This window comes from Agrobacterium sp. SORGH_AS_0440, assembly GCF_031453135.1.
GTDB classification, from domain to species: domain Bacteria; phylum Pseudomonadota; class Alphaproteobacteria; order Rhizobiales; family Rhizobiaceae; genus Agrobacterium; species Agrobacterium pusense.
This window is the reverse complement of sequence record NZ_JAVIYR010000001.1, coordinates 570,381-628,051: the sequence shown is the minus strand read 5'-3', so window position 1 is coordinate 628,051 and position 57,671 is coordinate 570,381. Positions and strand designations below refer to the sequence as shown.

Genomic DNA, 57,671 nt, shown 5'->3' with positions numbered 1-57,671 from the left:
CGTGACGGGGCATACACGGGGCGACCAGCGGGAAACGGTTGCGATGCGCGCCGCCCGCGGTAAACGGGCTGATAATCTCGGCTTGTCGGGTATGGCAGACGCCGTGCTGTATGGTGGGCGTCACTGGGTCATGCGGCCATTTCTGCATTGCGAGCGCCAAGCCATTCGCGATTATCTTCTCGAAAGGGCGCAAGGCTGGATCGATGATCCCAGCAATGAAAACCGCAAATATGAGCGGGTGAGGGTGCGGCAGGCGCTGGACGATACGCCTCGTCTTTTTCCGTACGGAACGTCAGACACAAGGTCGGAATTATCCGCACGCGCAGCCCGGTTTGTACATCATAACTCTTGTTTTTTTTTCCTTGGTTTAATCAGGATAAACGCTGAGAGCCTCGGTGAAGACCCCGCTGTTATCCGGTACGCGTTGTCGGCGCTATCAGGTGTTATCGGCGGTCGACGATATCCCATGGCCTCTGACACGATGGACAGGGTGATGGCGCTTGTCGCGAATCGAGAACCGGGAAGGATAACGGCGAACCGCGTCGTGTTCGATTACCGCAAGGATGCCCTCTACCTGATGCGGGAAAACAGAAACATTCCATCACTGCGAATGCCGCCGGGCGCGAGGATGGTTTGGGACGAGCGCTTTGACGTGTTCAACCGTTCCGATGCAGAGATAGTCGTCCGCGCTTTTGGCGCCGGAGACACAATGGGTATTCCGATCAAACCTTCCGGTGTCATTCCTCCGGGGATATTGAAACGCTCCAGCCAGACAATGCCGGTCTTCGTGCGCGAAAATCACGATCTGGAATTTCCGGGGTCCGGCGTGGCGGCGATCCGCCCGCTGCTTGCGCCTTATGATCTTTTTCTTCCGCGTTTCGACCTTGAGTTGGCCAATGTGATTGCCATGCGCCTCCTGCACGCCGCATATCCACAGCCCCCGGTTTAAATCGGGCCTCATTTTCGTGAATTGCCTTGGAACAGTTTTTACACCAAAACGCATCAGATAATGCGCTTTGCCTTGGCAAGGGCAGATGTCGTCCTTATGTTAAGGGCACGTAATAGCGGGCAGTAGTTGTGCCCGTGTGAGTTCGGGGAGTTCGATGAACCCAAATTTCAGAAATTTCGCCTTGTGGGCCGTGATCGCCCTCTTGCTGATCGCGCTGTTCAGCATGTTCCAGACGTCGCCGACGCAAACGGGTTCACGGGAAATTCCGTATTCCCAGTTTCTCCGCGACGTGGATTCCGGGCGAGTTCGCGACGTGACCGTCACCGGTAACCGGGTTCTCGGAACCTATACCGAAAACGGCACGGCCTTTCAGACCTATTCCCCCGTCATCGACGACAGCCTGATGGAGCGCTTGCAGAGCAAGAACGTGACCATCGTGGCGCGCCCGGAAAGCGATGGCTCCTCGGGCTTCCTGAGCTATCTCGGCACGCTTCTGCCGATGTTTCTCATTCTTGGCGTCTGGCTGTTCTTCATGCGGCAGATGCAGGGTGGTTCGCGCGGTGCGATGGGCTTCGGCAAGTCCAAGGCCAAGCTCCTGACGGAAGCCCATGGCCGCGTGACGTTTGACGACGTTGCCGGCGTGGATGAAGCCAAGCAGGATCTTGAGGAAATCGTGGAATTCCTGCGCGACCCGCAGAAATTCCAGCGCCTCGGCGGCAAGATTCCGCGCGGCGTTCTGCTTGTTGGTCCTCCGGGCACCGGTAAGACGCTTCTTGCGCGTTCCGTCGCAGGTGAAGCCAATGTGCCGTTCTTCACGATTTCCGGTTCGGATTTCGTGGAAATGTTCGTTGGCGTCGGTGCCAGCCGTGTGCGTGACATGTTCGAGCAGGCAAAGAAGAATGCGCCTTGCATCATCTTCATCGATGAAATCGACGCCGTCGGCCGCCATCGTGGCGCCGGCCTCGGCGGCGGCAACGACGAGCGCGAACAGACGCTGAACCAGCTGCTGGTTGAGATGGACGGTTTTGAGGCGAATGAGGGCATCATTCTCATCGCCGCTACCAACCGACCTGACGTTCTCGACCCCGCACTTCTGCGTCCCGGCCGTTTCGACCGTCAGGTTGTCGTGCCGAACCCTGATATCGTTGGCCGCGAACGCATCCTCAAGGTGCATATCCGCAACGTGCCGCTCGCGCCGAATGTCGATCTCAAGGTTCTGGCTCGCGGTACCCCCGGTTTCTCGGGTGCCGATCTGATGAACCTCGTCAACGAAGCCGCCCTCATGGCCGCCCGCCGCAACAAACGCGTGGTGACCATGCAGGAGTTCGAAGACGCCAAGGACAAGATCATGATGGGCGCGGAACGCCGCTCCTCCGCCATGACCGAGGCCGAAAAGAAGCTGACCGCGTATCACGAAGCCGGTCATGCCATCACCGCTCTGAAGGTTGCCGTGGCCGATCCGTTGCACAAGGCAACGATCATCCCGCGCGGCCGCGCACTTGGCATGGTGATGCAGCTGCCGGAAGGCGACCGCTATTCCATGAGCTACAAGTGGATGGTGTCGCGCCTCGTGATCATGATGGGTGGCCGCGTTGCCGAAGAACTGACCTTCGGTAAGGAAAACATTACCTCGGGCGCGTCTTCGGATATCGAGCAGGCAACCAAGCTTGCCCGCGCCATGGTGACGCAATGGGGCTTTTCCGATGCGCTCGGCCAGGTCTCCTATGGTGAAAACCAGCAGGAAGTGTTCCTCGGCCATTCCGTTTCGCAGTCGAAGAACGTCTCCGAAGCCACAGCCCAGACGATCGACACGGAAGTTCGCCGCCTGATCGACGAGGCTTATGCCGAGGCTCGCCGCATTCTGACGGAAAATCACGATGGTTTCGTTGCGATTGCCGAAGGTCTGCTCGAATACGAAACCCTGACGGGTGACGAGATCAAGGCCCTGCTGAAGGGTGAGAAGCCCGCCCGCGATCTGGGCGACGATTCTCCGGGCAGCCGTGGTTCCGCAGTGCCGAAGGCCGGCACCAAGAAGGACGGTCCCAGTGAAGTGAAGGGTGACGGTGAAGCAAAGGGCGACGGCGAGGCCGAAGGCGGCATGGAGCCGCAGCCGCATTGATCGACCGCGTCTGTTAGAAATTGTAAAAGGCCATCCGGGTTTCCGGGTGGCCTTTTCATTTTGGTAACAAGATATAAGCCATTTTTAAGGTAATTTACGTGCTGTTTATCGTGGTTTGTGGCATCTAGCCAAAAACGCTTCCGGCTGTTTTCAGCTTATGCCGGAATGCTGGAAAAGATTTGGAGTTCAAATGGCACGCCGTTATTTCGGAACCGATGGTATCCGCGGACAATCGAACGTCTTCCCCATGACGCCTGATCTGGCGATGCGGGTGGGCATTGCCGTCGGGACGATTTTCCGTCGTGGCCATCATCGCCATCGTGTTGTCATCGGCAAGGATACGCGCCTTTCCGGCTATATGCTGGAAAACGCCCTGGTTGCCGGCTTCACCGCCGCCGGTCTCGATGTCTTCCTGCTCGGCCCGATCCCGACGCCGGCCGTCGCCATGCTGACCCGCTCGCTGCGCGCCGATATCGGCGTGATGATTTCGGCCTCGCACAATCCCTTCTCCGACAACGGCATCAAGCTTTTCGGGCCTGACGGTTACAAGCTTTCCGATGAGCTGGAGCTGGAGATCGAAGACCTCCTCGACAAGGATATCTACGCCCAACTGGCGAAACCTGCCGAAATCGGCCGGGCGAAGCGCGTCGATGGCGACATCTATCGTTATATCGAGTTCGTGAAGCGCACCCTGCCGCGCGACGTGACATTGAGCGGCCTGCGAATCGCCATCGACTGCGCCAATGGCGCGGCTTATAAGGTGGCGCCCGCGGCTCTCTGGGAACTCGGCGCGGAGGTCGTCACCATCGGCAACGAGCCGAACGGCATCAACATTAACCTCGAATGCGGTTCCACGCACCCGGAAGCCCTTCAGAAAAAGGTTCACGAGGTGCGGGCCGATATCGGCATTGCGCTGGATGGTGATGCGGACCGCGTCATCATCGTTGATGAACGCGGTGAGATCGTCGATGGCGACCAGCTGATGGCCGTCATCGCCGACAGCTGGGCCGAAGACAACACCCTCCGCGGCGGTGGCATCGTCGCAACTGTCATGTCCAATCTCGGTCTTGAGCGTTTTCTTGGCGACAAGGGCCTCACCCTTGCCCGCACCAAGGTGGGCGACCGCTATGTGGTCGAACACATGCGCAACCACAATTTCAATGTTGGCGGTGAGCAGTCCGGCCATATCGTGCTGTCGGATTACGGCACGACGGGGGATGGGCTTGTTGCGGCATTGCAGGTTCTCGCAAAGGTCAAGCGCTCCGGCCGCACGGTGAGCGAGGTTTGCCGCAAGTTCGAGCCCGTGCCGCAGCTTTTGAAGAATGTCCGTATCTCCGGTGGCAAACCGCTGGAAAACCCGGTCGTGCAGCAGGCAATTGCGGATGCGGAAAGTGCGCTTGCCGATAATGGCCGTCTCGTCATCCGCCCTTCCGGCACCGAACCGCTGATCCGCGTGATGGCGGAAGGCGACGATAGCGCGAAGGTGGAGCGTATCGTCAATGATCTTGTCGGCATCATCGCGAATGCCCGCTCTGCCGCGTGAGGCATAGCAACAATAAATCAGCAAAAAGCCGGCTTTCCGCCGGCTTTTTCTTTGAGTATTTACTAATAAATATAGTGAATGAGCGTGGTTAATCGGGACTTAACCATTTTACGTCAATCTCCATGACTGAACAGTTCACTGGCATCTGCTGCCGCAAACGCACGTGCCTCTTCTGGAGTGGAAGTCATGAAAAACGCCCTGGCCGGATTTCTGGCCGTCCTGCTGACCGGCACCAGCGCCATTGCCGCCGATCTTTATCAAGCTGAGCCTGCGCCGACCTATGCTCCCGAAGTGGAGATCACCCAGGCAAGCGGCTGGTATCTGCGTGGCGACGTCGGTTATTCTTTCAATAAGCTGCGTGGTGCCAATTATTATCAGGGCGGTCCTGGTGGCTATCTCGCTGATTTCGATACCGCGAAGATCGACGATAGCTATGTCATTGGCGCCGGTGTCGGTTATCAGTTCAACAACTATTTCCGCAGTGACGTGACCTTCGACTATATGGGCAAGTCGGATTTTCGTGGCTCCACGAGCGGTTTCTGCGGTTCCGTTCCCGGCCGCTGCGTCTCGGAGGATCTTAGCTCGGTTCGCGCCTATACTCTGATGGCAAATGCCTACGTTGATCTCGGGACTTACGGACGCGTGACGCCGTATGTCGGCGGTGGTATCGGCGGCTCCTACGTCAAGTGGGACAAGCTGCGCAACACATCCTGCAGTGTCAATGGTCTTGGCTGCGACCCGACCACCGAACACGGCGGCAGGGGCAAGTGGCGTTTCGCTTACGCCCTTATGGCTGGCGCATCCATTGATGTTACCTGTAATCTGAAGGCCGATATCGGTTACCGTTTCCGTCACATCAACAAGGGCGACATGTTCGCCTATGAGAATGGCGGCGGCCCCGGCCGTGACAAGGGCCTCTATTCGCATGAAGTGCGTGTCGGCGGCCGTTATGTCTTCAACGGTTGCGACACCGCGCAATACATGCCGCCTGCCGATATTCCTCTGCAGCCTGCCGTTTATAAATAAACGTCACGCCAACCTGATAGTTTCGGGCCGTCCGCATCCTCCGGGTGCGGGCGTTTTGTTTTATCGGCATTTGGCAAGGGACATGACGCATATGGACCAAGATTCTTCTGCGTAGCGACATATTCCGCTTGACTGGGATCGGCGACAGGAATAGCAACGGCGTCAGGACACTCCACCCTAACGTGGAGCGCCTATCTGGAAGGGTAGTCAAATGACAGATATCGTGAAGCCGGACGTCCGTCCGGGCAATACGCATTTTTCCTCTGGTCCCTGCTCGAAGCGCCCCGGTTGGTCGCTAGATGCTCTCTCCGATGCGCCGCTCGGTCGCTCGCATCGCGCCAAGGTTGGCAAAGCCAAGCTGAAGCAGGCCATCGATCTCACCCGTGAAGTTCTTGATGTTCCCGCCGATTATCGCATCGGTATCGTTCCCGCATCCGACACCGGCGCCGTTGAAATGGCGCTCTGGTCGCTGCTCGGCGAACGTGGCGTCGATATGCTGGCCTGGGAAAGCTTCGGCGCCGGCTGGGTCACCGACGTCGTCAAGCAGCTGAAGCTGAAGGACGTTCGCAAGTTCGAGGCCGATTACGGCCTGCTGCCGAACCTTGCCGAAGTCGATTTCGACCGCGACGTGGTCTTCACCTGGAACGGTACGACCTCTGGCGTTCGTGTTCCCAACGCCGATTTCATTCCCGCCGACCGCAAGGGCCTGACCATCTGCGACGCCACCTCGGCGGCTTTCGCGCAGGATATGGACTTTACGAAACTCGACGTCGTCACCTTCTCCTGGCAGAAGGTTCTGGGCGGCGAGGGCGGCCATGGCGTCATCATCCTGTCGCCGCGCGCCGTTGAGCGTCTCTTGAGCTACGCACCGGCATGGCCGCTGCCAAAAATCTTCCGCATGGTTTCCGGCGGCAAGCTGATCGAAGGCATCTTCACCGGTGAAACCATAAACACGCCGTCCATGCTCTGCGTTGAAGATTATATCGACGCGCTGCTCTGGGCAAAGAATCTCGGTGGCCTGAAGGCGCTGATCGGCCGCGCCGATGCCAATGCCAAGGTTATTTACGACTTCATCGAGAAGAACGACTGGATCGCCAACCTGGCCGTGAAGCCGGAAACTCGCTCCAATACGTCTGTTTGCCTCAAGATCGTCGATCCTGAGGTCCAGGCGCTGGATGCCGCGGCACAGGCCGATTTTGCCAAGGGCGTCGTCGCCCTGCTCGAAAGGGAAAATGTCGCCCTCGATATCGGCGCTTACCGCGACGCCCCGTCCGGTCTGCGCATCTGGGCCGGCGCCACCATCGAGACGGCTGATATGGAAGCCGTCATGCCCTGGCTCACCTGGGCTTACCAGACGCAGAAGGCAGCACTTTCCAAGGCTGCCGCCTGATTTTGATACCGGCCCTGCGCTGATGCAGGGCCGCATAGTTCCCGCTTTCAAAACTGCACCGTTTTTCAAGGAGCCCGTGAACCATGGCACCTCGCGTACTCGTATCCGACGAACTGTCGGAAACCGCCGTCCAGATTTTCCGTGATCGTGGCGTCGAAGTTGATTTCCAGCCGAAGCTCGGCAAGGACAAGGACAAGCTTGCTGAAATCATCGGCAATTACGATGGCCTGGCCATCCGCTCTGCCACCAAGGCGACCGAAAAGCTGATCGAAGCCGCGACCAACCTCAAGGTCATCGGCCGCGCCGGCATCGGCGTCGACAATGTTGACATCCCGGCTGCCTCGCGCCGCGGTATCATCGTCATGAACACGCCTTTCGGCAACTCCATCACAACGGCAGAACACGCGATTGCGCTGATGTTTGCCGTCGCCCGCCAGCTTCCGGCAGCCGACAGTTCCACGCAGGCCGGCAAGTGGGAAAAGTCGAAGTTCATGGGTGTCGAAATCACCGGCAAGACGCTCGGCGTCATCGGTGCGGGTAACATCGGTTCGATCGTCTGCTCGCGTGCACTTGGCCTCAAGATGCACGTTCTCGCCTACGACCCCTTCCTCTCGCCAGAGCGCGCGCAGGAAATGGGCGTCACCAAGGTTGAGCTGGACGAGTTGCTGGCCCAGGCCGATTTCATCACCCTGCATGTGCCGATGACCGACAAGACGCGCGGCATCCTCAACGCTGAAAACCTTGCCAAGACCAAGAAGGGCGTACGTATCGTCAACTGCGCCCGTGGTGGTCTGGTGGATGAAGCTGCCCTTGCGGAAGCCATCAAGTCCGGCCATGTCGCCGGTGCCGGTTTTGACGTGTTCGAAGTCGAGCCCGCCACCGAGAGCCCGCTTTTCGGCCTTCCTAACGTCGTCTGCACGCCGCATCTTGGCGCTTCGACCACGGAAGCACAGGAAAACGTTGCCCTGCAGGTTGCCGAGCAGATGTCGGATTACCTCGTCAAGGGTGCCGTGTCCAACGCCATCAACATGCCGTCGATCACGGCTGAGGAAGCGCCGCGTCTGAAGCCCTTCATCCGTCTCGCGGATGTTCTCGGGTCTTTCGTCGGCCAGGTACAGGAAAGCGCCACCAAGGAAATCGAAATCCTTTATGACGGTGCAACCGCCAACATGAACACGAAGGCGTTGACCAGTGCATTGCTGGCCGGCCTCATCCGCAGTCAGGTTGCCGACGTGAACATGGTTTCGGCCCCGGTCATGATCAAGGAGAAAGGCATCATCCTTTCCGAGGTCAAGCGCGACAAGACCGGCGTTTACGACGGTTACATCAAGCTGACGGTGAAGACGGAAAACCAGATCCGCTCGGTTGCCGGCACGGTGTTTTCGGATGGCAAGCCACGTTTCATCCAGATCAAGAACATCAACATGGATGCCGATGTCGGATCGCACATGATCTACATCACCAATACCGACGTTCCCGGCATGATCGGCTTCATGGGCACCACGCTCGGCGAGGCTGGCGTCAACATCGCCAACTTCCAGCTTGGACGTGAAAAGGAAGGCGGCGACGCCATCGCCCTGCTTTATGTCGACGGTCCGGTTTCCGAAGAGGTGCTGGACAAGCTGCGCGCCAACCCGGCCATCCGCCAGGTCAAGCCGCTGACGTTCAACGTCGACTGATCTATCGTTCCTCCCAAGGGGACAATAGGAACCGGTGCAGGGGAAACCCTGTGCCGGTTTTTTTCCAGCTTTCGATTTGCGGCAGATTTCACGCGCCTCACGCCTTGGTTGCATATCACAAAAAATTTAAGCCGAGCGGTCTAAAAATGATGATCATGAGTTGCTATATCGCCTGTTGAGATGCCGCTCATGGGAGGGCGGCCAATAGGAGATAACGATGTTTGCTGCCTTTCGGCGCTTCAAGGGTTTGTTCGCAGTCGCCGCGCTTGGTATCGCGGTGTCTTTTGTGGCGGTTGATATGGCAGAAGCACGTCGCGCCAGCGGCGGTTTCGGCAGCCGTGGCACGCGGACCTACTCCGCTCCGCCTTCGACCAGCACTGCGCCCGGCCAGACCGCGCCGATTAACCGCAGCATGACGCCCAACACCAACCAGGCAGCTCCTGGCGCTGCTCAGCCGGCACGTCCTGGCGCACAGGCGCCGCAGCAAAATCGTGGCCTCTTCGGCGGCATGATGGGTGGTCTGATGGGCGGCCTGCTGATGGGCGGTCTGTTCGGCATGCTTCTGGGTGGTGGTTTCGGCGGCATGGCCGGTTTCTTCGGCATGTTGCTGCAGGTTGCGCTGATCGGCCTTCTGGTCATGCTCGCCATGCGCTTCTTCGCGTCGCGCCGTCAGCGCCAGCCCGCTTATGGATCGGCCAACGGCTCGCACCGCACGGATCATTCCGGCTCCTCCTATAATGGCGGTTCGCAGGCGGGTCCGGCCGCATCCTCGTTCAAGATCCCGAAGATCGGCGCGATGGCCGGCGCTGCGGGCGGAGCGGCTGCTGCTGCCGCAACGGCAAAGCCCACGCCCCACGCCAACGCCATCTCGGAGGGCGACGAAATCGGCATCACGCAGGGCGACCTCGAGACGTTCCAGAAAATGCTGGAAGACGTGCAGGCTGCCTATGCCGCCGAGGATTATGGCACATTGCGCAAACTGACGACGCCCGAAGCCATGTCTTATCTCGCTGAAGAACTCAGCGATAACGCGACCAGCGGTGTGAAAAACGACGTGCGCGAGGTGACGCTACTGCAGGGCGATGTCGCCGAAGCATGGCACGAAGAAGGGCAGGACTACGCGACAGTCGCGATGCGCTACTCTGCCATCGACGTGATGCGCGACCGCACCTCCGGCAAGGTGATCGAAGGTGACGAGCAACATCCGTCCGAATCGGTGGAAATGTGGACCTTTGTCCGCCGCCCCGGCAACGACAACTGGCAGGTCGCCGCCATCCAGGCCGCCGCCTGACGAATCAGAGCCTCTTAAACGGATAAGGCCCGGCGGTCGCTCCACCGCCGGGCCTTATCCGTTTCGTTCGATAAGCTTCCTAAAAAGCATGGCGGGATGCCGCCAAAAAGAGATTGGGAGATCTTACGGGTGATATATCCGCCAGCCACGCGCGGCGGATTCGGCTTTCCCCTGCCATGCAAGGCCTTGAGGCTTGTTTACCTCGGTATGTCCCGGGCGCATGGCTCATCCGCTTCACGGAATTGCCTTTTTTCATTCATCCGGCATTCAGTCCCCGCGTCCTAACCACAGGGCGTACACGTCAATGTGACTTTTCGTGCCGGTTCTAAACCGCTTTGGGAGCGGAACCTCAGCCGCAAAAACGCGTTGACAATCCAATTCCCGGCATCTCGCAGGCCGGGCTGGGTGGCCGGGCAATGCACGGCCCGCGAGAACGGAGAGCTATCGAAATGAAACGCTTTGACCTGATCGACGGGATGCGTGGTTACTTCCTCGTCTTCATGCTGATCAACCATCTGGTGTTTGCCGGCGGCTTCTGGCTGGTGGAAATCAACCATCGCCAGTTCGCCTTTGTCGAGGACGCGCAGGGCTTCGTATTCCTGTCCGGCCTGCTGATCGGCATGGTATATGCGCGCAAGATGATGAAATATGGCTATGACGCCGGTAAACAGATGGTCTGGAACCGCGCGCTGGAACTCTATCGTTATGCGATGGGTCTCGTCATCGCCGTTCTGTTCTTCCGTATGATCATCCCGCATGCGCCCTATATCTGGTACAATTGGCTCGGCATGACGTCTTTCGACGATCCGCTGCGTCTGGCGGCAATTGCGACATTTCTCTTCCAGCCGACCTTCATGGACATTCTGCCGCAATATATTGTCTACATGATTTTCGCGCCTGTCCTGGTGAAGCTCTGCCTCGATGGCAAGTGGGCCTATGTCATGGCCGGCTCGCTGCTGGTCTGGATGGCGGGACAGCTTGGCCTGCAGCAGATTGTGACGACGCCTCTCAATGAACTCGTCAAGGGCGCGGACGAACAGGGTATTCGCGTCAGCTTCAACCTGCTCGGCTGGCAGCTGGTGTTCTACTCGGCGCTGGTGATGGGTGCTATGACGGCGCAGAACCGCATTCCGTGGAAGAAGATTTTCTCCCCGGAGCATACCTGGCTGCCGAAGGCGGCGCTTGTCATCTGCCTGTTCTTCATGCCGCTCCGCATCGCTACCGCGTGGGGTCTGATGCCGGAATTCATGATGGGCAAGTTTTCGACGATGGAGATCCGCGCCGATTTCGGCCCGGTCTATCTCATCAACTTCCTCGCCGTCGGCGTTGGCCTCACCTGGCTCGTGATTGCCGGACCGCATCACCACCGCCCGCTCGTGCGCTCCATCGCCGAAGGCGTTATCTGGGTGCTGTCGCTGAAGTTCCTGCAATTGCTCGGCCGCCACTCGCTGCAGGTCTATGTCTGGCACGTGGCGATCGTTTACGGCGTTTATTATCTCGATGGACGCACGGCGGAACTGTCGCAGCTGAACAAGACGCTGATCGCCTTCACGGCCATCGGATTACTGGCCATGCCCGCCCTGTGGCGAGAGCGCGACAAGTGGTTCGGCAGCAGCGGCCAGAAGACGGCTGGCGCCTGAAGCCCTCCACAAGGGGAATCAGACGGCTTTACGGGGCGGTTTTCCGCCCCGTACTTGCGTGTGAAGCCATTCCTTTCTATATGCAGCCCTTAAATCCGCGGTATGGCGAGACAGGACGGCCCGTTTGGTGGCCAAGGTTTCTTGCGGCGGATGACCGACAGGCGGCGGGGCCTTTACCCCCGTTATGACTGACGATGGGAAAAAACGTGAATACGCTCGATTTTGACAAGAGGCCGGAAGATACCCGGATCGTTGTCGCCATGTCCGGTGGCGTCGATTCTTCTGTTGTGGCCGGTATCCTCAAGCGCGAGGGCTACGATGTCCTCGGCATCACCCTCCAGCTGTATGACCATGGCGCCGCCGTGCACCGCGCCGGCTCCTGTTGCGCCGGCCAGGATATCGACGATGCGCGCCGGGTCTGCGAAACGCTGGGCATCCCCCATTACGTGCTGGATTATGAAGCGCGGTTCCGTGAAACCGTCATCAACCCCTTTGCGGAAGCTTATGCGATGGGTGAGACCCCCATTCCCTGTGTTGCCTGCAACCAGACGGTAAAATTCGCCGATCTTCTAGCGACCGCGCAGGAACTGGGTGCCGATGCGCTGGCCACGGGCCACTACATCCGTTCGCGGCCCAACCCCGTTCCCGGCCAGGCGGGCCGCCGCGCGCTCTATCGGCCGATCGACAGCGACCGCGACCAGAGCTGGTTCCTGTTCGCAACCACGCAGGAACAGATCGATTATCTGCGCTTTCCCCTCGGTGGCCTCTCCAAGGCCGAAACGCGGGCTTTGGCGGAAGAAATGGGGCTTGTCGTTGCCAAAAAGGCCGACAGCCAGGATATCTGTTTTGTGCCGCAGGGCAAATATACCGATATCATCAACAAGCTGAAGCCGAATGCGGCTCTGGCGGGGTGATATTGTGCATCTCGACGGGCGTGTGCTCGGCCGCCACGATGGCATCGTGCATTATACGATCGGTCAGCGCCGCGGTATCGGCGTTGCGACGGGCGAGCCGCTTTACGTCGTGCATCTCGATGCGCGTGGCCGCCGGGTCATCGTTGGCCCGCGTGAGGCGCTGGAAACCCGCCGCGTCTATCTGCGTGACATGAACTGGCTGGGTGATGGCGACCTGGCCGTCGACGCTGGGCAGGGCTTCGCCTGCTTCGCCAAGGTGCGTTCCACCCGCCCTCCGACGGAGGCAGTGCTGCATGCGGATGAGAATGGTATCTATGTGGACCTGATGACCGGAGAGGCGGGTGTCGCGCCCGGTCAGGCCTGCGTGCTTTATTCCGCGCCGGGCGCGGATGCCCGCGTGTACGGCGGCGGTTTCATTGAACGGTCCGAGCGCTCGGCGGAGGCCGAGGCGTCGCTCAAGGCGCTTCTGGAAAAGCCGGTTGCCGCCTGAAACCACTCGCTTTTTGCAGCGATGCGGAAAGCGAATTTTTTGCGCATCTTGCGCTTGACACTTTGGGGAGCGGCACCTTATAAGCCGCTCATCCTGATGGAACGGCCGGTCACATGACTGTCACGTTTCCCCTGTGGCGGGGTAGCTCAGGTGGTTAGAGCAGCGGAATCATAATCCGCGTGTCGGGGGTTCAAGTCCCTCTCCCGCTACCACTTTTCTTCATACGAAAAAACCGTACCTCACCGTGCAGCGCGGGAGTTCGTTGCTTGTCTCAGCGGCAAATAGCAATGGATCAGACGCCTTTGCCGGCGAATCTCGCCCAAAAAAAGGGAAACCCGCTACTGCTAAAATGCAGCCAGCGGGCCTCGACCTCTACCCCCTCCCACAAGGGCGGCTGCACAAAAGCACACTGAATGAAATATGGCAAGATCAAGGCGTCATATTGTTGCTGCTGACAGGGGTGTTCTGCCATTCAGCCGCGTATGACGGGGCTCTCACCCGTAGTTTTAAAGGGGCGGGCGCAGGAGGCGACTTTAAAGAGGGTAAAAAAATGCCCGCTGGCAGCGGGCAATCAGAGGGAACTGAGGTTAGGAGCCTCAGCGTTCAAACGGCCATCCTCGATATAGGTTCCGCCCGGGGGACAATTTTTGTACCGCTCGTACACGGACAATATGAAGCCGATGACGCCGGAACGAAAACCGCCGCTGCGAAAAAAATAAACATCCGGAAGATCATTACTTGGGAAACTGGAGCGGGCGAAGGGATTTGAACCCTCGACCCCAACCTTGGCAAGGTTGTGCTCTACCCCTGAGCTACACCCGCTCAAATCCACCGGTCCGGGGTAGTATGCTGAACCGTGGGCCGCCGAAGCGGCGACGGGCGCTATATCGCTCAATCGATTTTGGAATGCAACAGGGAAATGACAAAAACGCGAAAATTTCTTTGAGAAGTGCGACAAGCGGCGGAAAAGATTGATAATTTTTCCTGCAGCCGATTTTTCCCGCGTTGCCAATAAGCGGCTGCCCCCTTAATCATGACGCAACGACAATGGAATCGGCAGAGGCAGGTGGCAGCATATGGCGGAGAATTCTCGCAAGACGGCAGCGGAGCTGTTCGAATTTCTCGATGGGCTCGGAATTTCGCACACCACGAAACAGCACGAGCCTGTCTTTACCGTCGCGGAATCGCAGTCATTGCGCGACCTGATCCCTGGGGGCCACACAAAGAACCTCTTTGTAAAGGACAAGAAGGACCAGTACTTCGTTCTGACCGTGGAAGAAAACGCGGTGGTGGATCTGAAAAGCGTCCATAAGACCATCGGTGCGGCAAGCCGCGTGTCCTTCGGCCGGCCGGAAAAAATGCTCGAATATCTGGGTGTGGTGCCGGGTTCGGTAACGGTGTTCGGCGCAATCAACGACACGGACCGGCAGGTCACTTTTGTGTTGGATAGCGCGCTGCTGGAAAACGAACTTGTCAATGGCCACCCGCTCTCCAACGACCAGACGACGACAATCGCATCCGCGGATCTCATTCGCTTTCTCGAGGCGACCGGACATACGCCGCTTGTCTTGAAAGTCAGCGAGTGAGATACGATCTTTGCTTCAATCAAGACATATGACAGAGGTTACGGGAGACCGGCATGAGCGACACGAATAATCCTTACGGCGGTTCCTACGGCGGGCAGATGTCCGCAAGCGCGCACTATAGTGGCGAGCTGAATGGTGCGTCCTCCGGACACATCAAGGACACAACGACGGCTGGTTTCTCCAAGGACGTTCTGGAAGAGTCACGTCGTCAGCCAGTTCTCGTGGATTTCTGGGCGCCCTGGTGCGGCCCGTGCAAACAGCTGACGCCCGTGCTCGAGAAAGTCGTCAACGAAGCGAATGGCCGCGTGAAGCTCGTGAAGCTGAACATTGACGACCACCCGTCCATTCCCGGACAGCTCGGCATCCAGTCCATTCCGGCGATCGTCGCTTTTGCGGATGGCCGGCCGGTCGACGGCTTCATGGGCGCGGTGCCGGAAAGCCAGATCAAGCAATTCATCGAAAAGATTGCCGGCCCTGATGCAGGCGATCCCAGGGCGGAGATCGAGGCCGTTCTGACCGAAGCGAAACAGCTTCTGGCCGATGGCGATTTCAACGGCGCAGCACAGCTCTTTGGCGCCGTCATGCAGGCGGATCCGGAAAACCCCGCAGCGATTGCCGGCATTGCCGAATGCATGATCGCCGCCGGACAATATGAGCGGGCCAGTGAATTGCTGTCGTCACTGCCGGCGGAACTCAATGAGGATGCGGGCATTCAGCTCGTTTCGAAAAAGATCGCCCAATATGAGGAAGCCCGCAAGATCGGCGATCCCGTGGCGCTGGAAAGCGAACTGGCAGCCGACCCAGATCGACACGAGGCACGGGTTAAGCTTGCGAAGGTGCTGAATGCGCAGGGCCGGCGCGACGAGGCGGCGGATCATCTGCTCTACGTCATGCGTAAGGATCGGACCTTCGACGACGACGGCGCGCGCCGCCAGCTTCTCGAATTTTTCGAGGCCTGGGGCTTTAAGGATCCGGCGACCGTCGCGGGCCGCCGGAAGCTTTCGTCGATACTGTTTTCTTAATGCGGGCATATCCCGGCCAGGCGGTTGATCCGCCGGCCGGCAGCAGTGAACAGGGGGCTTGATTCCCATGCATGTCGGAAATGCAAGATATGTGAAGAGCGACGACCTGCCGGAAACCGTGCCGGTTTTTCCCCTTCCCGGTGCTCTTCTGTTGCCGGAAGGCCATCTTCCACTCAATATCTTCGAGCCAAGATATCTTGCCATGATCGACACGGCGTTAGCGGGTCACCGTCTCATCGGCATGGTGCAGCCAGCCCTTCATGTCATTGAATCGGGCCTAGAGGGAGGGCCGTTGAGTGCGGTTGGGTGCCTTGGCCGCATCACCTCCTTTTCCGAAACCGGCGATGGCCGTTACATCATCTCGCTGACTGGTGTGTGCCGTTTCCGTCTGCTGGAGGAGGTGGAGGCCGGCAAGCCCTATCGCAGTTTCCGTCACGCGCCCTTCATCGCCGATCTCTCCGGCGAATACGATGAGGAGGCCGTGGACCGTGAAAACCTGCTGCGGGTGTTCCGCTCGTTTCTGGATGCCAACCAGCTGGAAGCGGATTGGGAGAGTGTGGAAAGGGCCGGCAACCGTGTTCTGGTCAATTCGCTTTCCATGATGTCTCCCTTTGGACCCGCCGAAAAACAGGCGCTGCTGGAAGCGCCCGATCTGAAGACGCGGGCCGAAACATTGATCGCCATCACCGAGATCGTTCTTGCCCAGGGATCGGGTGAGGGCGGCAACGTGCTGCAGTAGGATCGCCGCCATGGACGACAGGATGAACAACGTCGATCCGAAGCTTCTCGAATTGCTTGTCTGCCCTTTGACGAAGGGCCGCCTTTCCTATGACCGCGCCCGCAATGAACTCATCTCCGAAAATGCGCGGCTTGCTTATCCAATTCGTGACGGTGTGCCGATCATGCTCATCTCGGAAGCGCGTAAAATAGAGGACTAAACGCAGCTTCTTTTCCTCTCCACAGATTGTCATGGCGCGAATTGACGAAGATGCGTTGACAACCATGCGTGGATTTGACCAGAGTCCCGCCCGACATGTCTGTTGCGGGGAGAAAACTGATGTCGTTGCGCGCGCTCGTCCGGATTTCGCTGGTTGCGGTCTCAGCCGCCATGATTTTTGCGCCAGCCATGGCGGCGGAACCCTCCCGCAAGGTCGTGACCACCCAAAATGGCGATTATTTCGGCTTCGATCTCAGGACGGAGCAAAACGTCTCTTTGGAGCAATGTGGCGAGATTTGCGCCGGAGACACATCCTGCAAGGCCTTTACCTACAATCCAAAGGTGAAATGGTGCTTCCTCAAATCTGATTTCAATCAGCTGAACGCCTTCCCCGGTGCGGTTGCCGGCAAGATTGTCGAAGTGGCGACGGAAGCCGATATCGGCGCGCCGCAGCGCCTGTCCTTCGTCACTGACAGCCTGCAGCAGGAAGCGCGCCGAATGAAATCCGGCCTTGCGGCGAATGACGGTGAGGGCGGGCAAGGCGTGGAAGCCCTCGTACAGATGGCGCGGCAGCAGGCGGCCGCGGGCAATATTCCCGATGCGGTTACGACCTATAAGCAGGCCCTTGCGATCACGCCAGACGACGGCGCGCTCTGGGCGGAGCTTTCCGAAAAGGCGGCGCAGGTCACCGATAATTATTCGATCGCAGGGCAAGCGGCGTCTGCCGCCATCAATGCCTATCAGCTGAGCCGAACAGTCAGCGCCCGCACAGACGCCCTGAACCGGCTGGCGAAGGCATTTGAAAGAACCCAGAATTATCGCGCAGCCCTCAATGCCTATAAGGAAAGCCTTGCGCTCACCGATGATGCACAGACAAAGGCGGCCTATGCCGACCTGCGCACGCGCCAGGGTTTTCGCGTCATCAACAATACGGTGGATACGGACAGCGTAAGCCCGCGCGCCTGCGTGCAGTTTTCCGAACCGCTGGTGAAGAATGGCGTCGATTATTCTTCCTTCATCACGCTGGATGGGGCAGCCCCCAAGGCCATCGAGGCGAAGGGCAGCGAAATTTGCGTCGAAGGCCTGACCCATGGCCAGCGCTACAAGATCGCGCTGCGCGCCGGCCTGCCGTCTTCCGTGGAAGAGCCGCTGGAAAAACAGGTCAATCTCGATATTTACGTGCGTGACCGCGCGGCCAGCGTGCGCTTCACCGGCGAGAATTTCGTGCTGCCGGGCAGTGCGCGCCGTGGCATTCCGATTGTCTCTGTGAATGCCGACAAGGCCGACCTGAAGCTTTATCGCGTCGGTGACCGCAATATCACCGCGCTGCTGGCAAATTCGCAGTTTCTGACGCAGATGGACGGTTACAATGCCGACCGTATCGAAAACGAAATCGGCGAGCTTGTCTGGCAGGGCTCGATTGATATCCAGCCCGATCTCAACAAGGATGTGGTCACGAGTTTTCCAGTGGATGAGGCCTTGCCGGAGCGCAAGCCGGGCATCTATGTGCTGACTGCCGTGCCGCCGGGCACGGCGCCGGAAACCTGGGATTCGCGCGCCACCCAATGGTTCCTCGTGTCGGATACCGGCATCACCACCTATGCCGGAACGGACGGTTTGAATGTATTTGTCCGTGCACTCGGCAGCGCCAAACCGCTTGCGGACGTGGATCTGCAGCTCCTGGCCAAGAACAACGAGGTGCTGGGCACCGCGAAGACCGATGCGGACGGGCGCGCGGTGTTCTCTGCCGGCCTGATGCGCGGCACGGCGGCTCAGGCGCCTGCTATCCTGACCGCGCGCAACGGCGATAAGGATTACGTGTTCCTCGATATGACCCGTGCAGGCTTCGATCTCTCGGATCGCGGCGTGACGGGACGTGCAGCACCCGGTGCTATCGACGTGTTCAGCTGGACCGAACGTGGCATCTACCGTGCCGGCGAGACCGTGCATGCCGCAGCCCTGGCCCGTGACGTTGACGGCAAGGCAATCGAGGACCTGCCGCTCACTTTCATTTTCTCACGCCCTGACGGGGTGGAAGACAGGCGCTTTGTCAGCGACGGCAAGGCGCTTGGCGGTCATGCGGTGGATCTGCCGTTGCAGGCAAATGCCATGCGCGGCACCTGGACATTGCGCATCCATACCGACCCGAAAACGGCTGCGATCAGCGAAAAGAGCTTCCTTGTCGATGATTTTGTGCCTGACCGCACCGAGTTTGACCTCTCGAGCAAGGCAAAACAGATCGATCCGGGCGCAGAAACGGCAATCGACGTTGATGGCCGTTATCTTTATGGCGCGCCCGCTGCTGGCCTGACGCTGGAAGGAGAGGTCGCGATCAAGCCGACGCGCACCAGCGCCGATTTCGAAGGGTATTTCTTCGGCCTGGCCGACGAGGAAAGCGAAGAGGAAAACCGCACGACGCTTGCCGATCTGCCGGTCCTGGATGAAGAGGGCAAAGCGAGCTTCAACGTTGATCTCACCGATCTGCCATCCACAACGCAGCTTCTCTCCGCCAACATCACCGTGCGCATGCGCGAAGCCGGCGGCCGCGCCGTGGAACGCTCGCTGGCGCTGCCCATCAGGGCGGAAGCATCCGTCATTGGCATCAAGCCGCAGTTTTCCGGCGATCTCGCCCAGAACTCCGTTGGACGTTTCCATATCATCGGTGTCAGTGCCGATGGTGCCAAACAGGCGATGAATGGCCTGACCTGGAAGCTCATCAAGGTAGAGCGTAACTATCAATGGTATCGTCAGGGTAATTCCTGGCGTTATGAGCCCGTGGAATACACCAAGCAGCAGGAAACCGGCACGCTTTCGGTCGACGCCAATGGCGGCGAAATTTCCGTGCCGGTCACCTGGGGTCGCTACCGGCTGGAAGTGGAGGGTGCGGGTAATGGCGCACCGGTTTCCAGTGTCGAATTCGATGCCGGTTTCTATGTGGAGGCAAGCTCGACGGAAACGCCGGATGCGCTGGAAATCGCGCTGGACAAACAGAGCTACAAGATCGGCGATACGGCCAAACTCAAGGTCTCCTCACGTTTCGCCGGTGAATTGATGATAACGTCCGGTTCGGAAAAGCTGATTGCGGTACAGAATGCCGAGATCGGCGAAGAGGGCGGCGAGATCGACATTCCGGTCACCGAGGAATGGGGCGCTGGCGCTTATGTGACGGCGACGCTGTTCCGCCCCGGCGACGCGCAGGAAAGCCGTATGCCCATGCGCGCCATCGGCATCAAGTGGCTTGCCGTCGATCCGGCCGAGCGCAAGCTTGCCGTCACACTCGGCGCGCCGCAGAAGACGCTGCCGCGCCAGCCGCTCGAAATTCCGATCGCGGTTGCGGGGGCTGGTGTGGGCGAAAAGGCCTACGCCATCGTTGCGGCGGTCGATGTCGGCATCTTGAACCTCACCCGCTATGAGCCGCCGAAGCCGGATGAATGGTATTTCGGCCAGCGCCGGCTGGGACTGGAAATCCGCGACCTCTATGGCCGCCTGATTGACGGCTCGCTTGGCGCCACCGGCCGGCTGCGCACCGGCGGTGATGGCGGCGGGGCGGCCCTTCAGGGCAGCCCGCCCACGGAAAAGCTTGTGGCCTTCTTTGCCGGTCCGGTTGAACTCGACGCTAACGGCAAGGCGACTGTGAGCTTCGATATTCCGCAGTTCAACGGGACGGCCCGCATCATGGCGGTTGCCTGGACGAAGACCGGCGTGGGACATGCGGTTTCCGATGCCATCATTCGCGATCCCGTCGTGGTAACCGCCAGCGCGCCGAAATTCCTCGCCCCCGGCGATATCTCGCAATTGCGGCTCGATATCGCCAATACGGATGGCGACGCCGGCGACTACCGGCTGGATGTGACCAGCAATACGGCTCTGACGGTCGATCAGGGTGAAGTGTCGCAGACACTTGCGCTGCAAAAGGGCGGCAAGTCGTCTTTGACCGTTCCGCTGACGGGCGAACAGCCCGGCAATGGCGCGATCACCATAAAGGTCTCCAATGCGGCAGGTGTCTCGCTTGAGCAGGTTCTGAACATTCCGGTGCGCCCGGCCGTTCTTCCAGTCACGACGCGGCGCGAAATCAAGATTGCGCCGAACAGCAGCCTGACGATCAATGGCGATCTTCTGGCCGACAGCATGCTCCTCGGCTCCTCCGTCGCCGTTAATGTCACGCGCTCGCCCGCTTTCGATATCCCGGCGCTGGTGATGATGCTGGACAAATATCCTTATGGCTGCGCCGAACAGACGACGAGCCGCGCGCTGCCGCTGCTTTACGTCTCGGAACTGACGAAGGACAGCGGCATGGCTGAAGATCCCGACACTCGAAAGAGGGTCCAGGAAGCGGTCTACCGCGTACTGTCCTTCCAGTCGAGTTCCGGCAGCTTCGGCCTCTGGTCGCCGGGTTACGGCGATCTGTGGCTCGATGCCTATATTACCGACTTCCTGACCCGCGCGCGCGAGCAGAAGTATGATGTCCCCGAAGCGGCCATGGTGCAGGCGTTGAACAACCTGCAGAACGGCCTGTCCTATGACAGCAATGTAAAGGATCGCGGCAACGAGATCGCCTATTCGCTTTATGTGCTGGCGCGCAACCGCAAGGCGGCGATCAACGATCTGCGTTATTACGCCGATACTGCGCTTGCCGATTTCCCGACGCCGCTTGCCAAGGCGCAGGTTGCCGCAGCCCTTTCGCTTTACGGCGACCAGGCCCGTTCGAAGACCGTGTTCGGTGCGTCGCTCGACATGGCCAGCCGCGCCACCAATGTCAGCTTCGCCCGCGCCGATTACGGCTCCGCCCTTCGCGACGGTGCGGCGGCGCTGGCGCTGGCGGCGGAAAGCCGTCCGGTTCCGGCCGTCGTGCCGCAGCTTGCCGGTGCCGTGGCAAGGGAATGGGAAAAGAAGCCCTATACCAGCACACAGGAGCAGGCATGGATGCTGCTGGCCGCCCGGGCCGTGAAAGGCGAGGACAAGGATATCCGTCTCGATGTGAACGGTGATCTGCAGACCGGCGGTTTCGGGAAGCGGATGAGCGGCGACGAGTTGCTGGCCGCACCACTGAAGATCGCCAATGCCTCGGCTGATCCGGTCACGGCCGTCGTCACTACGGTGGCCCCGCCGGCTCAGCCGCTCACTGCCGGCGGCGAAGGCTTCACCATCACCCGCACCTATTACTCCATGGACGGTGAAGAGGTGAACCCGAGCGACGTCACACAGAACGAACGTTATGTCGTGGTTCTGAACGTGGTGCCGCAAAATAACTGGCAGTCGCGCATTCTGGTGACGGATCTAATGCCTTCCGGTTTCGAGATCGACAATCCGAGCCTCGTCAATTCGGCCGAACTGTCGAATTTCGACTGGTTGCCGGAAACGGAGGCGGCGCATACAGAATTCCGCTACGACCGTTTTGTGGCGGCCTTCGATCGCTCGGCAGGGGACAGTTCGGAAATTGCGCTGGCCTATGTCGTCCGCGCGGTCACTCCCGGTACTTATGATCATCCGGCGGCGTCTGTCGAGGATATGTACCGGCCGCAATTTGCCGCCCGCACCGCAACCGGCCGCATGGAGGTGCGTTCGGCGACCCCATGAGGCGGAAAAAAGCTGTCATCGTCGGCTTCGTTATGGCCGCATTGCTTATCGGCGGTGCGGCCTTCGGTCTGGATGCGCTGGACAAGGCCTACCCGCCGCCGCTCGAGACAGCGCGGCAGCGATCCTTGGAGGTGTTGGACCGCGACGGTAAGTTGCTGCGTGCCTTCGCAACACCGGATGGCCGCTGGCGGCTCGACACCACGGCGGCCGAAGTCGATCCGCAGTTCCTGCGGATGCTGGTCGCCTATGAGGACCAACGCTTTTACGACCATCACGGTATCGATCCCTGGGCCTTGCTGCGTTCCGCGTGGCAACTGGTGAGCAACGGCCGGATCGTATCCGGCGCCTCGACGCTTTCCATGCAGGTGGCGCGGCTGGTCGAGCCACGCGCCGATCGCTCCTTCTCGGCAAAGCTTCTTCAGGCCCTGCGGGCTATTCAAATCGAACGGCGGCTCAGCAAGGCGGATATCCTCGATCTTTATCTGAATATCGCGCCCTATGGCGGCAATCTCGAAGGCATACGCGCGGCCAGCCTCGCCTGGTTCGGCAAGGAGCCGGGAAGGCTCGACACGGCCGAGGCAGCCCTTCTGGTCGCCCTGCCGCAATTGCCAGAAAGGCGTCGCCCGGACAGGTATCCCGAGGCGGCGAGACAGGCAAGGGAACGGGTCTTGCAGAGGCTTGCCGTCGAACGTGTCGTGGGTGAGGGCGAAGCGGAACGGGCGACGCTTGCGGGCGTTCCGACCAGCCGGCGCGATCTGCCGGCGCTAGCACCGCACATGGCTGCTGCCGCGCGTGCGAAATTCCCCAATGCTGCGGAAATACGCTCGACTCTGAAGCTTTCGATCCAGCGGGAACTGGAAGGCGTGGCGCGCCATGCAGCAGGAAAAATCGGCGATAAGGTATCCGTCGCCATCGTCATGGCCGACGCAGAGAGCGGGGATATTCTGGCGGAGGTCGGCTCGGCGGATTATCTCGATACCGCGAGGAGGGGTTTCGTGGAGATGAGCCGCGCGGTGCGCTCGCCCGGATCGACTCTCAAGCCATTCATTTATGGCCTCGCCTTTGAGGATGGCCTGATCGGTCAGGAGACCATCATCGAGGATCGCCCGGCTGATTTTTCCGGTTACCGGCCGCGCAATTTCGACATGCATTATCAGGGCGATGTCAGCATCAGGCAGGCGCTGCAACTGTCGCTCAACGTGCCCGCCGTGAAATTGCTCGACGCGGTGAGCCCATCGGCGCTGATGGTGCGGTTCCGGCGGTCTGGCGTCACACTCGCGTTGCCTGCTAACGAAGCACCCGGGCTCGCCATTGCTCTCGGAGGCGCCGGTATTTCGCTTGTCGATCTTGTCCAGCTTTATGCCGGGCTAACAGGTGGCGAGGGTTCCGTACGCCTCGGTGATGGCGTCCGCTCCGCCCCGGAACGACTGGAAGGCGACCGATTGTTTTCCGATGCCGCAATCTGGAACGTTTCGGACATCCTGTCCGGCGTGCTGCCGCCACTCGGCATGAAACAGCGCGGCATCGCCTACAAGACCGGCACCAGCTACGGTTACCGCGACGCCTGGTCGATCGGGTATGACGGGCGGCACGTGGTCGGCGTCTGGGTCGGCCGCGCCGATAACGGCGCCGTGCCGGGTATTGCCGGTTACGCGACGGCGGCTCCCATCCTCTTCGAGGCCTTTGAAAAATCGGGCGTGGCCATCACGCCAATGCCGACAGCACCCTCCGGCGTCGCGCGCGTGAGCGTGGCCGACCTTCCGGCAAACCAGCGGCGTTTTACGACGACCGCAAACGGCCTGCTTTCGGCTTCAAGACGTGAAAGCGCCCCGCGCATCGTTTATCCGCCCGAGGGCGCGCGGGTGGAGCTTTCCGGCCAGTCGGGCATCTCGCCACTGGTGCTGAAGCTTCAGGGCGGGCGTGCACCCTTCCGCTGGCTCGCCAACGGTTTGCCTTTGCCGGATGCGTCCCACCGTCGCAACAGTGAATGGCGACCGGAAGGGCAGGGGTTTTCCACACTCACGGTGATTGACGCCGATGGCCGTGCGTCGAGTGTCCGGATTTTCGTCGAATGATGACGGCGCGTCCAAGTCAACAACGGCCGCCGAGGGCTCCTGTAAGACAGGCCTTGTGACCGTCTCGTCGACCAAGTGCGGCAAGCCGGTCAACCGCGGGGAGATGAACGGTCCAATCCTATTGAGCCACATCGAACGAATGGCGGTCGATCCGCTCCTGAAGCGAAGCCACAACCGCTTGCAGAAACTCCCGGCGTCTTTGATTGGTCGTTGCCGCCAGCGTCACCTGCAACCGGCTGCTGATCCTGTTCAGGAAGCCAACATGGTTGAAGCTGTCGGCTGCTATATTCACCTCCACCTCGTCCATGTAATGCGCCAGATGCGGTTCCAGCGCGAGATTTGCATCCGTCTGGTAGCAGGCAGCCATCTGTTCTCCAAGCGTGGACATCTGCACATATGGACCATATTCGTCGATCATCAAATCTCCCTCGCCTCGCGCGACCCACTTCGACAGGCGCCTCATCGTCACTGATAGGAAATAGGAAGCGATTGCGGGCTTTCAACGTTCCCTTACGAAGCTTTGAACTTTCTGTGTTCTAGGCGGAAACGCTTTTATGTCGGTCGATCTGATATTTGCCAATTGCAAGCGGCCAGGCTGGCAAAAAATACGCTCCACTTCTCGCGCCCGGACCAGCTGTCTGCTGGTCGCTATCCGATTATGTCATTGATTTTAAAAAATTTTCAGGAAATGGTGTCCACGAGAGGATTCGAACCTCCGACCCCAGGATTCATACCGCTTCGGCTTTCGCCGCCGCCCTGCCTTGTCGGGAAGGGCGTTCGTGGTCTGGACTGTCCCTTCACCATGGGCCGTGAGGCCTTTAGGTGCTGCCCATCCAGTCTCTACACCTTCACCGGATTTCTCCGGAGCTTGGCTCGGGATTGGCATGCTGGAAGACCAGCGAAGCTTTCCCCGACTTTGAGCAGATCGATTGCGTCGTTTCCGGACGCAACCCCCAATTTGTCTTAGGAATCCTGTGCTCTATCCTGCTGAGCTACGTGGACACTGAATTGCTCTTTAACCTGACCCAGCCGGCGGATCAACCGCGTTCTTCATCGCGGTTGATCTCGTCCTCCGCTTTCTTCGCGTTGGCCTGACATCAGCTCGTCAGGCGCTGTTCTGCAAGTTTCACCCAATAGGAGATGCCGTAGGCGATGGCTTCGTCGTTGAAGTCATAACCCGGATTGTGGAGCCCGGCCGAATCGCCATTGCCAATGAAGATGAAGCAGCCGGGCCTTTCCTTCAGCATGAAGGAGAAATCCTCTCCTGCCATGGAGGGATCGACATCGGGGTCTACATTCGGTTCGCCAACCACATCGCGGGCCACACGGATAGCGTGGTCGGTTTCAGCGGCGTGGTTGAAGGTCACCGGGCAATAGCGCTCATAGACGACTTCGGCTTCTGCGCCATTGGCAAGCGCAATGCCTTCCGCCATCTGCTTGATACGTTCCTGGGCGAGATCGCGCACTGTCTCATCGAGGCTGCGCACGGTGCCGGCGATCAGCGCCTCGTTGGGAATGATGTTGTGGCTGGAGCCGGCCTGAAAGCGCGTGACCGAGACGACAACGGAGCGGATCGGATCGGCATTGCGTGAGGCGATCATTTGCAGGTTGCCTACGATCTGCGCGCCGATGGTGATGGGGTCGATCGTGCGATGCGGCTGGGCCGCATGGCCGCCTCGGCCCTTGACCGTGATTGAGAACTTGTCCGGTGCTGCCATGATGCCGCCCTTGCGGATGGCGAAGGCGCCAAGCGGAATGCCCGGCATATTGTGCATTCCGTAAACTTCGTCGATGCCGAAACGCTCCATCAGGCCGTCTTCGACCATGGCGAGCGCGCCGGCGCCGCCTTCTTCCGCTGGCTGGAAAATGACAGCGATCGAGCCCGCGAAATTGCGGGTCTCGGTGAGGTACTTCGCCGCGCCGAGAAGCATCGCGGTGTGGCCGTCATGGCCGCAGGCGTGCATGGCGCCGGGCGTTTTCGATGCCCAGGCTTTGCCGGTTTCCTCGACTATGGGCAGCGCGTCCATATCCGCGCGGAAGCCGATGGTGCGATTGCCTGGAAGATTGCCCCTGATGATGCCGACGACGCCGGTGCGGCCGAGACCGGTCACGATTTCGTCAACGCCGAAAGATTTCAGCTTCTCCGCGACGAAGGCCGCGGTGTTGTCGACATCATACAAAATCTCTGGATTTTCGTGCAGGTGATGCCGCCATTCGCTGACTTCCTGCTGGAGTTCGGCGGCTCTGTTCAAAATCGGCATTCGTTCATTCCTGGGTTCATCGGTACGGCGTGTCGTAAAACTCCATCCTCCGTGGTGGATAGTGCGCCGCATAATTGACGTAATCAATGTACTTTGCCATTGCTAGGACATATATGGTGAATATTGCCATTCCCCGACTGAAGACGGGAATTCGAGGACTAGCCTTGCCACAGACTTTCAAATCGCCAAACGCCGCCCGCCGGCTTTCCGCAGCCATTGCCATCATCACCGCAGGTGTCGTCGCCGCGGCCCCGGTGGCCAATGCCAATCCGAAAATGGTGGTCGATGTCAAAACCGGCAAGGTGATCTCGCACCAAGAAGCCTTCCGCAAATGGTATCCGGCCTCGCTGACCAAGCTGATGACCGCCTATATCGCCTTTTCGCAGATGAAGGCTGGCAAGATCAGCCCGCAGACCGAAGTGGTGATGAGCAAGAAGGCCGCCGACCAGCCCGCCTCCAAGATGTATTTCAAGCCCGGCCAGAAACTGACGATGGACAGCGCGCTGAAGCTGCTGCTGATCAAGTCCGCCAACGATATTGCGGTCGCGATTGCGGAGACCATCGGCGGCAACACGGATAATTTCGTGGCGCAGATGAATGCGCAGGCGCAGCGCCTCGGTATGAATTCCACGCATTACGTGAACCCCAACGGTCTGCCGGGGAAGGGCCAATACACGACGGCCCGCGACCTCGCGCTGCTGGCGCTGATCATCAAGCGGGAATTTCCCGAATATGCGCATTATTTCTCGCTTGAGGGCGTCACCACGGGCAAAAAGAATTACGCCAATTTCAACATGCTGGTTGGCCGCTTCGATGGCGCGGATGGTATGAAGACCGGCTTTATCTGCGCTTCCGGGTTCAACCAGGTGGCATCGGCCGTGCGCAATGGCCGCTCGATCATCACTGTGGTGCTGGGTGCCGATAGTCTCGCGGGTCGAACCGACCAGTCGGCCGATCTTCTGCAGATGGGCCTGACGTCTCCTTCCGGTCAGGGTGTCTCGCTCGCCTCGCTTGCCCCTTATGGCGATACCGCAGAGGTCAACGATATCAGCGCCGAAATATGCAACCCGAAGGCGGCGAAAATCCGCAGTGAGGGACGCGACGATGCCGGCCGCATGGTCATCCATTCGCCCTATGTGCAGGAAATGACCCGTCCGCCGGAATATTCCTTCGCCGGTCTTATACCGGGCAGCGAGACGGTCGCGGTTAATGCGCCCAAGGGCGCGGCCGCAAAGGGCCAATTGGCGAATGTGCCGATCCCGATCCCGCGCCCCACATTCTGACGGACAGGCGAAGGTGCCGGGAGAGGTCTCCCGGCCGCCCTGCCATTTGGCTATTCGCAGATCGATCATGTTATGATATTACAATGTCGCTCGCGGCTTTCAGCCTCGGGCGATTTGTTTTAGCTTCATGCCGTTGCGGGTTTTATGTCCTGAACTGACTTCCCCAAAGCGGCAATCAACATACAGGCCAGACATGTCTCGCGATCGTATCCCGGTTTCCATTATCACCGGATTTCTCGGCGCCGGAAAATCGACTCTGCTCAATCGGCTCCTTAAGGATCCTGACATGAGCGACGCGGCGATCATCATCAATGAATTCGGCGATGTCAGCATCGATCACATGCTGGTCGAAAGCGCGGGCGAGGGCATTATAGAACTGGCGGAAGGGTGCCTTTGCTGCACCGTGCGCGGCGAACTGGTGGACACGCTGGCGGAACTGATGGACGGTATCCAGACCGGCAAGCTGAAGCCGGTGAAGCGCGTGGTCATCGAAACGACCGGCCTTGCCGATCCCGCTCCCGTCATGCAGTCGGTCATGGGTAACCCGGTCATTGCGCAGAATTTCGTGCTGGTTGGCATGGTCACTGTGGTGGATGCCGTGAACGGCCTCTCCACACTCGACAATCATCAGGAAGCTGTGAAACAGGTGGCTGTGGCCGATCGTATTGTCGTGACGAAACGAGCGCTCGCCGATGACGCCACGATTGCGGCATTGACTGCCTGCCTAGAGGCGCTCAATCCGCGCGCGATTATCGAGGACGGTGACAAAACCGACTGGAGTGCTGCGGGGCTTCTCAATAACGGCCTTTACGATGCCGGCAATAAAACTGCCGATGTCAGCCGTTGGTTAGGCGAAGAGGCGCTGCACGATCACCACCACCATGATCATGCACATGATCACCACCACCACCATGACCATGACGTGAACCGCCACGATGCATCCATTCGTTCCTTTTCGATCATACACGACGAGCCGATAAGCCCAATGGCCATCGACATGTTTGTGGATTTGCTGCGCTCGGCGCATGGTGAAAAGCTTCTGCGCATGAAGGCCATCGTGAAGCTCACGGACAATCCGGACAGGCCGTTGGTGCTCCATGGCGTGCAGACGATTTTTCACGCGCCGGAGCGTCTTTCCGCCTGGCCGGACCCCGCTGATCAGCGCACGCGCATGGTGCTGATTACGAAGGATTTGCCGGAGGCTTTCGTAAAGGACCTCTTCGCTGCCTTCACCAGCGCGCCGGGTATTGACCGCCCGGACGGGCAGGCGCTGACGGATAATCCTTTGGCGGTTTCTGGGTTGAAGTTTTGAAGTAGTATGGAATGGCGGCCGGGCCGGGGTGTGGCTTACCCCCCTCTGTCCTGCCGGACATCTCCCCCTCAAGGGGGGAGATCGACAAGGGGCCTGCTCCGAATACTCATTTCCGCATCGACGGTCGCAGCGAGCATACTGGCGAGGGAACGAGCGGCCACAGCGACTGATCTCCCCCCTTGAGGGGGAGATGTCCGGCAGGACAGAGGGGGGTGAACCACCGGCGACACCGTCAAACGTCGGTTTTCCCACCCTTCACAATCCGAAACCGATGGCCCTTATCCAGCGCCGTCGTCTCCACCAGACGATGCCCATCCTCATTGCACATATGTGCAATATCGATCACCGCCAAAGGATCGGTCGTCTCGACGGTGAGAACATCCCCCGTCTTCAGCGTTGCGAGTTTCTTGCGGCTTCTCAAAACCGGAAGGGGGCATTTAAGCCCCCTCAAATCATAGACGATATCGCTTGTTGCGGTCATTCCTTAGCCCAGAACTTCCAGAATGGCTTCTTCTCCGGTGCTTCCGGCGCCGGGGCTGCGGAATAGGCAAGCGGGTTCATGGCTGGCACCGGAACGCTCTGGGCAGCAGCGCCAGTCTGGCCTGCTGCAGGCGTAGCCGAGGCAACCATTGTCGGGGCAGCTGGTGCCGGGTTCGATTGCGGCGCCGTGGCCGGCTGGTTAGCCGAAGGGCGAGGGCCACGCAGCGCCGAGGCGGTTGCGGTGGTCGCTGGCGAAGACGATGTCACCTGCTGGGCCTTCTTCTCCATCAGCGCGGCATATTCCGTTTCCTTCATCAGCTTGCCGGCCTTCAGCGCGGAGCCCGTCGGGGCATAGGCGGGTTCGCGGCCCTTGCGCTTTTCGGCCACCAGCGCCTTGCGCTCGGCTTCGCTCGGGTCGTACCAGGCCATGCCTTCATATTTCTTCATCGCCTTTTCATAGGCGAGATCGTAAGTCTTCTCATAGCTCGAAAGCGCGCTGACGAGTGCGGGCGGCGTGCTCATGGGCGGGCACTGGGCCGACGCGTTGAAGCTGCCACCTTCCGCCTGCTGGTTGAAGACATATTTCTTCTCGCAGACATTCACTTCCGGCGGACGTTTGGTGACTTCGAAATTGTCGTAGCCGACCTTCAGCATCTTCCAGAATTCGAGGTGCTCGCTCTTGCGATGACGTGCCATGTTTTCCGCCGTCATGCGGAAAGGAAATGCCTGCAGCTGAACTGTCTTCTGGCCGCCCTTGAAGGCATCGCGGGCAAAACCGTAGATTTCAAGAATCTGCGCATCCGTCATCGAGTAACAGCCTGATGATGAGCAGGCGCCATGGATCATCAGGTTGGTGCCGTTGCGGCCATTGGCAGCATCGTAGCGGTTCGGGAAGCCGGTATTGATGGCGAGGTAATATTTCGAATTCGGATTGAGATGGGCTGGCGTCAGGTTGTAGAAACCTTCCGGCGCCTGCCGGTCGCCTTCCTTGACCTTGGGGCCAAGTTTTCCCGACCATGCGCAGATTTGATATTCGGCAATCTTGTCGAAACGGTTATCGCGCTTGGCCTTCCAGATTTCCAGCGCACCTTCTTCCTTGAAGATACGGATCATGATCGGCGACGTGCGGTCCATGCCCTTCTTGTCGATCTCGGCCAGAATGGACGGAGACAGCGGGTAATCAACCTTGTTCTTGATGTGCGACACATCACGTTCGACGGTTTCGAGTGTATCGTTACAACCGGCGAGAACGAGCGCGGTACAGGCAAGAAGTGCAAAATGTGTCAAACGCATGATCTGATCCGAAAGACGATGGCACGAAGTGGCGGCAGTTCTATACCGTTCCGTGTGCAATTTAAATACGGTATTAACCGTTTACATCTTCTTAACTCAAATCGGATCCGCCCCCGCGGCCGCCGATCCATCTTTTGATGTGACCGGACTATGGCCGAGTTGGGGCGATAGCGGCGGAAATTAAGGCCGCCTCAGAGATTACGGCCGATATCCAGGAACTTCTGGCGGCGTTCGGCCCTAAGCTGCGTGCCCGAGCGCTGGGAAAGATCGGCCAGCGCCTTGGCGATAACGTCGCCTGTCGCGCCGATCACGGTTTCCGGCGCGCGATGCGCGCCACCGATCGGCTCGGGAATGATACCATCGATGACGCCGAGCGACTTCAGATCTTCCGAGGTGATCTTCATGTTGGTCGCGGCTTCCTTGGCGCGGGTCGAATCGCGCCAGAGGATGGATGCCGCACCTTCCGGCGAGATTACAGAGTAGATTGCATGTTCCAGCATGTAGACGCGGTTGCCGGTGGCAATCGCGATGGCTCCGCCCGAGCCGCCTTCGCCGATGACGACGGAGACGATCGGCACCTTCACGTTCAGGCACATTTCCGTCGAGCGGGCGATGGCCTCAGCCTGACCGCGCTCTTCCGCACCGACGCCGGGGTAGGCGCCCGCGGTATCGATAAGCGTGACGACAGGCAGCGAGAAGCGGTCGGCCAATTCCAGCACGCGGATAGCCTTGCGGTAACCTTCCGGGCGCGGGCTGCCGAAATTATGTTTCAGGCGGCTCTTGGTGTCATTGCCCTTTTCCTGGCCGATAATTGCGACTGGCTGACCGTTGAAACGGGCAAGGCCGGCCTGAATGGCGGCGTCTTCGGAGAACTTGCGGTCGCCGGCAAGCGGCGTGAAATCCGTAAACAGGGCCTTGGCGTAATCGACGAAATGCGGACGCTGCGGATGACGCGCGACCTGCGTTTTCTGCCAGGCGTTCAGCTTGGAATAGATGTCCTGCATCGCATCGTTAACGCGCGATTCCAGGCGGTTGATCTCCTCCGAGGTGTCTATGCTCTCGTCTTCATCGGCAAGCTTCTTCAGCTCGATGATCTTGCCCTCAAGGTCCGAGATAGGTTTTTCGAAGTCGAGATAATTGTGCATGAGATCCGTTTCCGATCGTTTTGCGCAAGGTTTGACCGGATTATCCGGCGGTTCCGGTCGCTCTAATCAAGGTTTTTGCCCTGTTTGGCAAGGGGGTGATGTGTTTGTACCAGCTCTTGCAAGCGTTCTTCCAGCACATGTGTATAGATTTGTGTCGTGGAAATGTCGGAGTGGCCGAGCAGTTCCTGCACCGCGCGCAAATCCGCACCGTTCTGCAAGAGGTGGCTGGCGAAGGCGTGGCGCAGCACATGCGGTGACACTGCCGAGGGGTGCAGCCCGGCCCGAATGGCGATGTCCTTGAGGTCGCGGGCGAAGACCTGACGGGGCAGATAGCCTTCCTTGCTGTTGGATGGGAAGAGCCACGGGCTATCCGTCGCTTCGGCCTTTTTCGCTGCCTTGCCTTTTTCTGAGGCAAGCGCCTTTCGGGCGGCTTCATATTTTTCCATGGCCTCGATCGCCGTTCGGGAAAGAAGAACCATCCGGTCCTTGTTACCCTTGCCGCGGATCATCAGGAAACGTCCTTCCTGACGCAGCACTTTGACCGGAAGCGCGACGAGTTCGCTGACACGCATGCCGGTGGCATAAAGAAGCTCGAGCAGCAGATGCATGCGGATGCGCGCGAGCTGGCCGGGACCTTCGGTTGCCGCTTCCTGCGCTGCGAGCCCAAGGAGACGGTTTACATCGGCGACGCTCATCGTTTTCGGCAGGGCAACGCCCTTCTTGGGCGCATCGATGATGCCGGTCGGGTCGTCACTGCGCAGGCCTTCCGAATAAAGAAAGCGATAAAACTGCCGCATGGATGAGAGGCGTCTCGCCTGCGAGGTCGCAGCGAAGCCTTGCGCGGAAAGATGGGTCAGATAGGCTGAAAGGTCCGATGTGGCGGCTTCTGTCAGAGACTGGCCGCGGCTCCCAAGGAATTCGCGCAGATCCGTCAGATCACGCTCGTAAGATGCGAGCGTGTTGGCGGCTGCACCCCGCTCGGCGCTCATCATCTCCAGAAAACTCTCCAGCCGCGCGCTGTCGCGCCCCGCCACCGGTTGACCGCTCATGGGGTGCGCCTTGCCGGTTCTGCCCCCGGTGGGTTCAGCCTTTCCGAGGGAATGCGCACCGTTACTTCGCGGTCGCGGGGCTGAACGACCATGACGAGCAGCACCATGCCGCCATAGACCAGCCCCGCGATGGTCGCCAGTATCATCGTGAAGCGGAAGAGGGTGGGCATGGCGGCTCCGTGAAGGTGGCGGTCGAAACGTATATGCGGTGCGGCGAAACCGGCGGCAAGCTGAAAAAGCCTGCCACTGTCACCGCCGCATGCGGCGATCATTGTGATTCACCGCAATTCAGTCAGCAATTTGGCTTGACGCTTCGTAAACATTTGCAGATATCCATGCCAAACGGGCTTTCAAATTTATGAGCGAAACGAATTTATCCGTCCCGGCCACACTCGGGGAGCAAGCGCGGGCAAAGCTCGGACGGCGCAATATCGTCTTTGTCGGACTGATGGGCGCCGGAAAGTCGGCGATAGGCCGCATGGTTGCCCATCAGCTCAGGGTTCCCTTCATCGATACGGATGTCGAAATCGAACGGGTTTCGCGCATGACGATATCAGAACTTTTTGCCACCTATGGTGAAGAAGAATTCCGCGCGCTGGAAACGCGGGTCATCAAGCGGCTGCTGCGCGGCGGGCCCAAGGTCATCTCAACTGGCGGCGGCGCCTTCATAAACGACAATACGCGCCGGCACATCAGCCGTGGTGGGATTTCGCTGTGGCTGAAGGCGGATCTGGAGGTGTTGTGGGAGAGGGTGAACAAGCGTGATCACCGCCCGCTTCTCAAGACCGAAAACCCCAGGGCCACGCTGGCGGCCCTGATGGAGAAGCGCTATCCGATCTATTCGGAAGCAGATCTCACCATCGAATCCCGTGATGTCCGCAAGGAAATCATCGTGACCGAAGTGCTGGCCGCCATTGCCGGCATCGAACAGAAAGACTGATTCCCATGACGCCTTCTGAAATCCACGCCGATGAACGTCTCGTCCATGTGCCGCTCGGTGAGCGCGCCTATGACATTCTGATCGGGCCCGGCCTCATCGGCCGGGCGGGCGGCGAAATCTCGGCGCGGCTGAGGGGCCGGCGCGCGGCGATCATTACTGATGAGCATGTCGCGCCGCTCTATCTTGAAGGCTTGATGGATGGACTGCAGACGGACGGCATCGAGGCTGTTTCCCTGACCCTGCCGGCCGGTGAAAAGACCAAGAGCTTCGAGCATCTCGTCACTGTCTGCGATGCGGTTCTAGCCGCAAGGGTGGAACGCAATGATGCGGTAATCGCGCTTGGCGGCGGCGTGATCGGCGATCTCGCCGGTTTTGCAGCCGGTATCGTCCGCCGCGGCGTACGTTTCGTGCAGATACCGACCTCGCTTCTGGCGCAGGTCGATTCCTCCGTCGGTGGCAAGACCGGCATCAACACCCGCCACGGCAAGAACCTCATTGGCGTCTTCCACCAGCCTGATCTGGTGCTGGCGGATACGGCGGTGCTCGATACGCTCAGTCCGCGCGAATTCCGCGCCGGCTACGCCGAAGTGGTGAAATACGGCCTGATTGACAAGCCGGATTTTTTCTTCTGGCTGGAAAAGAACTGGGACGACATCCGCACCGGCGGCCCTGCCCGCATCCAGGCGATTGCGACCAGCTGCCAGGCCAAGGCAGACGTGGTGGTGGCCGACGAGAAGGAAAACGGCGTACGCGCCCTTCTGAATCTCGGCCACACCTTCGGACACGCACTGGAGGCGGCGACCAATTACGACAGCAAGCGGCTGGTGCATGGTGAAGGTGTCGCCATCGGCATGGTGCTGGCGCACCAGTTCTCTGCCCGCCTGAACCTCGCAAGTCCTGACGATGCCGCGCGCGTCGAAGCGCACCTGAAGGCAGTCGGCCTGCCGACCACGATGAAAGATATTCCTGGAGAATTGCCGCCCGTCGAAACGCTGATGACGGCAATTGCGCAGGACAAGAAAGTCAAGGGCGGCAAGCTCACCTTCATCCTCACCCACGGCATTGGCCAGTCCTTCGTGGCGGATGACGTTGCGGCATCCGAGGTGCAGTCCTTCCTGTCGGAGAAGCATCCGGGGTGAACTGGCGCTGAGAGGTACGGTGAGGGCGCCCCCTTATCGCCTCGCTCCGCTCCGGCACTTCTCCCCGGCGGGAAAAAGAACAAGCTGTTTTGGCAATGCTCTACGGGGAAAAGTTGCTGGCGCGTTGAGCAAGGGCGTTGCCGCCCGGTTTCTTCTCTCCGCCGGTGAGAAGGTAGCCCGAAGGGCCGGGTAAGGGGGCTTGCTCTCGGTTCTGATGACAACCTTTACTTAAAACCGCACCGCTTCCCCCGGTGCCGCTGCCTCTATCGCCAGAGCATGCAGCCCGGCATCGAGTTCGGGCTTCAAAATCGCGTTGATTGCCCGGTGCCGTTCGATGCGGGACTTGCCGGAAAAGCTCTCCGACACTATCTGAACACGCATATGCGTTTCGCCCGTACCTGTGATATCCGGCTGGTGGCCCGCATGCATCTGGCTTTCATCGACGACCCTCAGGCGCTCCGGTGAAAAGCTTTCCCGAAGCTTGGTTTCTATGCGCTCTCGCAGAGACATTCGAAGGGCTCCAATTCTGTTTGCCGGTCTTTGAAGGGGGCTCCCTAAAAGCCTGTAACATTCCGCTTTGTCAATTCTTGTTGTGCGGCTTTTCGCACCCCATAATCAGGGCATCATGAAACTGGATTCGAAATATTTCGACCGCATCCGCACGCGCCGGAAAAGGGAGCGGGAACCTGAGGTTCAGGCTCCAACCTGCCAGTGGGACGGATGCGACAAGCCGGGCATTCACCGGGCACCCGTCGGCCGCAATGCTGAGGGGCAATTCTTCCTGTTCTGTTTTGAGCACGTGAAGGAATATAATAAAGGCTATAATTATTTTTCCGGCCTGTCCGACAGCGAGATCGCCCGTTACCAGAAGGAAGCGATCACCGGGCATCGCCCCACCTGGACGGTTGGCGTCAACAAGACCGCCCGCGACAGCCCGCTGCATTCCACGCTGCGCTCCGGCACGGCGAGCGGCAATGCCCGTATCCGTGATCCTTTCGGCTTTGCCGGCGGTTTTGCGGGTGGCTCGAAGGCAGGCGGCACCCGCATGCAGCAGGACCGAAAATTGAAGACGCTGGAGGCAAAAGCCTTCGATACGCTCGGACTTTCTTCCAGTGCAAAGCAGGAAGACATAAAAAGGCGCTATAAGGAGCTTGTCAAAAAGCACCATCCTGATGCTAATGGTGGCGATCGTGGTTCGGAAGAACGTTTTCGGGCTGTTGTTCAAGCATATCAATTGTTAAAGCAGTCAGGTTTCTGCTAAGCCAACTTCTGTGTTTACCGCCTGATTGATGATGTGGCCGGGTGGCTGCCGCCCGCCTTGGAGACGTGATGAGCAAAATCGACCTTGATATTTCCAACCTGCCCGACACGACGGTGTCCGTGCGGGAGGTTTTCGGCATTGATACGGATCTGCGGGTTCCCGCCTATTCCCAGGGCGACGCCTATGTGCCTGATCTCGATCCCGACTATCTTTTCGACCGCGACACGACGCTCGCGATCCTTGCCGGTTTTGCTCACAACCGACGTGTCATGGTCTCCGGTTTCCACGGCACGGGTAAATCCACCCATATCGAGCAGGTGGCTGCCCGTCTCAACTGGCCCTGCGTGCGCGTCAACCTCGACAGCCATGTCAGCCGTATCGATCTCGTCGGCAAGGACGCCATCGTCCTGAAAGACGGCAAACAGGTTACCGAATTCAAGGACGGCATCCTGCCCTGGGCCTACCAGCACAATGTCGCGCTTGTCTTCGATGAATATGATGCCGGTCGCCCGGATGTGATGTTCGTGATCCAGCGCGTGCTGGAATCGTCTGGCCGCCTGACCCTGCTCGACCAGAGCCGCGTTATCCGTCCTCATCCGGCCTTCCGCATTTTCGCGACCGCCAACACCATCGGCCTTGGTGATACGACGGGGCTTTACCACGGCACGCAGCAGATCAACCAGGCGCAGATGGACCGCTGGTCCATCGTCACCACACTGAACTATCTGCCGCATGAGCAGGAAGTGAACATCATCGCCGCCAAGGTGAAGAGCTTCGACAATCCGAAGGGACGCGAAACCGTCTCCAAGATGGTGCGCGTGGCGGATCTTACCCGTTCGGCTTTCATCAATGGCGATCTCTCCACCGTCATGAGCCCGCGTACCGTCATCACCTGGGCGGAAAATGCGGAAATCTTCGGCGATCTCGCCTTTGCCTTCCGCGTGACGTTCCTCAACAAGTGCGACGAGCTGGAGCGCACGCTGGTGGCCGAACAGTATCAGCGGGCCTTTGGCGTCGAGCTGAAGGAAAGCGCTGCGAACATCGTTCTCAGCGCCTGATCGTTCCCGGCTTGCCCGGAAAAGATCATCCATGACTTGAGGACGCCGGCGGATCGCGCATCCAGAGATGCGTGGGCCGCAGGCGTCGACAATCGACAGGAAAGACAATGGCAGCGCGCGGCGACAATTCCAGAGCGAAACCGGGTACGGCGGTCGATACGGAGCCGTTGCGTCAGGCGATTGCCGGATGCGTGCGATCCGTCGCTGGCGATGCCGAAGTCGAAGTCGTTTTCGCCAATGAACGGCCGGGTCTTGCCGGCGAGCGCATGCGCCTGCCGGAAATTTCCAAGAAACCCACCGCGCAGGAAATCGCGATAACCCGCGGCCTCGGCGATTCCATGGCGCTGCGTCTCGCCTGCCACGATGCGGATACCCATGCGGTGATGTCGCCGCAGGGCGCTGAAGCGCGGTTGATCTTCGATGCGGTAGAGCAGGCGCGCGTTGAATCGATCGGTGCGCTGCGCATGCCGGGCATGGCTTCCAATATCCATGCCATGAACACGGAAAAATACGCCAAGGCGAATTTTGCCGGTATTACAAAACAGGATGATGCTCCTCTTGCCGAAGCCGTTTCGCTGTTGGTGCGCGAGAAGCTGACAGGCGAAAAGCCGCCGGAAAGTGCCGGCAAGGTTCTCGACCTCTGGCGCGACTTCATCGAGGACAAGGCTGCCGGCGACCTGAACGATCTTTCCAGGGTGATCGGCGATCAGAAGGCGTTTTCGCGTCTGGTGCGCAAGATGCTGACCTCCATGCAGATGGCGGAGGATTTCGGCGACGAGGATAACGAGCCGGAAAGCCAGGAAGCGGAATCCAACGAGGACCAGCCGCGCACCAACGAGACCGAAGAAGAGCAGGTCGAGGAAGAGGCCGGCTCCGACGCGACGCCCGCCGATGAGAACGAGGCCTCGCAGGAGGAAATGGAAGAAGGCGAGATGGACGGCGCCGAGATGTCGGACGAGGAAATGTCCGACGATCTCGACGAGGATTCCGAAACGCCTGGCGAGACCCGCCGTCCCAACAGCCCTTTCGATGATTTCAACGAGAAAGTCGATTACCGCATCTTCACGCAGGAATTCGACGAGGAAATCCACGCCGAGGAACTGTGCGACGAGGCCGAGCTTGACCGTCTGCGCGCCTTCCTCGACAAGCAGCTTGCTCATCTGCAGGGCGCTGTGGGGCGCTTGGCGAACCGTCTGCAGCGCCGCCTGATGGCGCAGCAGAACCGTTCCTGGGATTTCGATCTGGAAGAGGGTTATCTCGATCCGGCCCGCCTCGTCAGGCTCATCATCGATCCCATGCAGCCGCTCTCCTTCAAGAAGGAACGCGACACCAAATTCCGCGATACCGTGGTTTCGCTGGTCATCGACAATTCCGGTTCGATGCGCGGCCGTCCGATCACGGTTGCCGCCACCTGCGCCGATATTCTGGCGCGTACCCTGGAGCGCTCCGGTGTAAAGGTGGAAATTCTGGGCTTCACCACCAAGGCATGGAAGGGCGGGCAATCGCGTGAGCAATGGCTCGCCAGCGGCAAGCCGGCTTCGCCGGGCCGCCTTAACGATCTGCGCCATATCATCTACAAGTCGGCGGATGCGCCGTGGCGGCGCGCACGGCGCAATCTCGGCCTGATGATGCGCGAAGGCTTGCTCAAGGAAAACATCGATGGCGAGGCGCTGATGTGGGCGCATAATCGCCTGATCGGCCGCCCCGAGCAGCGCAAGATCATGATGATGATCTCTGATGGTGCGCCGGTGGACGATTCAACCCTGTCGGTCAATCCGGGCAACTATCTGGAGCGGCACCTGCGCGCCGTTATCGAGCAGATCGAAACGCGTTCGCCGGTGGAGCTGCTGGCAATCGGTATCGGTCATGACGTGACACGTTATTACCGCCGCGCGGTCACCATTGTGGATGCGGACGAGCTGGCTGGCGCGATGACCGAACAGCTCGCGGCGCTCTTTGAAGATACGAGCGGCGCTGCCGGTTCGTCCCGCAGGGTCCGTCGTGCGGGATAAGCAGGGCGGGGCGTCCTCCGCCCGCAAAACGCTATTGATGGCCGCCATTCTGGCGGCCGTATCGCTTTGTCCGGTTTCCATTGGCGCGTCCGCCATCGATGTGCCGGTCAGCGTCCGTCAGCTCTCCGGTTTCGAGGTCGGCACCAGCGAAAAACGTTTTGGCAAGCTGGAATTCATTGGCGGCATGGTGATGAGTGCGCCGGAAAAGTTGTTCGGCGCTATCTCCTCCATTCGGTTCCGCCCCAACGGGGAAGACTTCGTTGCGGTGCTAGATACCGGTCACTGGCTGACCGGTAGGGTGACACGTGACGCTGTCGGGGCGTTGTCTGGTCTTGCTGAAGTCCGTATTACCCCGATGCTGGACATGAACGGTCGCGAACCGCCGCGCAAGATGGAGATGGATGCGGAAGGGCTGGCGCTGCGCGGCGGCAGGGTTTTCGTCAGTTACGAGCAACGCCACAGGATCGATATCTATCCCGATCCGGGCTTTGCCACCTCGAAGCCACTTGGCCGTCTGCCGCATCTCATTCCCAATAATGAGCTGCGCCACAATGGCGGCATGGAGGCGCTCGCGGTCTCGCCAGCCGATTCGCCGCTCGCCGGCGCTCTCGTCGTCGTTGCGGAGAAAAGCATTGATGCGGACGGCAATCTTCTCGCCGCGATCCTTGAGGGGCCGCTGAAAGGCACATTCGCGGTTACCCACCATCCCTCGTTCGACGTGACTGATGGCGCATTCCTGCCCAATGGCGACCTGTTGCTGCTCGAGCGCCGCTTCAATTTTGCCGAAGGCGTCGGCATGCGCATCCGCCGCATACATGGTGCTGATATCCGGCCGGGCGCGGTGGTGGATGGTGAAATCCTCATGGAAGCCGGCATGGCCTACCAGATCGACAATATGGAAGGCATGGATGTGGTGAAGGGGCCGGATGGTTCGACGCGCCTCGTCATCATTTCTGATGACAACCACTCTTTCCTCCAGCGCAACCTGATGCTGGAATTCAGACTAGTGGAGTAAAATCAGGTCTGCTGCTGTGCCGCCTTGTAGGCAGCCATCAGATCCTCGACGGGAATGCCGTCGATCTTCATGCCGGTCATTCGGCATGACGTTATCTGCGCACCGGACAGATTTGAGTTGCTCAGTTTCAGACCGGAAAAATTGACGTCATCGATCGACCAGCCGGACATGTTGTTATCCGTGAACGACGCACCTGACAAATTAATATTGTTGAAGCTCGCCCCGGAAAGATTGACGTTGTCGAAGACCGTGCCGGAAAGATTGACGTCATTGAAGGTTGAGCCTGAAAGCGTAGCGCTGGCGGCCTCTACAATGTCGATAACGTCCTTGATCTGCATGTCTACCTGCCTCCGCGCTGTGCCACGGACGACAGACTGCAATGCTGACGGCTGGCTTGCAAGCGCGATTTGATCCGCGCTTGACGGTCTCAAACGCGGCCGGTTTTGACGGCGCCCGGCATCGGCTTCAGCGTGTTCATCAGCGCGCCGTAAGGCAGGAGCATGACAAGGCCGACGAGAATCTTCACCGAAAGATCACCCAGGGCCCATGAAATCCAACGGGGCGCTTCCACGGCGAAGACACCGAGGATGGGAGCGTTTTCGATGGCGAAGGCATCGTTGGGGCCGACGAAGGAGAAGCTTGCCGCAAAGGCGATGGAGAAGAAGAGCGCCGTATCCAGCACCGAACCCAGCATGGAGCCGGCCAGCGGCGCATGCCACCAGCGCTGGCGGCGCAGGCGGTTGAACACGGAAATGTCTAGCAGCTGGCCGATCAGATAAGCCGTCCCAGAGGCGACTGCAATGCGTGGAATGGATGTCCAGAAAGACAGCGTGACCCCGACGACGAAGCCAGCAAGCACGACGCGGCGCGCTATGGATGGGCCAAACTGGCGGTTCGTCAGGTCCGTGACAAGGAAGGCGATTGGATAGGTGAAGGCGCCCCAGGTCAGCAGGTCGCCGAGATTGATGCCGAACAGCGAACCGGAAAGCGGATATTGCACCAGAATGTTGGACGCAACGACCACGAGGGTCATCAGCACGACATAGATAAGCGTATAGCGCAGGTAGAGCATTTTTTTATCCTGGGTGATGCCACCAGTTGGAACCGGATTAAACAAGCAAAAGGCTTGAGCGGCCAAAGCCAGTCAAGCCTTCCGAATGTTGATGATGTCGAAACTGCTATTAAGCAGCTTCAGCCGTCTTCTTGGCGATCTGGCGGCGCAGGAGACGAGCGCGCATGCTCAGTTCGTTTTCGCCGGACTTCAGAAGGAAGGCATCGAGGCCGCCACGGTGTTCAACGGAGCGCAGAGCGGCTGCGGAAACACGCAGGCGGAAACGCTGGCCGAGAGCATCGGAGATCAACGTAACCTGGCAAAGGTTCGGAAGGAACCGGCGCTTGGTCTTGTTGTTGGCGTGGCTGACGTTGTTGCCCGTCTGGACGCCCTTGCCGGTCAATTCGCATACACGGGACATGGGTACACCTATTTCGTTTCGTCTGTTTCACCACTGGCTCGCCACCGGCAAAACCGGGGTGGCAATCCAACTGGCCATGATTGGAAAGTTGCGGTTCTATAGTCAGACGAGACTTAACAGTCAAGCCGCTCGCGAGCAAATGAAAGGAAATTCCGGCGTTTTCAACCGGCATCCGCTTTTTTATTGCCACAAGTCGGCGTATATCATCGCCCGATAAGGCCGCTTCCGCGCCTCTTTTAAGGTGATATCGAAATGATTGCCAGAGGAAAAAGCATTTTCGTGGCCGCGACAATGGCGTTAGCGGGTGTCTCCCCCTCGCTCGCTGCCGAAGCGCGCCACACAAGCGAATACAGCATCAATCTCGGCATTTTGCCGATTGCCAAAGCGAGTTTTTCGACTCGCATGGATGGACCAAATTATTCGATCTCCGGGTCCTTCAGTGCCGCCGGTCTTGCCAGCATTCTCAAGGATATTTCCGGCAAGACGACCGTTTCCGGCGCGAGACGTGGCCATCGGCTGCAGGCCAACGAGTATTCGCTGGTCTATAAGGACGGCAAACGCGTGCGCACCTATGACGTCGTCTATCGCAACGGCAACGTCACATCGACGACGGTGAAACCGGAGCCGAAGACACGGCCGGACAATTGGGTTGATGTGAAAGACCGCGACCTGCGCTCGGTTCTCGATCCGATTTCAGGTCTCATCATTCCCGCGGGCGGCCGCGTCTGCCCGACTCGTCTGCCGATCTATGACGGCGAATCGCGACTCGATCTGGTTTTGAGCTCCAGCGGCACCAAGCCGTTCAAGACCAATGGTTTTAATGGCGATGCCATCGTCTGCAAGGCGCGTTATGTGCCGAAGTCGGGTTACCGGCAGGGGCGCAAGGATATCGAATATCTGAAATCCATTTCGATGGAGATCTGGTTCGCCAAGTCGAACAACATGGATGTCTATGCGCCTGTTTATGCGATCATCCCGACGCGGGTGGGACAGGTCTACATCACCGCCACGAAATACGGCGGCTGACTAAGGCTGATGGTAGTGTAAGAAAAGCAGACGTTGCGGCGTATTTTTTCTCCCCGCCAGGGAGAGGGTGGCCCGAAGGGTCGGATGAGGGGGCAAGCTCTCGCTTTGCCTCCTCATCCCGCTGCCAGCATTGCTCTGAAAGTTACTGCGCATCCCCAGGCGACCAGCCGGGTTCGGCCATGACGAAACTCGAAAAGGCAAAGCCCGGCGAGACGGTGCAGCCGACGAGGGTATAATCACCGAGGCTTTCGGCCGACTGCCAGCAATTGGCGGGAACGATGACCTGCGGGCGCTCGCCTTCCAGAATGGCAGGGCCGAGCGTGAAGGTCTGCACTTCCCGGCCATCCTGCGAAAGATGCAGCGCGATCGGCGCGCCGGCGTAATAGTGCCAGACTTCCACCGCATCGGTTACCCGATGCCAGTGCGAGCGATCGCCTTTTTCCAGGAGATAATAGATGGCCGTCGAATGACCGCGATCGCCGCCGGCCTTGTCACGGAAAGTCTGGTGGTAAAAACCGCCCTCGGGATGCGGCTCGAGCCCCAGTTCACGAATGATCGCCTGCGCAGATATATCCGTTCCCATCAGAAATTATCCTTGCGCGTGCGGATTTCCGCGAAGACGTCGGCATCGGTGGCGCTTTCCAGACCAAGATTTTTGCGAATGCCGGTATCCGCCAGCCGCATATAGGGGTTGGTCTGTTTTTCGAGCCCGATGGTGGTGGGAATGGTGAATTCATTCGCCTGCCGTGCCTTTTCCACCTTTTCCGCGCGGTCACGCAGCGCGGCATTGTCGGGATCGACGGTCAGGGCAAAGCGGGCATTGCTCAGCGTGTATTCATGGCCGAAATAGACCTTGGTCTCATCCGGCAAAGCCATCAGCTTCTGGAAGGAATGCCACATATCCGCCGCCGGGCGTTCGAAAAGGCGGCCGCAGCCCATGGCAAACAGCGTATCAGCGGCAAACAGCAGCCCGTCATCCGGCATATAATAACAGATATGCCCCGCCGTATGGCCGGGTGTGGCGATGATCTGAACGCGGCGGCCGGCGAATTCGAATTCGTCGCCATCGGCCTGCGAGCGGTCGAGCCCCGGTATGGCCACGGCCTCATCATAAGGGCCGTAAATTTCGCACTGAAACTTGTCTTTCAGCGCAAGATTGGCTTCCACATGGTCCTGATGGTGATGCGTGGTGAAAATATGGGTGAGCTTCCAGCCGTGGCCGTCGAGAGCGTGCAGGATGGGGCCTTCTTCCGGCGCGTCGATGGCGGCAGTCGCCCCGCTTTCGGGGTCGTGCAACAAAACCCCGAAATTGTCGCTGCGGCAAAGAAAGACGTCTATTTCCAAAGGTTTCATCGTATCCTCTCCATTTGCCGGCCAAAACCGGCGCATTCGCCTGCCTGACGTTCCCAACCGACTTCCAATGTAAGGGCAGACGCCTTGAAGTCCAACCGCCTGATGCTACATTCTCGCCCATGAATACCGATATCGTCGATCTGCGCGAATTCTATCATTCTCCGCTTGGCCGCTCTGCCGAGCAGGCGATCACCATGGCGCTTTCGACGCTGTGGCCCCCCTTGCCGGAAGAGCGGCTGGTGGGCCTCGGTTATGCCGTGCCGTTTCTGGACCGGTTCCGCCGCGATACGGAGCGCACCTTCGCCTTCATGCCGGCCGGGCAGGGGGCGGTGAACTGGCCGGCGGGAGAGCTGTCCTCCACCGCGCTGGTGTTCGATGAGGAATTGCCGCTGCCCGATTCGTCGATAGACCGGGTTCTCATGGTGCATGCGCTGGAATTTGCCGAAAATCCGCGGGAAAGCCTCAAGGAACTATGGCGGGTACTGGCGCCGGGCGGCCGCCTGGTCATCGTGGTGCCGAACCGCCGCGGCGTCTGGGCGCGCATGGAACACACGCCTTTCGGTTCCGGCCGGCCCTATTCGCGCGGGCAGCTGACGGCGCTGTTGCGCGAAACCAATTTCACGCCGGGCGCCACCGCCGAGGCGCTGTTCTTTCCGCCCACTACAAGCCGGCCGGTGCTGAAATTCCGCCGTTACCTCGAACATACCGGGCGTCGTCTCTGGCCGCTGTTTTCCGGCGTCATCGTGGTGGAAGCGCAAAAACGTCTCTATCAGGGATTGCCAGTCACCCAGCGCGCCTCGCGCCGGGTTTTCGTGCCGGTACTCGCGCCACAGGGGGTGCCCACCACCCGCGCGGCCGCAAGCCAAGGAAAGCCGCGCTGACCCTCGACAAAGCGACCGTTCCGGTCTAATGCCTCCGGCATTGCTTTTGCCGGGTTCTCCGGCGCTTTCCAAAGGTCGATCAAATGAGTGCAGAGCTTAGCCAACCTGTTCCGCGTCCGGGTATTCTGGATATCGCCGCTTATGTTCCGGGCAAGGAGCATGTGGATGGCGTTGCGAAGGTTTATAAGCTCTCCTCCAATGAAACCCCGCTCGGGCCAAGCCCGAAAGCCATCGAGGCTTTCAGTACGGCGGCCAGCCATCTGGAAATCTATCCGGACGGGCAGGCGATTGCGTTGCGGCAGGCCATTGCCGACGTGCATGGCCTCAACATCGCGAATATCCTGTGCGGCAACGGCTCCGACGAGCTTCTTGGCCTGCTTTGCCACGTCTATCTGGGTGTGGGCGATGAGGCGATCATCACCGAACACGGTTTTCTCGTCTACAAGATCCAGATCATGGGCGCGGGCGCGACACCGGTGACGGTGAAGGAAAAGGATTGCGCTGTCGATGTGGACGCGATCCTCGCCGCCGTGACGCCGAAGACGAAGATGGTGTTCATCGCCAATCCCGGCAATCCCACCGGCACCTATGTTCCGGTTGCGGAAATTCGCCGCCTGCAGGCCGCCCTGCCGAAACATGTTCTGCTGGTGCTGGATGCGGCCTATGCCGAATATGTGCGCAAGAACGACTATGAGGCCGGGCTGGAACTGGTTTCCGGCAACCGCAACGTGGTGATGACCCGCACCTTCTCGAAGGTCTACGGCCTTGCTGCCCTGCGCGTGGGCTGGATGTATGGTCCGGCCGCCATCGTCGACGCGCTGAACCGTGTGCGCGGACCGTTCAACATGAGCGCGCCGGCCATCGCAGCGGGTGCCGCTGCCATCCGCGATCAGGCTTTCGTCGAAAAAGCCGTGGCGCACAACGCGGTGTGGATGGAAAAGCTGGTCACGACCTTTACCGGCCTCGGCCTCACCGTCACGCCGTCAGTCACCAACTTCATCCTCATCCATTTTCCGGATCAGGACGGCAAGCGGGCAACGGACGCTGACGAGTTCCTGAGCCGCCGCGGGTACATTCTGCGTGCGGTGCGCGGTTACGGTTTCCCCAATGCGCTCAGAATGACCATCGGTTCGGAAGAGGCCAATCTTGGCGTCATCGCTGCTCTCACCGAGTTCATGGGGCGGGCTTGATGGCTGAGATCATGTTTGAACGCATCGCGCTGATCGGCATCGGCCTGATCGGTTCGTCCATTGCCCGGGATATCAAGGAACTGGGGCTCGCCCGCCATGTGATTATTTCCACCCGCAGCGAAGATACGCTGAAACGGGCGGAAGAACTGGCGCTTGGCACGGATTATACCGTCTCGGCGGCGGAAGCGGTGAAGGATGCCGATCTCGTCATCGTTTCGGTGCCGGTCGGCGCGTCTGAAAGCGTGGCGCGGCAGATCGCACCGCATCTGAAACCGAGCGCCATCGTTACCGATGTGGGTTCCACCAAGGCTTCCGTCATCGCACAGATGGCGCCGCATATGCCTGACAACGTGCATTTCATTCCCGGCCATCCGCTGGCAGGTACGGAAAAATCCGGCCCGGATGCCGGTTTTGCCGGCCTCTTCCGTGACCGCTGGTGCATCTTCACACCGCTGCCGGGCACGGACGCGGCGGCGCTGGAAAAGCTGAAGGATTTCTGGCGGGCGCTCGGTTCGCGCGTGGATGAAATGGATGCCGAACACCACGACAAGGTTCTGGCCATCGTTTCGCATCTGCCGCACATCATCGCCTATAACATCGTCGGCACGGCGGATGATCTGGAGACGGTGACCGAATCGGAAGTCATCAAATATTCTGCCTCCGGTTTCCGCGACTTCACACGTCTGGCCGCCTCCGATCCTACCATGTGGCGCGACGTCTGCCTGCACAACAAGGACGCCATCCTTGAGATGCTGGCCCGGTTTTCCGAGGATCTCGCCTCCCTGCAAAGGGCGATTCGCTGGGGAGAGGGCGACAAGCTGTTCGAGCTGTTCTCGCGCACCCGCGCTATTCGTCGCTCGATCGTGCAGGCAGGTCAGGACGTCGATGCGCCCGACTTCGGTCGTCACGCGCTGGATCAGAAGAAGTAGGGCGCCGCTGGCGACAGTCTTGGCCGGATTCGATCCGGCCATCAAACCGCTGGTAAAGTGTCAAGGCCTTGCTTTCGTCATCCTCGGGCTTGTTGTACAGCCCGGAGACATAGTTGACAGATGTTCGGAGACATCCCTGACACTTTTTCTGCTTGGCAGAGGAGGGTCTGGATGGCTTGGCGGGAGATTTCTGTCATGGATCAGCGCGCAGAGTTTGTGATGCTTGCGAGGTTGGATGGGGCCAATGTTTCGGCCCTGTGCAAGCGCTTCGGCATCAGTCGGCAGACGGGTTATCTCTGGCTGCGGCGATCAAAGGCGGGAGAGACCGTAGCGGATCGCTCCCGTCGTCCGCATTCGAGCCCTCCACGGACATCCGATGATCTGGAGCGCAGTGTTCTTGATATACGTGACGAGCACCCTGCCTGGGGTGCTCGCAAGATCGCAAGACGACTGCAGGACCTGGGCATGGAGCCTCCTTCGGCATCCACCGTGCATGCTGTCCTGTCCCGCCATGGTCGGATCGGACCGCATGCGGGTGAGCGTATGGCACAGGGCCGCTTCGAGCGCGATGCACCGAACCTTCTCTGGCAGATGGACTTCAAGGGGCGCACGCAAATGGCCTGTGGCAACTGGTGCTACCCTCTGACGATCATCGATGATCACTCCCGCTTTGCCATCGCAATCGAAGCTTGCCCCAATGAGCAGCTGGAGACCGTGCGCGCCAGGCTGGAGACCATCCTTCGCCACTATGGCATGCCGCTAGCCATCTATTGCGATAATGGCAATCCATGGGGAACCGGTACGCCAAACCAGTGGACACGCCTGCGGGTCTGGCTTTTGAAGCTTGGCATCGAATTGATCCATTCACGACCCTATCATCCGCAGGGCCGTGGCAAGAACGAACGGTTTCATCGCAGCCTCAAGGCCGAGGTAACGGACTTCGCCACGCTGAGCGATCAGACACATGCTCAGAGAGCTTTTGATCGCTGGCGTGAGATTTACAATCACCATCGCCCGCACGAAGCGATCGGCATGGCCGTTCCTGCAAGCCGCTATCGACCTTCCCCACGCCCTTTTCCCCACCAGCTTCCCGAGCCCGTCTACGACAGAAGCGAGATCATCCGTAGCGTCAGCTCCACCAAAGGCTATGTCAGTTTCAAGGGAAAGGCATGGCGCATACCCAACGCCTTTAGAAGCGAGCGTCTGGCCATTCGCCCCCTCAACCGCACAGGTCTCTTCGGCGTCTTCTTTGGAGCGACCCAGATCGCTAAGATCAACCTTGAAGACAAACTCTGACTGTCAGGGATGTCTCCGAACACATGTCAGGGATGTGTCCGGTCTTTACACTTGTCCCAAGGATGACGTCGATTACGGGCTAACCCTCAGATCGGCGGAATCTTGCCCAGCGGGATAAAGCCGCTGATCGTGGCGCGGCCGCGGTCCACTACGAGATCGACGGACGCCCTGTCACCGCCGCCGGCGAGTGCGCCGAGCAGCTTGCGCGCCGTGTCGATGGTAGATTGCAGCTGTGGAAACGCCTGCTTGGCATTGTCAGACCACGCGCCGAGCTTTTCGATCTCCAGCTTGAACTTGCCGGAGAGATAACCCTCGTTATCGAAGGAGAAGGGGCCGCTGATGCGCATGACACGGCCTTCGCCGATATCGGCGACCAGCCGGCGAAGCTCGCCGCTTGCGCCATAAAGGCCAGCTGTATCGCTGCCATCCACCATGCCCGCTTTGCCGGCGAGTGTGACATCGGCAATGGCGTTGAGGCGCGGAAGAATCTGCGGCCAGTCCTTGATGACGGTCGCGGAGTCCGTGAGCGTGATCGCGCCATCGAGATCAGCGCCGTTCTGGCGCAGGTGCATCTCCGTCTTGACGGCATCGAAGTCGATGGTCTGGCCGGTGACCGAGGAAACCGCCTGCGCCTTTAGCCCATCGATGAAGAGTGAGCTGCGGTCAATGCCCTTCAGCCTGGTGACGATGCTGGACTGCATGTTCTTCCATTCTGCTGAAATGGTCAGGCCGTGGGCCGAGCGGATTTCCGCAGGCGAATCGAGTTCCCAGACGATATGGCCGGGATTGTAGACCTGTGCCGCCGAGCGCAATTCGCCAAAGGAGGCGGAGACGCCGTTCTGGCTGTCATCCACCGTCACCTTCGAGCAGAAGAGGCCGATGCGGAAGGGATAACCCTTGAAGGCGATATCGCTGCATTCGCCGCTGACGCTGCGGGCCTGCGAGGGGGAAATCACGTTCAGGACAGTCTGCTTCAGCCTGTCGGCGGCGTAAAACCACCCGGCGGTATAAAGTCCGATAACCACGAGGATGGCGATGGCGAGCCAGAGGAATTTTTTGGCCGTGCCGGATTGGCTTGACGCTGCCATATTGATCTCCGATGAACAGACTTCAGGGAATTTTGATTTGGCTTGGGATATGGACGATTTTTGGGTCTTTGGCTACGGTTCGTTAATGTGGAACCCTGGCTTCGCCTTTGAGGAGAGGCAGCAGGCACGATTGCACGGTTATCGGCGCTCGCTCTGCATCAGCTCCAATTTTTACAGAGGCACGGAAGAAAAGCCCGGCCTCGTTCTCGGGCTGGAACGCGGTGGTTCATGTCTTGGCGTCGCTTTTCGCGTGCGGGGCAAGGATCATGATCCCGTCATGGCCTATCTGCGTGAGCGCGAACTGGTGACGAACGTCTACAAGGAGCGGGTAGTTTCGATCGCGCTTTCCGACGGCCGGCGCGGCAGTGCCGTGACCTACGTGGCCGATCCCGCGCATGAGCAATATATCGGCGGTCTCGGCGTTGCCGAATCGGCTGTCATCATCGCGGCTGCGGCCGGTCGCTCCGGTCCGAACACGGATTACGTCTTCAACACCGTGCAGCATCTGCAGGACATGGGCATACGCGATTCCTTGCTGGAGAGCATCGCTGCCAATGTGGGCGCGCTTGTCGCTCAGCCAGCCGTTGATTCCTTGCCCTGAAGTTCGGCAATCCGCTTCACCGCAGTCGGCGGCAAGGGCAAATGCGGATTGTTGCTCACGGTTTCCAGCAGCAATTCGTCGCTCGCCTTTTCCGTGACATCGATCAGGCGCTTGAAGAACACATCGGGGTCGAGCCCCGGTTCGATTGCGGGCAGGATACGCACCTTGAAATGGCCGGGATAACGCATGGTGGAACGGCGCGGCCAGAAGAGGCCCGGATGCATGGCGACGGGAATGACCGGAACCTGAAGGTCACGGTAAAGCCTCGCGATGCCGTAACGATATTCAGGCTCGGCGCCCGGCGGCCGGCGTGTCCCTTCGGGATAGATGATGAGTTCGCGCCCCGCGGCCATTTCCTCTTTCGCGCGCTCCATCACCTTCAGCATCACCTTACCGCGTGCGGCGCGGTTGACCGGGATCATCCTCTGTTTCATCGCGTACCAGCCGAACAGCGGGATCCACAAAAGTTCGCGCTTTAGAATATAGACCGGATCGGGAAGGTTGGGCAGCAGCGCATAGGTGTCCCAGAAGGACTGGTGCTTCGGCGCGAAGATGCAGCCAGTCTCTGGAATGTTTTCCAGCCCTTCGATCTCGAAGGTGGTGCCGACGATGGTTTTCATCAGCCAGTGATTGGAGCGCGCCCAGTTCTTCGGGATTTCGTAGGCGATCTTGCGTGGCAGGATAAAATAGATCGGCGTCAGCACGATCATGCGGACAATCAGGTTGAGATAAAACAGCGTATTGAAAAGAAAAGAGCGCAGCTTGAGCATCAACAGCCTTCCCGGGACGCAGCCGTTTCGAAGTCTTTAGCGTTTCGATGCCGGATGCCGATGTCAGACGCCTACACGAAAACAAGGGGCGGCAGCAAGCGTGTTTCTGGATGCTTATGAGGAAGCTGCAGTGACTTTAGGCGCAGTGTGATCGGCAGTGGCCTTGCGCAGGCCATCGCCCTTGCCGAAGCCCGTCAGGTCACGTCCGGCCGCCGCCACGAATTTCAGATATTCATAAAGCATGGTTCTCACCACATCCGGTTCCACGAACCAGTTGGTGCGGGCAAGATCGGCGCTGATGACGGGATAGGCGATGAATTGCGTGTGTGGGCTGGCGCTGCGCAATTCATGAAGGCTGCGATGCATGTGATAATTATTTGTGACGACCACGATGGAAGAGTAGTTGTGATCGCGTATCCAGCTCGCCGCCTCATTGGCGTTACCGATCGTATCTATCGCCTTGTAGCCCATGTCCACGCAGCAGGTGAACATATCGGACGACCCTTGCGTCATCTTGCGTATCTGCGAGCGCGTTGTGGCCGGGTTGACGCCTGAAATCAAAAGCCGTTTGCCCACGCCGTCTCTCAGAAGGCCGACCGCCTGTTCGATGCGCTGATAACCGCCAGTGAGCACGATGATGGCATCGCCTCTGGCACCCTCGGGCGGGCGCATCGAGGCGACAGAATCCGCAAACCACAGGAAACCACCGGAAAATGCGCCGAGCGCGATGACGCAGAGCAGGATGAGGCCGCGGATAAAACGGCGCAATGGACCACGCCGCGCCAAAAGCCCCTTTCGGGCCGGTCGCGTCGCTGCCTGATCCTGGTCCGTCCGACTCACAAACATTCCTCCTGATTACTCGCCGATTAAGGCAAGGAACAGGCATTTTTGTCCACCGTCCGCAGGTTACATCCCGTTCGTGACGGTTTCAGTTTTTCCGCTAGATTCATCGTGTCATCACGATGCCAGGCCGTCGCTTTTCGACGGATCGGACCGGACGCGATCGATATCGTCGATGGTGCGGATGACGGTGAGGCGTGCGGTGATGGTGGTGAGAAGCGCGATGATGATCATCGTCATCGCAATGCCGAAATAACCGCCAAGGCCGACGGAAAAGGAGCCAAAAAGCACACTTGCCTGATCGCTCTGGGGGGTGGCGACGGTGCTCGACTGCCAGAAACCGGCGACGAGGAACACGGCGGCTGCCAGCGCACTGCCCGCTGCCGCGCCCTTGAGGCTGATCTTCAGGAAGTGTTTCTGGAATTCCCGCGCCACGAAGCTGCTCTCCGCGCCGACAAAATGCAGAACCTCGACAATGTGCCGATTGCCGGAAAGCGCGCCGCGGGTGGCAAATACGACAGTCAGCACCATGGCTGTGAACACGAGAACGAGGACGCCAACGCCGATCATGACAGTGGTTCTTGCCATGGAAACGAGCCGGTCGACCCAGGTGCGATGGTCGTCCAGAAATGCCTGTGGAATCTCGGCCTTCAGCATATCCCGCATCGCCTGGAAATCGGGCGGATTGTTTTCATCGATGGTGATGACGACGAGACGCGGTATGGGAAGTTCGGAGAGATCGAGCCCGCTGCCGAGCCACGGCTCCAGCAGGCGCGATGTCGCCGCATCGTCAAGAATGGTGCCATCGCGGGTGCCGACGAAGGTGAGCGCCAGATTGCGCGCCTTGTTCAGCGCTGCATTCATGTCCAGCCCGTCCTCGGGTTTGATCTGGATGGTGATCTCACGGGAAATCTGGCTCTGCCACGTGGCGGCAGTGGCGCGCACCATGGAAACGGCGCCGAGCGTGAGGCAGGCGAGAAAAGCCATGATGGCGATGACCACCATCAGCGCATTGCCCTGAATGTTGGAGGGCGGCAGAATGGGTGCCATCGGGCGGATGCGCATGGGCGGACGCTTCGGCTGCGCCGCTTCCGGCTTCAACGGTTTGCGGGGTGATCTCATTCATAGATGTCGAGCCGCCCTTCGGTCAGGATCATCCGGCGCGCATCGATCTGGTCCATCAGGCCGAAGTCATGGGTGGCGATAACGACGGCGGTGCCCAGCCGGTTGAGTTCCAGAAACAGGTTGAGAAGGCGCTTGGCCATCGGCGGATCGACATTGCCGGTCGGCTCGTCGGCCAGCAATATTTCCGGCTGGTCCATCAGCGCGCGGGCAATGGCGGCGCGCTGCTTCTCGCCGCCGGAAAGGATCGCCGGCAGCACGTTGACACGCTCGCCGAGCCCAACCCATTTCAGAAGCTCGATCACGTCATTGCGATAGGCGCTTTCTTCCTTGCCACGCACGCGCAGCGGCAGGGCGACATTCTCATAGGTCGTCAGATGATCAAGCAGCCGGAAATCCTGAAACACGATGCCGACGCGTCGGCGCAACATCGGCAGCTCACTGCGCGGAATGCGTGACACATCGCGATTGAACATGCGGATATTGCCGCGGGTCGGCTGCAGCGACATCAGTAGCAGGCGCAGGAGCGTTGTCTTGCCGGCGCCCGAGGGGCCGGTCAGAAACTGGAACGACCCTTTGGGAATATCGAAGGTCATGTCCCTCAGGATTTCGGGTCCCATGCCGTAACGCAACCCGACATTTTCGAAATGGATCAACGGACTTCCAGTCTCTTCGTTTCGTGGTGGTTCGCAAGCCGCTGGGATGAAGCCGGAGGGCGCGGTCTACCCCGGTTCGGGACGCCCGGCGAGCGGTTTTTGCGAAGCATTAACCATTTAAATTTAAAACTTGGCAGGATTCGTTGCAATGCCCAGTTTTGCGGGCCGGAAAACCTCACCCAAGGAATTCTATGGCTATGTTCCGTTCATCTCGCCGGCAAGCGGCATTCGATTTTGACCTCCTGATGCCTGAGACGCCGCTGCGCCGCACGGCGCGGGGGGCAAACCCGACAGTTGACGTGGTAGACGCGGAATTTGTCACCATCAAGGAAAACCGTCCGCGCCAGCCCGGAAACGACAATCGCGGCGCGAGGCCCCTGGACGGTGCAAAACCACCTGTCACCATCGGTGTGCTCGGCCTCGCCTTCATCGGCTGGCTGGATCGCAGATTATCCCTCCTTTCGGCGGACGCTTATTCCGCGCTGGTGGCGGGGCTCGCCATTCTTGTTTTTGTCTGTTCAGGCGGCCTCTCGGTGGTGGTGCCGGAAAAGACCGCTGTAGCAGCTTTGGTCAGTCCCCTCGCCATTTCCCATGTCACCGTGACGCCGCAGGAGGCGGGCGGTATGGATATCCTGCTCATCAATGGCATCGTGGAGAACAACGGCGGCAAGCTCGAAGAGGTGCCGGCCCTTCGCGCCGACCTTTTTGCCGCCAAGGGACAACTGGTGGCCAGCATGGTCATTGAACCGCCGGTTAAACAGATGCAGCCCGGTTTCAGCCACGGTTTTTCGGCAAAACTGCGCCATCCCGGTGGAAAAACGCCCGAGATCAAGCTTTCCTTCGTTGAGGCGGGTGCGTCCGGACGCTGACTGTGCTAACGCCTGTCTTCTATTTTTACTGAAAGGTAAAATCGCAAGGCGCAGCACAGGAGTAAGAATGCCCGTCGTCCGTGGAAAAAATATCGAGCCGCTTTATACCGCCGAGCAGATTGCAGAGCGCAATCGCGACATGGCCAAGCACATTGCCAGCGGCCCGACCAAGGATCTGCTCGTCATTGCCGTGCTCAAGGGATCGTTCATTTTCGCGGCCGACCTTATCCGCGCGCTGCATGACAGTGGTCTAGCCCCCGAAGTCGAATTCATTACGCTGTCGAGCTATGGCACCGGCACGGTTTCGCAGGGCGTGAGGATCGTCAAGGATATCGACAGCGACGTGAAAGACCGCGACGTCCTGCTGATTGACGACATTCTCGAATCCGGCCGCACGCTGCGCTTCGCCAAGGAACTGCTTTACGAACGTGGCGCTCGCAACGTCACCATCGCCGTGCTTCTCGACAAGAAAGTCAAGCGCAAGGAAGATCTGGAAGCCGATTATGTCGGTTTCGAATGTCCTGATTATTTCGTGGTGGGTTACGGCATGGATGTCGCTTATGCGTTCCGCGAGCTGCCCTTCGTCGGCGTTGTCACCGGCGACGCCTGAGCAGTTTTCCCGTGCCGGAACGGCACAGCGAAGAGACGCCTCATTAACCATTCACCCAGCCAAAGCCTGGGTGTTTACCTCTTGAAAAGAGGAGCCTGCGATGTTGCTCACGGCTGGAAATGATGCCCAGGAGCAATGAGTAATGGCGAAGATTCTGATTACCGAAGACGAGGATGCGCTGCGTTCTTTCGTGGCGCGGGCGCTACGTCTCGACGGTCACGAGACCCATGAGGCGGCAGACGGCGAGCAGGGCCTGGAAAAGCTTCAGGAAACCAGTTTCGATCTTCTTCTTTCGGATATCCGCATGCCGGCCATGGATGGCATCGAGCTGGCGCACCGCGCCGCCGAAAGCTTCCCGGCCATGCGTATTTTGTTGATGACCGGTTACGCCGAGCAGCGCGAACGGGCGGATGATCTGGCGACAAAGATCGTGGACGTGGTTTCCAAACCCTTTGCACTTCCGGATATTCGCAAGGCTGTGGCACGGGCGCTTGCGGCCTGAGTGGTAAGGGCGCAGAGATTAAAGGGCGGCCGTCGGGCCGCCTTTTTTGTTGGTCAGCCCCCTGGCTCAGCGCAGTTCCCTACCTCCGTCATTCCGGCCTTGAGCCGGAATCCAGCCAGCCCAAGTCCTTGGGCTGAAAGAACTCTTTCCGCCGCGCAGACGCGCGTCTGCTGGATGCCGGATCAAGTCCGGCATGACGGAAACTTTAGCTTCTGAAACAGGATGTAACGAGGCGCACCATTACCTGTGCGAACCCTCACCTGATATCCAGCAACCGCTCGAGATAACGCCGTTCCACCTCACCCGGCGGATTGTTGCCGAGCTTTTCGCGGATGGCGTCAAGAATCTCGCGGGCGCGTTGCACGTCTATTTCGTCAGGCACCTTCACCTGATCGCCAAAGTCAGGGCCGGTGGTACTGCGCGGACGGCCGAGCGGGTCGCGGCCGTTCTGGCCGCCTTGACCGGCCATGCCTTCCTGCCCCTGACCAGGCTGCTGGCCCTGCTGGCGCATGGCCTGCATGATCTGGCCCATCATGTCCTGTGCGCCCTGGCGCAGCGCATTCAGCGCATTGCCCTGGCCCTCGACGGCCTGTTCACCCTGGCTCTTGCCCAACGCCTCACCGGCGCCCTGCATTTCCTGCTGCGCCTTGCCGAAATTTTCGCCCGGCTCCATGCCGAGATCGCGAAGTCCCTGCTGCAATTCGCCGAGCTGCTTGCCGAGGGCATCCTGCTGGGCCCGCAGGTTTTTCAGCGCTTCGCGCAATTGCTCGGCGGTCATCTGGTCCGTCTGCTGCTGTCCGCCCTGTTGGCCATTCTCACCCTGTTGGCCTTGCTGGCTCTGACGCTGTTGCTGGCCGTTTTCGCCCATCTGCTGGTCGTCGCTTTCGCCGCCCTGCTGCGGATCACCGCGCTGCATCCGGTCGCGCAATGCCTGATCCAGCTTGAAGGTTTCGTCCATCAGCTTCTGCTGCTGCTGCAGGATTTCGCCAAGCTTGTCGATCTGCTGGCGCATCTTGCTGCTCTGCTGCTGGCCTTGCTGCCCCTGACGCTGCGGTCGGCCGGCTTGCAGATTGTTCATCATGCGCTGCAATTGCGAGAGCATTTCCTGCGCGGCATCGCGATTGCCGGAACGGGCGAGATTCTCGATCTGGTTCATCATGTTTTCCAGATCGCGTTGGCGCAGCACGTTCTGTGCCTGTTGGTTCATGTTGGCTTGCGGCGCATTCTGCATGCGTTGCGCAAGCTCGCTCATGAACTGCTGCATCGCCTCGCGCAGCTCCTGCATGAGCTTGGCCACTTCTTCATCGGAGGCATTGCGCTGAAGCGCCTCGGAAAGGGCGGTCTGTGCATCGCGCAGGCGCTTTTCCGCCTGCGAAAGATCACCATCCTCGATGCCCAGTGCGATCTCCCAGAGGTAATCCGCCGTGTCCTTCAGCATCTCCTCATTATAGGCGAGCCGCATGCGGGTCTGCGCCGATTGCAGCAGGAGATAATGCGTCGTGTTGGTAATGGTCTCTTCCGGGCGCATTCCAACCGCCTCGTTATAGGCGATCGCCTTCGGCATCTGGCGTATGTCGAGCGAAAAAATCTGCCGCTGTTCGGCAATGGAAGCAGCCAGCGGTTCGGAGAAATTGCGGCCCGGCAGCACCATTTCATGCGGAGGGCTGCGGCCGGTCTGGCCTGCACCGTCAGTCGCCACCAGTGTAATACGCACGCGTTTCCCGGCCATCGGATGTTCGGTCAGGTTGCGGCTGGTCAGGCCCTTGATCTCGCGATTGTTCTGCCGCGGCAGATCGAGCTTGAATTCCGGGGGCGGGTAAAGCGCTGTCGCGCCTTCGGCAACGCCGACAGGCTCAATAATTGCGTGAGCTTCCTTCAACCCGTAATCATCCTTGGCCGTGAAGCCGATTTCCAGCGCGCCGTTGACGGCGCGGCGCGGCATGTTGTCGAAGGCGATGCTGGGCGGCTGGTCCGGGATGA

The 57,671-nt window shown here is 59.6% G+C and carries 50 protein-coding genes, 2 tRNA genes and 2 pseudogenes (2 of these 54 cut by a window edge); 34 read left to right on the top strand and 20 right to left on the bottom strand.

Going from position 1 to position 57,671, the window contains the following annotated elements; genetic code table 11:
* The 11 genes and pseudogenes from tilS to QE453_RS02880 form a co-directional block, all read left to right on the top strand.
* Positions 1-949: the 3' portion of a tRNA lysidine(34) synthetase TilS gene (gene tilS, locus QE453_RS02930; protein WP_309776346.1), read on the top strand. It extends 392 nt beyond the left edge of the window; only the last 949 of its 1,341 coding nucleotides appear in the window; its start codon lies off the left edge, out of view; it ends in the stop codon at positions 947-949.
* A gap of 154 nt (positions 950-1,103) precedes the next feature.
* On the top strand, positions 1,104-3,068 hold the full coding sequence (gene ftsH, locus QE453_RS02925; RefSeq protein WP_004445722.1) for an ATP-dependent zinc metalloprotease FtsH: 1,965 nt from the start codon (positions 1,104-1,106) through the stop codon (positions 3,066-3,068).
* A 190-nt stretch (positions 3,069-3,258) separates the two neighbouring features.
* The gene (gene glmM, locus QE453_RS02920; RefSeq protein WP_004445721.1) at positions 3,259-4,611 is read left to right on the top strand and encodes a phosphoglucosamine mutase; all 1,353 of its coding nucleotides are present in this window, start codon (positions 3,259-3,261) and stop codon (positions 4,609-4,611) included.
* A 186-nt stretch (positions 4,612-4,797) separates the two neighbouring features.
* Positions 4,798-5,637 (top strand): outer membrane protein, encoded by an 840-nt coding sequence (locus QE453_RS02915; protein ID WP_004445720.1) that lies wholly within the window; start codon positions 4,798-4,800, stop codon positions 5,635-5,637.
* 211 nt (positions 5,638-5,848) lie between these two features.
* Entirely contained in the window at positions 5,849-7,027 is a 1,179-nt protein-coding gene (locus QE453_RS02910; RefSeq protein ID WP_309776345.1) for a phosphoserine transaminase, read from the top strand.
* A gap of 83 nt (positions 7,028-7,110) precedes the next feature.
* The gene (gene serA, locus QE453_RS02905; RefSeq protein WP_003506257.1) at positions 7,111-8,706 is read left to right on the top strand and encodes a phosphoglycerate dehydrogenase; all 1,596 of its coding nucleotides are present in this window, start codon (positions 7,111-7,113) and stop codon (positions 8,704-8,706) included.
* A gap of 217 nt (positions 8,707-8,923) precedes the next feature.
* The gene (locus tag QE453_RS02900; protein WP_309776344.1) at positions 8,924-9,997 is read left to right on the top strand and encodes a Tim44 domain-containing protein; all 1,074 of its coding nucleotides are present in this window, start codon (positions 8,924-8,926) and stop codon (positions 9,995-9,997) included.
* A gap of 449 nt (positions 9,998-10,446) precedes the next feature.
* On the top strand, positions 10,447-11,637 hold the full coding sequence (locus QE453_RS02895; protein WP_309776343.1) for an OpgC domain-containing protein: 1,191 nt from the start codon (positions 10,447-10,449) through the stop codon (positions 11,635-11,637).
* A 206-nt stretch (positions 11,638-11,843) separates the two neighbouring features.
* A pseudogene (gene mnmA, locus QE453_RS02890) lies at positions 11,844-13,041 on the top strand (tRNA 2-thiouridine(34) synthase MnmA).
* Positions 13,042-13,176: 135 nt separating this feature from the next.
* Positions 13,177-13,253, top strand: a tRNA-Met gene (locus QE453_RS02885).
* Positions 13,254-13,303: 50 nt separating this feature from the next.
* Entirely contained in the window at positions 13,304-13,810 is a 507-nt protein-coding gene (locus QE453_RS02880) for a hypothetical protein (RefSeq protein ID WP_309776342.1), read from the top strand.
* Here the strand turns inward: QE453_RS02880 and QE453_RS02875 are convergent.
* A tRNA-Gly gene (locus tag QE453_RS02875) sits at positions 13,789-13,863 on the bottom strand. The genes QE453_RS02880 and QE453_RS02875 overlap by 22 nt on opposite strands.
* Positions 13,864-14,117: 254 nt before the next feature.
* Here QE453_RS02875 and QE453_RS02870 point away from each other — a divergent pair.
* The 6 genes from QE453_RS02870 (at position 14,118) to pbpC (ending at position 24,238) form a co-directional block, all read left to right on the top strand.
* Positions 14,118-14,627 (top strand): prolyl-tRNA synthetase associated domain-containing protein, encoded by a 510-nt coding sequence (locus QE453_RS02870; RefSeq protein WP_113381497.1) that lies wholly within the window; start codon positions 14,118-14,120, stop codon positions 14,625-14,627.
* 53 nt (positions 14,628-14,680) lie between these two features.
* Entirely contained in the window at positions 14,681-15,649 is a 969-nt protein-coding gene (gene trxA, locus QE453_RS02865) for a thioredoxin (protein WP_173615314.1), read from the top strand.
* 67 nt (positions 15,650-15,716) lie between these two features.
* On the top strand, positions 15,717-16,388 hold the full coding sequence (locus QE453_RS02860) for an LON peptidase substrate-binding domain-containing protein (protein ID WP_022563035.1): 672 nt from the start codon (positions 15,717-15,719) through the stop codon (positions 16,386-16,388).
* 10 nt (positions 16,389-16,398) lie between these two features.
* Positions 16,399-16,587, top strand: coding sequence for a Trm112 family protein (locus QE453_RS02855; RefSeq protein ID WP_004445702.1), 189 nt, complete (start codon positions 16,399-16,401; stop codon positions 16,585-16,587).
* A 119-nt stretch (positions 16,588-16,706) separates the two neighbouring features.
* Positions 16,707-22,163, top strand: coding sequence for an alpha-2-macroglobulin family protein (locus QE453_RS02850; protein WP_309776341.1), 5,457 nt, complete (start codon positions 16,707-16,709; stop codon positions 22,161-22,163).
* The gene (gene pbpC / locus QE453_RS02845) at positions 22,160-24,238 is read left to right on the top strand and encodes a penicillin-binding protein 1C (protein ID WP_309776340.1); all 2,079 of its coding nucleotides are present in this window, start codon (positions 22,160-22,162) and stop codon (positions 24,236-24,238) included. The genes QE453_RS02850 and pbpC overlap by 4 nt, the downstream gene beginning before the upstream one ends.
* 118 nt (positions 24,239-24,356) lie before the next feature.
* On the opposite strand, the gene QE453_RS02840 is transcribed toward pbpC, so the two are convergent.
* Entirely contained in the window at positions 24,357-24,656 is a 300-nt protein-coding gene (locus tag QE453_RS02840) for a hypothetical protein (RefSeq protein WP_004445697.1), read from the bottom strand.
* A 679-nt stretch (positions 24,657-25,335) separates the two neighbouring features.
* Positions 25,336-26,499, bottom strand: coding sequence for a M20 aminoacylase family protein (locus tag QE453_RS02835; protein ID WP_004445691.1), 1,164 nt, complete (start codon positions 26,497-26,499; stop codon positions 25,336-25,338).
* A 164-nt stretch (positions 26,500-26,663) separates the two neighbouring features.
* Here QE453_RS02835 and QE453_RS02830 point away from each other — a divergent pair, with 164 nt between their 5' ends.
* On the top strand, positions 26,664-27,782 hold the full coding sequence (locus QE453_RS02830) for a D-alanyl-D-alanine carboxypeptidase family protein (RefSeq protein WP_034497250.1): 1,119 nt from the start codon (positions 26,664-26,666) through the stop codon (positions 27,780-27,782).
* 193 nt (positions 27,783-27,975) lie between these two features.
* Positions 27,976-29,094, top strand: a complete 1,119-nt coding sequence (locus tag QE453_RS02825) for a GTP-binding protein (RefSeq protein ID WP_309776339.1) — start codon at positions 27,976-27,978, stop codon at positions 29,092-29,094.
* A gap of 232 nt (positions 29,095-29,326) precedes the next feature.
* On the opposite strand, the gene QE453_RS02820 is transcribed toward QE453_RS02825, so the two are convergent.
* The 5 genes from QE453_RS02820 to QE453_RS02800 form a co-directional block, all read right to left on the bottom strand.
* A complete protein-coding gene (locus tag QE453_RS02820; RefSeq protein ID WP_044459152.1) occupies positions 29,327-29,575 on the bottom strand; it encodes a sulfurtransferase TusA family protein in 249 nt (82 codons plus the stop codon).
* On the bottom strand, positions 29,572-30,867 hold the full coding sequence (locus QE453_RS02815) for a murein L,D-transpeptidase family protein (RefSeq protein ID WP_006697153.1): 1,296 nt from the start codon (positions 30,865-30,867) through the stop codon (positions 29,572-29,574). The genes QE453_RS02820 and QE453_RS02815 overlap by 4 nt, the downstream gene beginning before the upstream one ends.
* Positions 30,868-31,058: 191 nt before the next feature.
* Positions 31,059-32,012 (bottom strand): acetyl-CoA carboxylase carboxyltransferase subunit alpha, encoded by a 954-nt coding sequence (locus tag QE453_RS02810; protein ID WP_309776338.1) that lies wholly within the window; start codon positions 32,010-32,012, stop codon positions 31,059-31,061.
* Positions 32,013-32,074: 62 nt separating this feature from the next.
* A complete protein-coding gene (gene xerD, locus QE453_RS02805; RefSeq protein WP_309776337.1) occupies positions 32,075-33,061 on the bottom strand; it encodes a site-specific tyrosine recombinase XerD in 987 nt (328 codons plus the stop codon).
* Positions 33,058-33,231 (bottom strand): hypothetical protein, encoded by a 174-nt coding sequence (locus QE453_RS02800; RefSeq protein WP_034497628.1) that lies wholly within the window; start codon positions 33,229-33,231, stop codon positions 33,058-33,060. Before QE453_RS02800 ends, xerD begins: the two co-directional genes overlap by 4 nt.
* A gap of 188 nt (positions 33,232-33,419) precedes the next feature.
* Between QE453_RS02800 and QE453_RS02795 the strand changes: the two genes are divergently transcribed.
* Complete coding sequence (locus QE453_RS02795; protein ID WP_309776336.1) at positions 33,420-34,001, top strand: shikimate kinase; 582 nt, start codon at positions 33,420-33,422, stop codon at positions 33,999-34,001.
* A gap of 5 nt (positions 34,002-34,006) precedes the next feature.
* A complete protein-coding gene (gene aroB, locus QE453_RS02790) occupies positions 34,007-35,140 on the top strand; it encodes a 3-dehydroquinate synthase (protein ID WP_004445676.1) in 1,134 nt (377 codons plus the stop codon).
* 228 nt (positions 35,141-35,368) lie between these two features.
* On the opposite strand, the gene QE453_RS02785 is transcribed toward aroB, so the two are convergent.
* Positions 35,369-35,650, bottom strand: coding sequence for a BolA family transcriptional regulator (locus tag QE453_RS02785; protein ID WP_006697148.1), 282 nt, complete (start codon positions 35,648-35,650; stop codon positions 35,369-35,371).
* A 115-nt stretch (positions 35,651-35,765) separates the two neighbouring features.
* On the opposite strand from QE453_RS02785, the gene QE453_RS02780 reads away from it, so the two are divergent.
* The 4 genes from QE453_RS02780 to QE453_RS02765 all read left to right on the top strand — a co-directional run bounded on the left by QE453_RS02780 (position 35,766) and on the right by QE453_RS02765 (position 40,486).
* On the top strand, positions 35,766-36,401 hold the full coding sequence (locus QE453_RS02780; protein WP_004445673.1) for a J domain-containing protein: 636 nt from the start codon (positions 35,766-35,768) through the stop codon (positions 36,399-36,401).
* 68 nt (positions 36,402-36,469) lie between these two features.
* Positions 36,470-37,459, top strand: coding sequence for a cobaltochelatase subunit CobS (cobS, locus tag QE453_RS02775; protein WP_004445672.1), 990 nt, complete (start codon positions 36,470-36,472; stop codon positions 37,457-37,459).
* A gap of 107 nt (positions 37,460-37,566) precedes the next feature.
* A complete protein-coding gene (cobT, locus tag QE453_RS02770; RefSeq protein ID WP_037092701.1) occupies positions 37,567-39,471 on the top strand; it encodes a cobaltochelatase subunit CobT in 1,905 nt (634 codons plus the stop codon).
* A 37-nt stretch (positions 39,472-39,508) separates the two neighbouring features.
* The gene (locus QE453_RS02765) at positions 39,509-40,486 is read left to right on the top strand and encodes an esterase-like activity of phytase family protein (protein ID WP_162719194.1); all 978 of its coding nucleotides are present in this window, start codon (positions 39,509-39,511) and stop codon (positions 40,484-40,486) included.
* A gap of 2 nt (positions 40,487-40,488) precedes the next feature.
* Here the strand turns inward: QE453_RS02765 and QE453_RS02760 are convergent, their stop codons facing one another.
* The 3 genes from QE453_RS02760 to rpmB all read right to left on the bottom strand — a co-directional run bounded on the left by QE453_RS02760 (position 40,489) and on the right by rpmB (position 41,958).
* Positions 40,489-40,824 carry a pentapeptide repeat-containing protein gene (locus QE453_RS02760; RefSeq protein ID WP_006697146.1) on the bottom strand — a complete coding sequence of 112 codons (336 nt, stop codon included), beginning with the start codon at positions 40,822-40,824 and terminating at the stop codon, positions 40,489-40,491.
* A gap of 89 nt (positions 40,825-40,913) precedes the next feature.
* Positions 40,914-41,558, bottom strand: coding sequence for a queuosine precursor transporter (locus QE453_RS02755; protein ID WP_309776335.1), 645 nt, complete (start codon positions 41,556-41,558; stop codon positions 40,914-40,916).
* 109 nt (positions 41,559-41,667) lie between these two features.
* Positions 41,668-41,958: a 50S ribosomal protein L28 gene (gene rpmB / locus QE453_RS02750; protein ID WP_003509888.1), complete on the bottom strand. Its 291-nt coding sequence runs from the start codon at positions 41,956-41,958 to the stop codon at positions 41,668-41,670.
* 252 nt (positions 41,959-42,210) lie between these two features.
* On the opposite strand from rpmB, the gene QE453_RS02745 reads away from it, so the two are divergent.
* Positions 42,211-42,984, top strand: coding sequence for a DUF3108 domain-containing protein (locus QE453_RS02745; protein ID WP_022563021.1), 774 nt, complete (start codon positions 42,211-42,213; stop codon positions 42,982-42,984).
* A gap of 142 nt (positions 42,985-43,126) precedes the next feature.
* On the opposite strand, the gene QE453_RS02740 is transcribed toward QE453_RS02745, so the two are convergent.
* Together QE453_RS02740 and gloB are read right to left on the bottom strand one after the other, a co-directional pair.
* Positions 43,127-43,567 carry a cupin domain-containing protein gene (locus QE453_RS02740; protein WP_004445662.1) on the bottom strand — a complete coding sequence of 147 codons (441 nt, stop codon included), beginning with the start codon at positions 43,565-43,567 and terminating at the stop codon, positions 43,127-43,129.
* On the bottom strand, positions 43,567-44,337 hold the full coding sequence (gene gloB / locus QE453_RS02735) for a hydroxyacylglutathione hydrolase (protein ID WP_309776334.1): 771 nt from the start codon (positions 44,335-44,337) through the stop codon (positions 43,567-43,569). Before gloB ends, QE453_RS02740 begins: the two co-directional genes overlap by 1 nt.
* A gap of 119 nt (positions 44,338-44,456) precedes the next feature.
* Here gloB and QE453_RS02730 point away from each other — a divergent pair, with 119 nt between their 5' ends.
* The 4 genes and pseudogenes from QE453_RS02730 (at position 44,457) to QE453_RS02715 (ending at position 48,716) form a co-directional block, all read left to right on the top strand.
* Positions 44,457-45,218 (top strand): class I SAM-dependent methyltransferase, encoded by a 762-nt coding sequence (locus QE453_RS02730; protein ID WP_004445660.1) that lies wholly within the window; start codon positions 44,457-44,459, stop codon positions 45,216-45,218.
* 83 nt (positions 45,219-45,301) lie between these two features.
* Positions 45,302-46,408, top strand: a complete 1,107-nt coding sequence (gene hisC, locus QE453_RS02725; protein WP_309776333.1) for a histidinol-phosphate transaminase — start codon at positions 45,302-45,304, stop codon at positions 46,406-46,408.
* The gene (locus tag QE453_RS02720) at positions 46,408-47,337 is read left to right on the top strand and encodes a prephenate/arogenate dehydrogenase family protein (protein WP_077985768.1); all 930 of its coding nucleotides are present in this window, start codon (positions 46,408-46,410) and stop codon (positions 47,335-47,337) included. Before hisC ends, QE453_RS02720 begins: the two co-directional genes overlap by 1 nt.
* 171 nt (positions 47,338-47,508) lie before the next feature.
* A pseudogene (locus tag QE453_RS02715) lies at positions 47,509-48,716 on the top strand (IS481 family transposase).
* A 3-nt stretch (positions 48,717-48,719) separates the two neighbouring features.
* Here the strand turns inward: QE453_RS02715 and QE453_RS02710 are convergent.
* Complete coding sequence (locus tag QE453_RS02710; protein WP_309776332.1) at positions 48,720-49,721, bottom strand: DUF2125 domain-containing protein; 1,002 nt, start codon at positions 49,719-49,721, stop codon at positions 48,720-48,722.
* A gap of 49 nt (positions 49,722-49,770) precedes the next feature.
* Between QE453_RS02710 and QE453_RS02705 the strand changes: the two genes are divergently transcribed.
* Entirely contained in the window at positions 49,771-50,322 is a 552-nt protein-coding gene (locus QE453_RS02705) for a gamma-glutamylcyclotransferase (protein WP_004445654.1), read from the top strand.
* Here QE453_RS02705 and QE453_RS02700 read toward each other — a convergent pair.
* From QE453_RS02700 to ftsE, 4 genes are all read right to left on the bottom strand, one after another.
* A complete protein-coding gene (locus QE453_RS02700; RefSeq protein WP_022563015.1) occupies positions 50,295-51,092 on the bottom strand; it encodes a 1-acyl-sn-glycerol-3-phosphate acyltransferase in 798 nt (265 codons plus the stop codon). The genes QE453_RS02705 and QE453_RS02700 overlap by 28 nt on opposite strands.
* A gap of 114 nt (positions 51,093-51,206) precedes the next feature.
* Entirely contained in the window at positions 51,207-51,938 is a 732-nt protein-coding gene (locus QE453_RS02695) for a YdcF family protein (protein ID WP_035209126.1), read from the bottom strand.
* A 111-nt stretch (positions 51,939-52,049) separates the two neighbouring features.
* Positions 52,050-53,054: an ABC transporter permease gene (locus QE453_RS02690; protein WP_309776331.1), complete on the bottom strand. Its 1,005-nt coding sequence runs from the start codon at positions 53,052-53,054 to the stop codon at positions 52,050-52,052.
* The gene (ftsE, locus tag QE453_RS02685) at positions 53,051-53,710 is read right to left on the bottom strand and encodes a cell division ATP-binding protein FtsE (protein ID WP_004445648.1); all 660 of its coding nucleotides are present in this window, start codon (positions 53,708-53,710) and stop codon (positions 53,051-53,053) included. The genes QE453_RS02690 and ftsE overlap by 4 nt, the downstream gene beginning before the upstream one ends.
* A 197-nt stretch (positions 53,711-53,907) precedes the next feature.
* Here ftsE and QE453_RS02680 point away from each other — a divergent pair, with 197 nt between their 5' ends.
* From QE453_RS02680 to QE453_RS02670, 3 genes are all read left to right on the top strand, one after another.
* Positions 53,908-54,579 carry a DUF3426 domain-containing protein gene (locus tag QE453_RS02680; protein WP_042935785.1) on the top strand — a complete coding sequence of 224 codons (672 nt, stop codon included), beginning with the start codon at positions 53,908-53,910 and terminating at the stop codon, positions 54,577-54,579.
* 67 nt (positions 54,580-54,646) lie between these two features.
* The gene (gene hpt, locus QE453_RS02675; RefSeq protein ID WP_004445644.1) at positions 54,647-55,189 is read left to right on the top strand and encodes a hypoxanthine phosphoribosyltransferase; all 543 of its coding nucleotides are present in this window, start codon (positions 54,647-54,649) and stop codon (positions 55,187-55,189) included.
* Between the two features lie 142 nt (positions 55,190-55,331).
* Positions 55,332-55,691: a response regulator gene (locus QE453_RS02670; protein WP_309776330.1), complete on the top strand. Its 360-nt coding sequence runs from the start codon at positions 55,332-55,334 to the stop codon at positions 55,689-55,691.
* A gap of 256 nt (positions 55,692-55,947) precedes the next feature.
* Here QE453_RS02670 and QE453_RS02665 read toward each other — a convergent pair whose 3' ends face one another.
* Positions 55,948-57,671 carry the 3' portion of a TIGR02302 family protein gene (locus QE453_RS02665; protein ID WP_309776329.1) on the bottom strand. Its footprint extends 973 nt past the window's final position, so the window shows 1,724 of its 2,697 coding nt (coding positions 974-2,697); its start codon lies off the right edge, out of view — the gene reads right to left on this strand; its stop codon occupies positions 55,948-55,950.

Bases quoted from the DNA above. Each gene is read 5' to 3' on its own strand.
- ftsH (WP_004445722.1), top strand. From the start codon at position 1,104: ATGAACCCAAATTTCAGAAATTTCGCCTTGTGGGCCGTGATCGCCCTC.
- glmM (WP_004445721.1), top strand. From the start codon at position 3,259: ATGGCACGCCGTTATTTCGGAACCGATGGTATCCGCGGACAATCGAAC.
- QE453_RS02915 (WP_004445720.1), top strand. From the start codon at position 4,798: ATGAAAAACGCCCTGGCCGGATTTCTGGCCGTCCTGCTGACCGGCACC.
- QE453_RS02910 (WP_309776345.1), top strand. From the start codon at position 5,849: ATGACAGATATCGTGAAGCCGGACGTCCGTCCGGGCAATACGCATTTT.
- serA (WP_003506257.1), top strand. From the start codon at position 7,111: ATGGCACCTCGCGTACTCGTATCCGACGAACTGTCGGAAACCGCCGTC.
- QE453_RS02900 (WP_309776344.1), top strand. From the start codon at position 8,924: ATGTTTGCTGCCTTTCGGCGCTTCAAGGGTTTGTTCGCAGTCGCCGCG.
- QE453_RS02895 (WP_309776343.1), top strand. From the start codon at position 10,447: ATGAAACGCTTTGACCTGATCGACGGGATGCGTGGTTACTTCCTCGTC.
- QE453_RS02870 (WP_113381497.1), top strand. From the start codon at position 14,118: ATGGCGGAGAATTCTCGCAAGACGGCAGCGGAGCTGTTCGAATTTCTC.
- trxA (WP_173615314.1), top strand. From the start codon at position 14,681: ATGAGCGACACGAATAATCCTTACGGCGGTTCCTACGGCGGGCAGATG.
- QE453_RS02860 (WP_022563035.1), top strand. From the start codon at position 15,717: ATGCATGTCGGAAATGCAAGATATGTGAAGAGCGACGACCTGCCGGAA.
- QE453_RS02855 (WP_004445702.1), top strand. From the start codon at position 16,399: ATGGACGACAGGATGAACAACGTCGATCCGAAGCTTCTCGAATTGCTT.
- QE453_RS02850 (WP_309776341.1), top strand. From the start codon at position 16,707: ATGTCGTTGCGCGCGCTCGTCCGGATTTCGCTGGTTGCGGTCTCAGCC.
- pbpC (WP_309776340.1), top strand. From the start codon at position 22,160: ATGAGGCGGAAAAAAGCTGTCATCGTCGGCTTCGTTATGGCCGCATTG.
- QE453_RS02840 (WP_004445697.1), bottom strand. From the start codon at position 24,656: ATGATCGACGAATATGGTCCATATGTGCAGATGTCCACGCTTGGAGAA.
- QE453_RS02835 (WP_004445691.1), bottom strand. From the start codon at position 26,499: ATGCCGATTTTGAACAGAGCCGCCGAACTCCAGCAGGAAGTCAGCGAA.
- QE453_RS02825 (WP_309776339.1), top strand. From the start codon at position 27,976: ATGTCTCGCGATCGTATCCCGGTTTCCATTATCACCGGATTTCTCGGC.
- QE453_RS02820 (WP_044459152.1), bottom strand. From the start codon at position 29,575: ATGACCGCAACAAGCGATATCGTCTATGATTTGAGGGGGCTTAAATGC.
- QE453_RS02815 (WP_006697153.1), bottom strand. From the start codon at position 30,867: ATGCGTTTGACACATTTTGCACTTCTTGCCTGTACCGCGCTCGTTCTC.
- QE453_RS02810 (WP_309776338.1), bottom strand. From the start codon at position 32,012: ATGCACAATTATCTCGACTTCGAAAAACCTATCTCGGACCTTGAGGGC.
- xerD (WP_309776337.1), bottom strand. From the start codon at position 33,061: ATGAGCGGTCAACCGGTGGCGGGGCGCGACAGCGCGCGGCTGGAGAGT.
- QE453_RS02800 (WP_034497628.1), bottom strand. From the start codon at position 33,231: ATGCCCACCCTCTTCCGCTTCACGATGATACTGGCGACCATCGCGGGG.
- QE453_RS02795 (WP_309776336.1), top strand. From the start codon at position 33,420: ATGAGCGAAACGAATTTATCCGTCCCGGCCACACTCGGGGAGCAAGCG.
- aroB (WP_004445676.1), top strand. From the start codon at position 34,007: ATGACGCCTTCTGAAATCCACGCCGATGAACGTCTCGTCCATGTGCCG.
- QE453_RS02785 (WP_006697148.1), bottom strand. From the start codon at position 35,650: ATGTCTCTGCGAGAGCGCATAGAAACCAAGCTTCGGGAAAGCTTTTCA.
- QE453_RS02780 (WP_004445673.1), top strand. From the start codon at position 35,766: ATGAAACTGGATTCGAAATATTTCGACCGCATCCGCACGCGCCGGAAA.
- cobS (WP_004445672.1), top strand. From the start codon at position 36,470: ATGAGCAAAATCGACCTTGATATTTCCAACCTGCCCGACACGACGGTG.
- cobT (WP_037092701.1), top strand. From the start codon at position 37,567: ATGGCAGCGCGCGGCGACAATTCCAGAGCGAAACCGGGTACGGCGGTC.
- QE453_RS02765 (WP_162719194.1), top strand. From the start codon at position 39,509: ATGGCCGCCATTCTGGCGGCCGTATCGCTTTGTCCGGTTTCCATTGGC.
- QE453_RS02760 (WP_006697146.1), bottom strand. From the start codon at position 40,824: ATGCAGATCAAGGACGTTATCGACATTGTAGAGGCCGCCAGCGCTACG.
- QE453_RS02755 (WP_309776335.1), bottom strand. From the start codon at position 41,558: ATGCTCTACCTGCGCTATACGCTTATCTATGTCGTGCTGATGACCCTC.
- rpmB (WP_003509888.1), bottom strand. From the start codon at position 41,958: ATGTCCCGTGTATGCGAATTGACCGGCAAGGGCGTCCAGACGGGCAAC.
- QE453_RS02745 (WP_022563021.1), top strand. From the start codon at position 42,211: ATGATTGCCAGAGGAAAAAGCATTTTCGTGGCCGCGACAATGGCGTTA.
- QE453_RS02740 (WP_004445662.1), bottom strand. From the start codon at position 43,567: ATGGGAACGGATATATCTGCGCAGGCGATCATTCGTGAACTGGGGCTC.
- gloB (WP_309776334.1), bottom strand. From the start codon at position 44,337: ATGAAACCTTTGGAAATAGACGTCTTTCTTTGCCGCAGCGACAATTTC.
- QE453_RS02730 (WP_004445660.1), top strand. From the start codon at position 44,457: ATGAATACCGATATCGTCGATCTGCGCGAATTCTATCATTCTCCGCTT.
- hisC (WP_309776333.1), top strand. From the start codon at position 45,302: ATGAGTGCAGAGCTTAGCCAACCTGTTCCGCGTCCGGGTATTCTGGAT.
- QE453_RS02720 (WP_077985768.1), top strand. From the start codon at position 46,408: ATGGCTGAGATCATGTTTGAACGCATCGCGCTGATCGGCATCGGCCTG.
- QE453_RS02710 (WP_309776332.1), bottom strand. From the start codon at position 49,721: ATGGCAGCGTCAAGCCAATCCGGCACGGCCAAAAAATTCCTCTGGCTC.
- QE453_RS02705 (WP_004445654.1), top strand. From the start codon at position 49,771: ATGGACGATTTTTGGGTCTTTGGCTACGGTTCGTTAATGTGGAACCCT.
- QE453_RS02700 (WP_022563015.1), bottom strand. From the start codon at position 51,092: ATGCTCAAGCTGCGCTCTTTTCTTTTCAATACGCTGTTTTATCTCAAC.
- QE453_RS02695 (WP_035209126.1), bottom strand. From the start codon at position 51,938: ATGTTTGTGAGTCGGACGGACCAGGATCAGGCAGCGACGCGACCGGCC.
- QE453_RS02690 (WP_309776331.1), bottom strand. From the start codon at position 53,054: ATGAGATCACCCCGCAAACCGTTGAAGCCGGAAGCGGCGCAGCCGAAG.
- QE453_RS02680 (WP_042935785.1), top strand. From the start codon at position 53,908: ATGTTCCGTTCATCTCGCCGGCAAGCGGCATTCGATTTTGACCTCCTG.
- hpt (WP_004445644.1), top strand. From the start codon at position 54,647: ATGCCCGTCGTCCGTGGAAAAAATATCGAGCCGCTTTATACCGCCGAG.
- QE453_RS02670 (WP_309776330.1), top strand. From the start codon at position 55,332: ATGGCGAAGATTCTGATTACCGAAGACGAGGATGCGCTGCGTTCTTTC.